Consider the following 57,256-nt stretch of genomic DNA (forward strand, 5'->3'; position numbering starts at 1 on the left):
GTCGACTAAACGTGCAGCGTGCGCGGGCCCTCCCGACGGGAAACGAAAAAGCCCGGTTTAAAACCGGGCTCGAACAAACACGCCTATTGACAATGGCTTTCTCATATTAAAAGGGGAGGTGCCGGCTTTCGCAAGGCGCGAACCTACGAAAATCGCCGCACGGCAACGCGGGGCGATGAGCTCAGTCGGGGGATAGGGCCCGCTTCGCCCGCCGGCCCGTAAATTGTATCATCCAGTGTGGAACGAGAGCGCCCGTTTCCGTGTGCGACGGGCTTGCAATAAGAGGAGAGCCATGTCGAAGCAAGCGGTCGTTGGAATCTTGGCGCATGTCGATGCTGGCAAGACCACGCTGGCCGAGGCCATGCTGTTCAATGCGGGTCGCATTCGTAAGCGCGGCCGCGTGGACGATGGCGATTCGCATCTGGACACTAACGCGATCGAGCGCGAGCGCGGCATTACGATTTTCTCGTCGCAGGCCGTGCTCGACCACGGTGATACCCGCGTCATGCTCGTGGATGCACCGGGGCATGTCGATTTTTCTGCCGAGGCGGAGCGCACGCTGCGCGCACTCGATTACGCGATTTTAGTTGTGGGCGCCAACGACGGCGTGCAGGGGCACACCGAAACCCTGTGGCGCCTGCTTGCACGCTATGACATTCCGACGTTCATCTATATCAACAAAATCGATTTGGAGAATCCCGGCCGCGATGTTTTGCTGGCACAACTTGGGCGGCGTCTTTCCGAAGGCTGCCTGGATGCCAACGAACTGCTGGAGGGCGGCGCCGTTCAGGAGGACGCTGCAGCGTTGGACGAGGCGGCGCTCGAGGAGTTTCTTGAGGCAGGTGAGCTTTCCGTCGCAACGCTGTCGCGCATGGTTGCCGAGCGCAAGCTCTTTCCCTGCTTTGTCGGCTCGGCGCTCAAGGACCAGGGCGTGAGCGAGCTGCTGGATGGTATATGCGTGCTGATGCGCGAACAGATATGGCTTCCGGAGTTTGCCGCGCGCGTCTATCGTGTCAGCCGCGGGGATCGCGGCGAGCGCTTGGCATGGGTTAAAGTGACCGGCGGCACGCTGTGTGCAAAACAGATGATCAGCGGACGTTCCGGTGCCGAGGTATGGGAGCAGAAGGTCGATCAGGTGCGCATCTATAACGGTGAAAAGTATGAGCTTGCCCAAGAAGTTGCTGCTGGCGGTATTTGTGCCGTGACGGGTCTTGCGCACGTTCGCCCAGGGGACGCCTTGGGTGCGGAGCCCGTGTGTGATGCGCCCGTCATCGCTCCGGTCCTCACCTATACGGTGCTTCCGGGCGAACACGATGTCCATGCGGTGTTTAAAGCGCTGACTGAGTTGGCGGACGAAGACCCCATGCTCGGCGTAAGCTGGAATACTCATCTGGAGCAGATTCACCTGCAGCTGATGGGCGCCGTGCAACTCGAGGTCGTGCAGCGGGTGTTGGTCGATCGCTTTGGCCTTTCGATTTCGTTTGAGCCCGGCGGCATTCTCTATAAGGAGACTATTTCGCAGCCGGTCGAGGGCGTGGGCCACTTTGAGCCACTGCGCCACTATGCCGAGGTGCATCTGAGCCTGGAGCCGTTGCCAGCGGGTTCGGGCGTGCAGTTTGGCACCGTGACTTCGACCGACGAGCTCGATCTTAACTGGCAACGCCTGGCGCTTACAAACGCCATGGAGCGAGATCACCTGGGCGTGCTGACCGGCTCGCCCATCACCGATGTGCGCATTACGCTCACAGGTGGCCGTGCGCATGCCAAACACACCGAGGGCGGCGACTTTCGCCAGGCCACGTACCGCGCGATTCGCCAGGGGCTCATGCAGGCGCGTGAGGCCGGCGCGGCGGTGCTGTTGGAGCCGTGGTATCGCTTTGAGCTCGAGGTGCCGGGGGAGTGTGTGGGCAGGGCGTTGTCGACGCCACGCGCATGGGTGCCGAGTACGAGCCGCCGACAATGGCGGACGAACGGGCAAAGCTTGTGGGTCGCGTGCCGGCATCCGAGGTCCAGGATTATGCGCTGGAGGTGGCCGCCTACACGAGCGGTCGCGGGCATCTGTACCTGGAGTTTGCCGGTTATGCGGCATGCCATGATGCCGAGCGCGTCATCGAGACTGTCGCCTATGAGCCCGAGGCCGATCTACCCAACACGCCCGACTCGGTCTTTTGCTCTCACGGCGCCGGCTACACGGTCAAATGGTACGACGTGCCCGCCGCGGCGCACGTAAAGGTCGATCCCGCCACCTTCCGCCCCTGGCGAGCGGCGGACGTCGAGTTTTTCGGCCATAGGTGATGGAGGGTCAGTCTCTTTGTCGCATCCTGTTGGTATAACTCGGTATAAGTTGGTATAACTGTTACCAGGGTTTGCCAATCCGAGGAGGCCGACATGAATCCAAATCCCTTTAAGCCCACGGCTGGTAAGCGGCCTCCGATACTCATCGGCCGCGAGTCGGTCATCGAAGATTTCGAGGAAGGGCTCGATAACGGCGCCGGAGCTCCGGGCAGGCTCATGCTCATTACGGGAAACCGCGGCTATGGCAAAACGGTTCTCTTGCGGGAGCTGCAGCGTTTAGCTAGCGAGCGCGGATGGGCGGTTGTCTCTGATTCCGCCTCGCTTGGCCTATGCGACCGCCTGGCCGATGCGCTTCGCTCGAATATGTCGGTTGCGACGTCAATGGAGTTCGGGCCGTCACTTGGCCGGATGTCGGTCGAGGCGGCGCGGGCAAAAGGCGAGACGTTGCGCGGGTTAGTCAACGAACGCCTCGAGAAACTCGGGCCGGGAAAGGGCTTACTGTTTGCGATTGACGAGGCCCAATCGGCATCTATCGAGGAGCTGGCGGCGCTGGCCGTTCTCTATCAGCAGGTGCTCGGAGACCAGGATGCTACGGGCTTGCCCGATAGAGACCAGCACGGTCTTGCGCTGGTTTTTGCCGGCTTGCCCAGCATGGTTGATGACTTGCTCGAAGAGCCGATCGTAACGTTTTTGCGCCGCGCCCAGCAGCGTACGCTGGGTGCGATTTCTTTGCCCAAAGTGCGCGATTCATATATCCAGACGGTCAAAGGCACTGGTCTTTTCGTTGATGCGGAGACGGCGGACCTTGCGGCGCACAAGAGCATGGGGCATCCCTATATGGTTCAGCTGGTGGGATATTACATGTGGAGGTCTGCTGTCCGGCGTGACTCGCGGGTCATTGAAGTGTGCGATGTCGAGGCTGGCTACGCGGATGCCATCTCCGAGTTCTATGAAGCAGTGGACGCTCCCTTGTATTACGGGTTGCGCAGTCCGCAGCGCCTCTTTACCGAGGTCATGGCGGCTGATGGGGGCAAGCCGACGCGCATGGCGGCCATCATTGAGCGCTGCGACCCACCCAAAGCTGAGCGAGCAAATATCGCGCAAGCCTGATTCGCGAGCGCGTCATCGAGGCTGCCGGATACGGTCTCGTCCGGTTTACCGTGCCCATGCTGGGCGAGTGCATCCGCGACCGCGTTTTATGGCATGAGTAGGGTGATAAAGGTGACGGAACAGAAGATGAGCCCGCAGGCTATAGAGGTACGTGGCGCGCGTGTGCACAACCTCAAGGACATCGATATCGATATTCCGCTGGGAAAGCTCGTGGGTATTGCTGGCGTATCGGGTTCGGGCAAGAGTTCGCTGGCACTGGGCGTTCTTTACGCCGAGGGCTCGCGTCGCTACCTGGAGGCGCTTAGCACCTATACCCGCCGCCGTCTGACGCAGGCCGAACATGCCCAAGTGGACGAGGTGCTGCACGTACCGGCGGCGCTCGCATTGCATCAGCGCCCCAGCGTGCCGGGTGTGCGCTCGACCTTTGGTACCATGACCGAGCTCAACAATAGCCTGCGTCTGCTCTTTAGCCGTTGCGCCCATCACGTGTGCCCGCACTGCGGGGCGCGCGTGGAGCCGAGCCTTAACGTGGCCGCGGGTCTGTCGCTCACGTGCCCCGTGTGCGGCCGTGAGTTCTGCGCGCCGGGTGCCGAGGACCTTGCCTTTAACAGCGGCGGCGCGTGTCCCACCTGCGGCGGCACCGGTGTCATGCGCGAGGTGGACGAGGCGAGCCTGGTGCCCGACGAGTCCAAGACTATCAACGAAGGCGCGGTGCTTCCTTGGGGCACGCTCATGTGGGATCTGATGAAGCAAGTGGCAGGCGAGATGGGTGTGCGTACCGACGTGCCGTTTAACCAGCTCACGCCTCAAGAGCGCGACATTGTGTTTCACGGTCCGGCGGTTAAGAAGCACATTCTCTACGTTCCCAAAAACGGCGAGGGCGCCACGCCGCTCGACTTTACCTATTACAATGCCGTCTATACCGTCGAGAACGCGCTCGCCAAGGTTAAGGACGATAAGGGCTTAAAACGTGTGGCGCGCTTTTTGCGCGAGGGGCCATGTCGTGACTGTGGCGGCACGCGTCTCTCCGAGGCTGCGCGCCAGCCCCAGGTGCGCGGTATCAATCTGGCGCAGGCCGCGGCCATGACGCTTGGTGATGCGGTTGAGTGGGTGCGCGGGGTGCCCGCATCCTTGCCGGCCGAGATGCGGCCCATGGCGGCGGATATCTGCGATTCGTTTTTGAGCGCGGCCCGTCGCCTGGTCGATCTGGGTCTCGACTACCTTTCGCTCGATCGCGCTGGTGCCACGCTCTCCACGGGCGAGCGTCAGCGCGTGCAGCTCGCCCGCGTGGTGCGCAACCGATCGACGGGCGTGCTCTATGTGTTGGACGAGCCTTCGATTGGCTTGCATCCTGCCAATGTCGACGGCTTGGTGGGCGTGATGCGCGATCTGGTGGATGACGGCAACACCGTGGTTGTTGTCGACCACGATACACGTGTGCTGGCGGAAGCCGACTATCTGGTCGAGATGGGCCCCGTTGCCGGAGCTGGCGGCGGCAATGTGATTGCCGCTGGCACGGTGGACGAGGTCGAACAATCGAAGGGCAGCCGCATCGCCCCGTTTTTGAGCGCAGACCCCAAGCGTATGCGTCCGCAGGTGACTGACGACGAAATGTTCGACCAGGGCCACATCCGCATGGCAACCGATGCCATCCATACCGTCAAACCGCTCGAAGTCGATATACCGCGCGGTCGTCTCGTTGCGGTGACGGGCGTTTCGGGTTCGGGTAAGACGACGTTGGTGCTCGAGACACTCATCCCGGCGCTTAAGGCCCAGGCAGCTGGCGAGCGCGTGCCAAGCCATGTGCGCTGGGTCGACGCCGAGGGTATCGCACGCGCAAACCTGATTGACGCTACACCTATCGGCGCCAACGTGCGCTCGACGGTAGCGACCTATGCCGACATCCATGATGAGCTGCGTCGCGCTTTCGCCCGTACGCCCGAGGCCAAGGCAGCCGGCTACAAGGCGGGTGCCTTTAGCTACAACACTGGCGCCTTGCGCTGCCCTACATGCGATGGCACGGGCTCGATATCGCTCGACGTGCAATTTTTGCCCGACGTCGAGATCATCTGCCCAGCATGTCGAGGCTCGCGCTACGCCGAAGCCGCCTCGCATATCCATCGCGAGGGCAAGGACGGGAGCAAGCTTACGTTGCCGCAGCTCATGGACATGAGCGTGGACGAGGCTCTCGACGCCACGGTGGGGCTCAAGAAGGTTCAGGCGCGCTTGCTGACCTTGCACGACCTGGGCTTGGGCTATCTTACACTCGGTGAGCCCACGCCGGCGCTTTCGGGCGGCGAGGCGCAGCGTTTAAAGCTTGCGAGCGAGATGGGCCGCGTGCAGGACGATGCCGTATTCGTATTCGACGAGCCCACGATCGGCCTGCATCCGCTCGACGTTCAGGTGCTGCTGAACGTGTTTGACGGCCTCGTCGCCAAGGGCGCCACGGTTATCGTGATCGAGCACGATCTCGACCTTATCCGCAATGCCGATTATGTGATCGACATGGGGCCGGGCGGTGGCGATGCGGGCGGGCAAGTCGTCTGCGCCGGCACTCCGGCGGATATCGTTGCTTGCTCCAAGAGCATTACCGGCCGCTACCTATAACCGAATGTGACAAAGGGACAGTCCCTTTGTCACATGCCGGCAAAGCCTGTCAGCATCACGCTTTTCTTTTCTAGCCAATTCTAGTTAAAAGCAGTTAATTACCGTTAAAAGCTAGCATGTTGTCGACGTAGCACTTGAACAGCTTGTGTCCGAGGGCCAAAATGACCTCAGCCCATTCGCGAAATTTGCACGCCCTATAGTGAGTGGGTTCTCGCTTGAGCCGATGCTGCCAAGAGGCGGCCGATAGGGGCAATTATGGACAATCGAATCTTTGGGTATGTGCGTGTCTCTTCCGCGGACCAGAACTTGGACCGCCAGTTAGGCGCACTGGGAAGGTTTCCCGTTCAACAGGGTCAGATTTACGCTGACAAGGCAAGCGGTAAGAACTTTAGACGTCCCCAGTACCAGCGTCTTCTTCGCAGGTTGCGCGAGGGTGACGTTCTCGTGATCAAAAGTATCGACCGTTTAGGTCGCGATTATCGTGAAGTCCTCGATGAATGGCGACGCATCACGGTGGATAGGCGTGCTGCCATCGTGGTGCTTGATATGCCGTTACTCGATACGCGCGAGCAACCCGATGGCATCACGGGAACGTTCATGGCGGATCTGGTCCTTCAGATCTTGAGCTACGTGGCGCAGCTGGAGCGCGAGAACATAAAGCAGCGCCAGGCGGAGGGTATCGCGTCGGCGCGCCTGCGTGGCGTGAGATTTGGGAGGCCGGCGCTCGAACGCCCGGATGGCTATAACGATGTCATCAAATCATTCGAAGGGGATGAAGTTACGAGGCGAGAGGCCGCAACGCCCCTGAACGTCAGCGTATCGACGTTCGATCGTTGGAGACGGGCGGACACGAACTGATATGACCGTTCGCCGTCTGTCCGTCCTCTTTAACTAGACATTTTGAAGAGGGGAGTTTATTGCACAGAGCCACTCCTTCCCTCGATGTTTATCCAGTTCACGCCCTGGAACCAAATAGTGCCACCGTGTTGCCAATTCGTCTGCTTTTTGACGAGGGGTTATGAGCTGTAACGTCAATCGAAGGGAAATAGTCATGAAACGAAATATTACTAAAAAGATGCCCATGATGGGTTTGCTTGTTCTGCTCACCTGTTCTCTGGGGTTCATTTCGGCCTGTTCACAGAATGATGCAAACGCTGCAAAGTCGAAATATGTCGACGATAAGGCGATGAATGTTATCGCCGCCGGGTTCGAGAGAAGGTTCGACGTCATTGAATCTAATGCAAACGATGATGATCCTCATTCAACCGAGAACATCCAGGAAGCTATTGAGGCCGAAATCAAGAACGACAAGGAACTCAAGAACGCTAGGTTTAAGGATTCCAAGATGCAACAGGACGTAATCACATATCTGAATCTGCTTGATGACCAGCTTAAGGTGACCGAGGACTACTCGCAATCGTCTGCGGATTATTACGAAGAGTGGAATAAAGTCTACGATAAGCGGTCTGCGCAACTCAAGAAGCTTGTTGATAATTACGGGCTGGAAGTAGGGGAAAAATATAAGGATGATTTCAACGACTTAATTAAGAATGGAAAGTCCGTAACAGAGAAGACCTGCTATGAGGATGCCATCAACAGTTTGATTCAGGGAGCAAATTTCGAAAAATCGGATGACGGTTACGGTCTGTATACGTATACGGCGGTAGTTGAGAACACCTCTGGTATATCGTTCTCTAACGTCAGCCTGACACTTGCTCTCTATGATGCAGATGACATCAAAGCGGAGGAGACCTATGCGGACACTTCTTCGTGGGCGCCGGGTGAGAAAGTCAAGTTCGAGGCAATGTCCGATGTTGACGCTGCGCGCGTTGTCGCATCTGTTTCCAGCTACGATGTAAATAAATAAGTTCTGCACGGAAGGGGCGGGTTAATCGGCAATGAATGGTTGACCTGCCCGTTTTATGCCAAATATTGAGCAACAAGTGCTGCGAACGAATGTGTATTATTTCGGATTGCAAACAACTGCCCTCGTCTAAAGACATGCTGAAAACGACAATTAAGGCATGAGGTATAACCCACGGCAGTTTCTTAAATAACAGGGATTTTGAAAGGAATAGGGGATGGATGAGATGGAGGAAGGCATGGGGGCGCTGAAAGCGAAACTCGGGAGAATCCTGACAAAGCCCAAGGTATTCTTTGCGGGCCTGGCGCTTGGCGGAGTGATTGTGGCTGTACTTTTCATTACCATCTTTAGTAACGGCAAAGCTGCGGGCGCGAAAGAAACGACCCCCAATACGCTTTCCCCGTCGGTCGTGTTTGAACGCATCGCTTCCCAGAACGAGATGGTTTCTGCATCGCAGAACTATGCGATTGTCGATAAGGTGACGGATACCAAGAGGTTCTTCGATTGGTTTGATATCCCGTTTACGGAAAACAGCTTTTGGTACCGCTATGTGGGAACCATTAAGGCGGGTGTGAATCTCGAGACGGCAGAGATACATACAAACAAGAAAAAGCTGACCATTACGATGGATGAGCCTTATGTAATCTCGAACACGCCGGATATGAATAAGTCGGGTGCTCTCGAGGAACGCAACAACATCCTCAACCCCATTGAGGTCAAAGATGTCACGGCGTTTGAAGCGCAGTGCAAGGAGCGGAGTGAAAGCGAGGCCATCAAGGATGGCAAGCTGCTCGAAGAGGCTCGAGTGAACGCCGAAGCAAATATCCGTGCGATGTTCAACTCGGCATTTGGCGATGAATATACGGTTGATTTCGACTATCGGAAATAGGAGGTCACTATGGAGGATAAAGACGATCTAGCTGTTGTCGAAAGGGAGGAGCTGTCGCGACATAAGCAGAGCTTTGATATCCGTAAGGCCGCTGCCGGGTTGGTTGATGGCGCCGGAAGCGCGATGGCGGGCGCGGTTGCAACCGTACAGAAAGTTGCCGATGGTGTAATGTGTGCTGCAACTCCGATGGTCGATGACGCCTTGGCGGCTATTGCTGATGCGGCCGATGGTGCGGCAGGTGCTGCTGCGGATATCGGTGACGCCATCAACGATTGGGCATACCAGCAGCAGCTTAATAGATACAGGCCGGTAACCAAGGAGACCTATCAGAGTCCTTCATTTTATTTGCCGAATATGATTCGAATTGTTGACGGAAATGAGCGTCGTGGCATCGACGCCTGTAGGGATGCCATTGGTTGGCTGGATACCGTTAAGGGTACGCAGATTTTCAATCTGTACCGCGAGGCAATCGGGGATAGCGAATTGTCTTTCTACCCTAAACCATCTCTTTATTCCACATATTACATAGATGCTTTTGATCGGTCTCGCTTTGTTGATCTTGACTCTTATTTCGCAACCATGCAACAAGACAAGATGGCCGAGTTGAGACGGATTGCGTTCATGCTTGGCGCGAAGCGCTGCAAGTTGGAGGTGACGGAGTACGAGGAAACTCGGAGAGGCCACCAGGTTAAGGGAAATGCCAAAGCGGGAAAGAAGGGCTCGGCTCGAATCAACGGCTCTTTGAGCGATTTAACGAGAAATGAGAAGAAAATCCTGTTTACACAGGAATTTGAGGGAGACATGGTTCCACAGCGCCCTGAACTCCATTGGTATGCCCATGACTCTGACATTCTCTTGTTAATCGAAACGAGATGCGGTGGAGAGGATAAAAACAAGGCGAAGAGCTATCGGGTTGAATTGAAAAGCGAGACGACCATGACCATGTCCGTATCGCTTGCTATGGCTATCGATGAGGCATGCAGCAAGCTGAACATAAGGGCGAATTCGAGCCTGACAAGCCAAGCTAAGCGAGAACTTCGGCAGTCATTTGTATTTGAAGTTGAATTCTGACGTGAATTGCTAGCAGCCAAATGCGGCAAAGGGACTGTCCCTTTGCCGCATTTGATGTCAAAACCATTTTGTCAAGGACTAGAGAGTTTGAAAGTCTACCATTTCTGCCCCGTCCCCTAATGGCAGGTTTTTACATGCCGGCAAAGCCTGTTTGGCGCAGGGCTTCGTAGAGGACGATGGCGGCGCTGTTGGAGAGGTTGAGTGCGCTGATGCGGTAGCCGTCCGGATTGACGAAGTTGCCGCAGATATCCTGCCGAAGGATGGCCTCATGGCCGTTCTCGGTATGTCCGAGCGATTCCTCGTGGGCTTCCCAGGCCTCGGCGTTGTCGAGTGAGTCACAATCGCGCAGCATGGGGATGCGCTCGCAGCGCTCGGGCGCTGCGGCGAGCAGCCCTTCGGGAATCCCCGAGCTTTCGCTGCCAAAGACCAAATAGTCGCCGTCACGGTAAGTGCTTTGCGCATAGGTTCGGCGTGCCTTTTTGGTCAGCAGATGCAAGCGGTCGTCGGCGGGGGAGAGGTCATTGCGCGCAAGGAAATCCTCCCAGCTGGCATAGGTCGTCACGTCCAAGTTTTGCCAGTAGCCCAGGCCGGCGCGACGCACCGTTTTGTCGTCGAGCGAAAAGCCCAGTGGCTCCACCAGATGCAGGCGGGCGCCGGTGACCACGCAGGTACGGCCGATATTACCCGTATTGGCCGGAATCTCGGGAGCATACAGCACGATATTGAACATGAATCTCCTTGGCATAGAACGAAAAACCACCACGAAGGGTACCTTCGTGGTGGTTTGATGGTTACGTGGGCGGAAAACGCCCACTTGGATAACCTAAGCGCGGTGCCAGTCGGTCAGGCAGGCATCAAGGGCGGCGATGAGCGCATCCTTGTCCATGTGACGGCCGATGATGCACAGGCTCGTCATGCGGTCGCCCGTCTCGTCGTCCCAAATCTGCATGATCTCGGGGTTCTCGTCGATGATCTTCTGCTTCTCGCCCTCGGGCGCCGAGTCAACGAACAAGCCGTTCTCCATCAGGCGCATCTGGCGGCCGGCCTGCTCGAACATGTAGCACATGTCCGGATCGCCGGTCTGCCACAGCGGACCCTTGACGCGAATGACCTCGTCGGGCCACTCCTGCTCAACAAAATCGGTGAACTTCTGCAGGTCAAACGGCTTACGGCGCGAGTACACAAAGGTCTCGATGTCGTACTCGAGCACCTCGGGGTCGTCGTGCTCCTCGGGATGCTCCATGGCCTCGATCCAGGCGGCGGAGTTGTAGGCGCGCATAAAGTCGAAGCGATCGGTATCGAGCAGCTCCTCCATGGGGACCTCGCCGTTTTGAGCCTCGACAATCGCGGCGTCCTTCTGCAGACTGCGCACGATGGCCTTGAGCTCGGCGATCTGCTCAGGGCTCACGGTATCGGTCTTGTTGAGGATCAGCGTGGAGCAAAACTCGATCTGCTGGATGAGCAGGCTCTCGATGTCGTCCTCGTCGATATCCTCGGCCAGCAGGTCGCGACCGCCGTTGAACTCGTCGTACATGCGGGCGCAGTCGACCACGGCAACGATGTTGTCGAGCGCGAGCTTGGGTTCGCCGCCCACTTTGGCCTCGTCGCAGAAGCTCGAGATGGTGTAGGCGATGGGGATAGGCTCGCAAATACCGGAGGCCTCGATGATGATGTAGTCGAAATTGCCCGAATCGGCAATGCCCTGCAGCTGGTTGGCCAGGTCGTCCGAAAGCGTGCAGCAGATGCAGCCGTTGGTGAGCGGGATGAGGTCGTCGGTCTCGGAAAGGCCACCGTCGGCGATAAGGCTGGCGTCGACGTTGATCTCGCCGATATCGTTGACGATCACGGCGGCGCGGATACCGCCGTCGTTGGCGAGGATATGGTTGAGCAGCGTGGTCTTGCCGGCACCGAGGTATCCGGTAAGCATGATGATCTTCACGGGTTTGTTGGGCATGTGCCCTCCTTTGTTAGACATGGCTTACAGTAAAATCATATGCCAAACGCCTGCTCTTATACCCACGCGCCGGCAAATAACACAGGCTACTCCCAGGCTCCCCATACATCGGGGCAATAACCGACGGTGGCCTTTTTGCCGTTGCGCACGATGGGCTCGGCCAGTACCTGCTGATTCTCGAGCAGCTTATCAAAGCGCTGGCTGGGAGTGAGGTGCTGGATAAGTGCGAGTGTCTCCTCGTCCTTGGCTTTGGGGTTGAGCAGCTTGTCGATGCCGCCGACCGCCTGCATCACGCTCGTGAGCTCGCCTTTGCTCATCTCCTTTTCCTTAAGGTCAATAAACTGCACCTTAATGCGGCGCTCCTTAAAATAGCGCTGGGCCTTCTTGGTATCGAAGGACTTTTTGGTGCCGAAGATTTGCACGTTCATAGCATGTTCCGCCGTTCTAACGAACGGCGGTCACCTCGACGCTGCAAAGCCATCTGATGGGCAATCTGCCTTTCAATCGTCGGGCGCGGGCAACAGCCCAGCGCCCTCCTCTTTCAAGGCACCTTGCCTCATCAGCTGGCTTTTCGCTGACATTGATAGAACATCGAGGTGACCACCGCTGGACTTATCGAATGAAGTTGGTGCGCTCGCGATCGGCTTCGGGCGCGCTGATGCCGGCGGCCTGTCCTGCTTCGATACATTGCAGGAGCCAGGCCATGTTCTTGCCGATGTTGCGCATGGTGGCAAGGCCCTCGGCATCCCCATCGGCGTCGCCGGGTACGCGACCAAAGACGTTGTTCCAGTACGTGGAGGCGACCACGGGCATCTGGTTGATGGTGAAGTACTTGTTGAGCACATCGAAGGTGGTCGACGTGCCACCGCGACGGGCGACAGCGACCGCGGCGCCGGGTTTGTGCGCAAAGGCGTGCCCGCCCGCATAGAAGGCGCGATCGAGGGCCGAAAGGATGCGTCCGCTGGGGTGCGCATAGTAGACGGGTGAGCCAAAGACAAAGCCGTCTGCCTGCTCAGCGGCAGCGATGAGCTCGTTCACCACGTCGTCGTCAAAGGTGCAGCGACCGCCAAGCTTGCCGCACTGGCCGCAACCGATACAATCGCGAATGGGCTTGGCGCCCAGCTGAAACACCTCGGTATCAATGCCTTCGGCATTGAGCTGCTCGGCGACTTCGGCGAGTGCGCGGGCGGTGTTGCCGTTTGCCTTGGGACTGCCATTGACCAAAAGAACCTTCATCACAAACTCCCTCTGCTGTCGGTGACTTCTGCGGAGGATTATCGCACGAGAGGGGCAGATGGCGTGGGGAGCGATGTGAAACGGCTTGTGTTTCACATCGCTCCCCACGACGCTAGTCCAGCTTGGTGCCCGGTACTTGCGGCGCCTCTTCAAGCAGCGCTTTGAGCTCGTTCAAAATGGAAACGGGCTGTCGGTCGACAGCGTCTAGATGAAGTGTCGCCACACGAATGGGCGGCTGATATTCAAATGAGCCAAAGAGCACGGGCGACCCCAAGAATCGCTCGATTTCGTCTGCGATTGCGTCGGTCTCTTCGGGATCAAAGTCGTCGAAAAGCGCCACGAACATTGGTCCCGTCGAGCGGAACAGACGACCCTTGCCGCGCGAGCATTCCATAAGGCAGGCGGCACTTTCTGCCAAAACACGGTCGCCCGCATCAAAGCCAAAGCGGGCATTGACCTGAGCGATATCGTTGATTTTAATGGCAATAAAGCCTGCCTCGCGCGCCACGCGACGCATTTCACCAATGGCGTTGACCAGGGCGTGAATATCGCCCAGGCCAGTCACGGAATCTGTCGTATCTGCCAAGCTTCGGTTGATGATAATGCCCACATACATGCTGGGCTCGGTATCGGTGCCGTCCAAGCGGTAGCCCGTGCAGTCGCAAAGCGCGTATTTTCCGGTGGCATCCATTACGCGATACTGCATGTAATGGAAGTGCCACGTACCGTTTATCACCATGTCGAGCTCGGCGCGCACGTTGTCGCGGTCCTCGGGATGAACGCGGGCGAGCCACATGTCGAGTGAGTTAAAAGGGTGCTGGGAGGGCAGGTCAAAATCGCGCATGGCGTTAACCGACCATTGCGATTCTCCCGTATCGAGGTTAAGGATGAACGGATAGCGCGTCTCGGAGCTCATGGAGATCGCTTGGAACACCCGGTCGTTGCAGGGAAGCTGATCGACGATTGGGCGTTGCGGCGCATCATTGTCTTTCGGTTGCTGCACACGATGCATAAGCTTATAGCGATACATCTTGCGATCGGCATCCATCGTCATCTGGCGACGCGTGTCGCCGGCAAGCGGATCGACGCGCGAGCAGCCAAAGCTAAAGCTGGCGATCATGTGCGCCTTGCCACCTGAGCTCGCCTCGATCAGCCCGGCACGTACCTGCTCCAAGCGCTGCTCGAGTTCAGTCTCGTTTGCGGAGAGCGAGATAAGCACAAACTCGTCTCCACCGATACGGAACAGCATCTCATCGTGCTCCATGGTTTCGGAGAGTGTGCGGCAGATACTCAGAATATAGCGATTGCCTTCGGCGTGGCCAAACATATCGTTGCAATGCTTGAGATGGTCGATGTCAATATAGGCGCAGGTGAAGGGGTCGCCTTTGCGCCAGAGCTGCTCGACGTGACGGTCGAGTCCGCTGCGGTTGCCCAAGTTGGTGAGCGGATCGATATAGGCGTTGCGCTCAAGCAGCTGGCGCTCTTGTTGCAGGATGGCATACGTCTTTTGCAGTTGCTCACCAACGGCGCGTAGCCCAGCGGGCAGCGCGGCAACATCGAGTTCGGCGGTCGAGATGCCATTCGCAAGTCGCTGAAGATAGGCAATAATCGATTGCTCGCCCATGCGGTACGACTCGTTCATGATGGATAACCTCCTTGGGCAGGACAACGGTTTGTATCATATCCCCAATTCGGCTTGGATTGGGTATATGAGTTAGCCAATGGGGACAAATGCTTCCTTCGACGGTGGCGTTTTGCGCGCGAGCGTATCAGTTGTTATTGCTGCCATCGAGCAATGCCTCAAAATCCTTTGCCTGCATGGGTCGGTAGTAGAGGAAACCCTGAGCGTAGCGGGCGCCCATGTGGCGTAGCATGTTCGCCTGCTCATTTGTCTCGATGCCTTCGATTACAACGGGCAGATGGAGCGACTGCGCCATCTCGAGCATCGATGACACGATCCGCGCGCTGCGGCCTTGATCGCGGTCGGTGGGCACAAAGGTGCGGTCGAGCTTGATGACGTCAACATTCACGTTTCTGAGCATCGCGAGCGTGGACTGGCCGGTACCAAAATCGTCCATATAGGTCGAGAAGCCGCGGGTGTGCAGATCCGCGGTCAGCTTATCCACGGCCTCGGACTCTCCGGTATAGGCGGTCTCGGTGATCTCGATACGCATGAGCTCGGGCGGCAGGTTGTATTGGGCGGCGAGCGCCCCCATATGTTCGGCAACGTCGCAGGCAAGAATGTCCACGCGCGACACGTTGAGGGAGATCGGAACCACGCGAAGACCGCGATCGAGACGCTCGCGAAGCCATGTGGCAACGCCCTGCCAAACATATTTGTCGAGCGTTACCACAAAGCCGCTTTCCTCGAGAGCGGGGATAAAGGTGACAGGTGAAATGAGGGATCCATCCTTGTCAATCCAGCGTGTGAGCGCCTCGGCGCCAATGATCTCGCCGGTTTCCATATCGACCTGGGGCTGCAGGTAGTAAGTGATGCGGCCGTTTGAGAGCGCATACTGGAACTCGGTTAGCGTGTGGTGGAACGCAACCTCATGCTCGTATTCCTCGGGGCGGAAAACGGCAATGCGCTCCTTAAAGTCGTTTTTGGCGCGTCGATTGGTAAACATGGCCTTGGCCTGGGCATCAATGGTGATTTCCTCGCTCGCGTCGATGGGGCATACGCCCATGGACGGCCAAAAGCCTACGCCGTCGTCGTGCTTGGCTACAGCCTCGCGCACGCGCGCATAGACTCGGTGAACGAAATCGCGCTCAAAGGGTATGAGCAGACAAAAGTCGTCTTGCCCCCAGTATCCCGCGACACCCATGTCGGCGTTCTCGATATCCTTGAGCACCGTGCCCACATCGGCAAGCATACGGTCGCCTTCGGCCTGTCCATACCATTCGTTAAATAGGCGCATGTGGCCCATGTCGACGGTGGCGATACACCAAGCGCCGTCGCGCTTTGCCTTGATGAAGGCATTGGCACGGCGCATAAACTCGCTGGGTCGGCAGAGGCCGGTGAGCATATCGATGCGTTCGGCGATTGCGCTTTTGCGCTCGATCTCGGGTATAGGGAGGCTGTCGTTGGGGACAAGCCCGCCAGCCGTGCGAAGGCGACGGTCGAGTTCGCGCAAAACAGCAGATGTTTGGTAGTCCAGGCGCTCGTAAAAGACCGGGGCGACAATGCAAACGGGAGTGATGGTGTCGCCCGCGATCTGAACGGGGGCAAAAATGGTCTCTTTTAGACGATGGGTCAGGAGTTCAAATGCCCCGTGGTCCAAAGCGTTGCTGAGCACGACGAACTGGACACTTCGTGAACGGAAGACGCGACTCCTACCGCGGGTGATCGACAGCATACGGCTTGCGTATTCGGCAAGCATGCTGTCGACCGCCTCGGCTCCATAGAGCTCGTTGAGCTTCGTCGTGCCGCGAACGCGCACGGCGATGAGTCCTGTTTTGCAGCGGTCACGGCGACAGGCATCGATAGCGTTGACCAGCATACGCTGCGTTCCAAGCCCCGTGGCGGCGTCGACGGTCTCGGCAAGGGAATGATTGACGAGCTCGCCGACATAGAGCGAGGGCTCGTTTTCGCTCCCATCGATGCGAAAACCGCGAGCACGGCAGAGCACGTAGTCGCCTGTGGCGTTGCGTACACGATACTGCATGACTCGATGGTGCTTGGAGCCGTTATAGACTTGGTCGAAGTCGTCGGTAAAAGCCTCAAGGTCATCGGGATGGACGCGCTTTTTCCAGTAATCGCGACAGTTGTCTATGTGCTCTGAAGGAAGTCCGAGATCGCGCAAGGCACCTTGTGACCAAAGGGTGCGATGTTTGTCCAAGTTCTCGATAAAGAAATAACGACCTTCGTTGAGCATCGAAAAGGCGTCGAAAACACGGTCGCTTATTTCGAAGTCGTCGGTATGGACTTGCGTGATATTGCGTCGATCGAGGTGCAAGGCATGGCGTAGTTTGTAGTCGTACATGCGATGGTCGGCATCGAGCGTCATGCGATTGGGGGCTTCGCCCAGGGCGGGGTCGGCGTGGGACACTCCGTAACTAAACGAGTGGGGCATCCCGGAATCGTTGTTGTTGAGCAAGATTGTTCGGCAGTGTTCCAGACGATCGGCGAGGTCGTCCTCGGTTGCAATCGTAGAGAGGATGGCGAACTCATCGCCTCCCAGTCGAAACGCCGCCTCGTCCACCTTCATATACAGCTTGAGATAGAGGCTTACCTGCAAGATGTAGCGGTTGCCCTCGTCATGCCCAAAGACGTCGTTGCAGTGCTTAAGGTTATCGATGTCGATAAAAGCCATGGTGACGGGCAGTTCCTGCTCCCAGAGCTCCTCGAGGGAACGGACAAAGCCGCCGCGGTTGCCAAGTCCGGTAAGCTGGTCGGTAAAGGCGGTCCTGATCAGATCGTCCTGACGTTCAAGAAGGTCGCGGACGGTCTTTTCGAGCGTCTCGGTGTAATTGCTGACAGTATCCATGTCGTAAGCGGCTTTCTGAGGTCGGGCGAATTGCGTCGGGCGAGCTCGTTGTGCACACGCGTTGTTGTTCGGCGCTTTGCGTGTATCCAGGCCCCCGCCTCGCTGCGTTGTTGGGTTAATTTACCGGCTAATGTTTGCAGTTGATAACTGCTGAATAGTATAAACAACAGCGCAGAATTATATATGGGTGCCCATGCTGTGCGCGGCCATTATTCGCTAAACGGTACCGCAATGATGAGATGTCCGATAAAAATGCGACTGAGACGCTATATGTTGACGGGTATACTTGTCCCGGTTTTAAACGCAGGAACGGAGATGGTCGCATGGCACAGCCGGATACGACGCGCACGGTGGGGCTTGCGCTCGAGGGAGGCGGCTACCGCGGTATGTATACGGCGGGCGTACTCGATGTCTGGATGGAGCACGGCTTAACTTGTGACCATATGGTGGGTGTCTCGGCGGGTGCGGCGTTTGGGTACAATTTTAAGTCACGCCAGATCGGTCGCGCCATTCGGTATAACAAGGCCTATTGCGCCGACAAGCGCTATGCGAGCGTGACAAGCTGGTTGCGAACCGGTGACATGTTCAATGCCGATTTTGCCTATCATGAGGTGCCGCTTGAGCGCGATCCTGTCGACTTAGAGGCGTATCGTGCCTGTCCTATGCGGTTTACGTGTGTGTGCACCGATATCGAGACGGGTGAGGCCATCTATCACGACCTGCCGTATGGCGATGAGCGCGATATCGAGTGGATTCGGGCATCGTCGGCGATTCCCGTGGCGACCAAACCCGTTCGGATTGACGGACATCGATATCTGGATGGCGGCGTGGCCGATTCCATTCCCAGTGCGTGGTTATTCGAACAGGGGTATGACCGCAACATCGTGGTGCTGACGCAGCCGGCAGGCTTTGTAAAACAACCCAATAGCTTGATGCCTATGCTGCGCCGCGTGTTTCGCCGCTATCCAGAGTTTGTCGCGGCGCTTGAACGCCGGCACGAGGTATATAACGCTGCACTCGACGACCTGGCGCGTCGCGAGGCCAGCGGCGAGGTTTTCGTGGTGCGTCCGAGCGAATCGGTGAAGGTGCCATCGCTGTGTCGCGAGCCGGAGGAGCTCGAGCGCATCTACCAGGTCGGTCGTCGTGATGCGGCCGCGACCTTGTCGGCGTTGGAAGCATATCTGGCAGAGTAGGGCAAACTGCAGAGCTCTCGGCGGAAAGTGCGTCCCAGAATTTGCGTCTGGAATGGGATGCAGTTTCCCAATGGAGTCGCATGCGGAAAACGCATCCCAGAATGGAGGTCCAAACTGGGATGCGCTTTGCGCTATTGAAGATATGAGGCTGCGAATCAGCTGCTCGGCCTATGCCTATGCCTGCTGCCAGGTGTCGACAAGCTCCTTGGCTGCGGCGTGGGGGTCGTCAGCGCTGCAGACGGCGCTCACCACAAAGAAGCCCTCGACGCCGGTGGCCTTGAGCTGCGGCAGATCGGCTTTTTTGACGCCGCCGCCGACCACGATGGGAACGGGGCTTGCCGCATGGAGCGCGGCCAGGTCCTCAAAGCTCTTGGTGATGATGGAGCCATCTGCCGCGCGTCCACAGTCGCGCTTGGTCTCGGTCTCGTGGAGCGGGCCGATGCCCAGGTAGTCGACTAGGCTCATGTCGGCGGTCTTGACGTACTCGAGCATTTCCTCGCAACGGGCCGAAAGGCCCACGATGGCATCGGGGCCCAGAAGCTTGCGGCAGACCTCGACAGGAATATCGCTCTGGCCCACATGCACGCCGTCGACGGCGATACCCTGTTCGCGTGCGGCGAGTACGCAGTCCAGACGGTCGTCGATAAGCAGGGCGACCTTGCCGGTCTTGCCGGCGCGAGCGATTGCCTGCGCGGCGTCGCCCGTCAGCGCGATGATCTGGCGGGCACTTGCCACCTTGGAGCGCACCTGGATGCAGGTAAAGCCGGCATCGAGCGCCTGCGCTACCACATCGCCCACGGGACGTCCCAGCGTGTTTTCGGGGCCGAGTACCAGATAGGCCGAGATATCAAGGTTGTCGCGGATGCTCATCGTGCTTCCTCCTGCTTTTTGATCTGCGCTTCCATGCGCTCGAGTTTGCCGGTCATGGTGTCGGTAAAACCGGGTCGAATATCGGCTTTGAGCACGACTTCGGTGCGGATGCCCTTGCTTGCCAACACAAAGGTTGCATCGCGTACGACCTGCATGACCTCGTCCCAGTCGCCCTCGATCTCGGTGAACATCGAGGTGGTGCGGTTGGGAAGGCCGCTCTCGCGAATGACGCGCACGACCTCGGCGACCTCGGCGGACAGCTCGTCGCCTGTGCCGCACGGGGCGATGGCTACGGCGACGAGCGTGTTCATGTCGGCAGCGGTTGCGGGTTCGGACATGGCTTATGCCTCCTCGAGCTCGAGGTGGTTATTCGCAATATCCTGAGCGGTCGCGCGGTAGAGTTCGTCGATAAAGGCGACCTTAAAGCTTGCCGGGGCATCAGCGACAGCGGCGGCACGCGTGCCGGCAACGTTGTAGACAGCGGTACCGCAGATGGCTGCCGTAAACGGATCGGCGGCGCAAGCGTACACGGCCAGGACGCCGCCCTGCGAGCAGCCACAGCCGGTAATCTTGGACATGAGCGGGCTGCCGCCGTGGGACTTGGCCACGGTCGTGCCGTCGGTAATCAAGTCGACTTCGCCCGAGACCACTACGGCGCCGCGAGTGTAGCGGGCGAGTGCCACCGCAGCGCCGCGGGCGGCGTCGACCGTATCGGTGGTATCGACACCGCGCACGCGGCTCAGGTCAGCCGCCTCGCCTTCAAGACCCCACAGGCCGGCGAGCGCGATGATCTCGGAGGCGTTGCCGCGCACGATGGCGGGCTTGTACTGCTTGAGCTCGTTTACCAGCTGGGTGCGCAGGCTACCGATGCCCAGGCCCACCGGATCGAGCACCCAGGGTTTGCCGGCGTCGTGTGCCGCTTTGGCCGCACGGGGAATCGTCTGCTCGTAGATGGGGAAGAGCGTGCCCATGTTGAGATAGATGGCGCCGCCGCCGGCAACGAGCGCCTCGCCCTCGTCGGGCAGATAGACCATGGCGGCCGAACCGCCTACGGCGAGCTGCGCGTTGGCAACAAAGTCGATCGTCACCGTGTTGGTGATGGAGCCGGCCATCGGGTTGGTGGCGCGAATCTCCTCCACGGCCTTGACCACATTTTGTTTAAGCTGTTTCGAATCAATCACTGCACATGCCTCCTTGGCATAGAAAAGGGGCGCTGTGCATAGACAGCGCCCCTGTAAAGGCGGCATGCTCCCTACGCCAGCATTAACTGACAGGTTCAAAGGATTGGGCCCCATGCCCTCTCAGCCTTGTGGTTTGCACCGCCGGCACTCCCGCATCGAATCTGTTGTTCCCTATACTAGCGCACCTGCCAAAAAGGGACAGGTTTATTTTGGCAGGTGGCAACTGGGGCGTTGCATTTTCCCAGATAAAACCTGCCAAAATAAACCTGTCCCTTATTGGCAGGTCGCTACAATGGATACGGTGAAAATGACTGGGGGCCTTATGATTAAACTTGTGCTGACCGATATGGACGATACGTTGATTCCAGCCGGGCATGACGGCGCCAGCGACTACGCCATCGAGGGCATTCATGCCATGCAGGCGGCGGGCCTGCACTTTGGCCCGGTTTCGGGCCGTCAGCCTTCCGCGATGGGCTGGATGTTTCGTAATCGTTCCGAGTGCTTCTCGACCGGTGCGTTCTGCAACGGCCAGGTCATGTTTGTCGACGGCGAGGTGGTAGCCTCGCATGCGACCGATAACGCCGCCCTTATTCGCTTGGCTGACTACTTGGAGCAAGAGACCGATGATACCTATCTGAAGGTCTACAGCTTGGGTGATGACTTTTGGGATAATGACGCCTATTGCATGACGAGCGACCCCGAGCGCGTGCATCGCGCTATGGAGTCGGGCGGCAACGCGTGGCTCAAAGGCGAAGAGGCCCCGTGCCGTCCCGTTGTCGGTGACGCGCCGGTGTTCAAGGCGAATATCTGGAGTGCCCGTTCGCGTGAAGGGCTCGCGGAGCTACGCGAGCGCGTTGCCGCCGAGGTGCCGGAACTCTCGCTCGTGTTTCCCAACAACCGAGTGCGCCTTTTCGATATCTTGCCGGCTGGTTGGGACAAGGGCTGTGCCACGCTGGAGCTGGTGCGTGCTTTGGGCCTAACGCCCGACGAGGTGGCGGTGTTCGGCGATTCCGATAACGATCTGCCCATGATTAATGCCGTTCCCAACTCCGTTGCAGTCGCCAATGCCAATGAGGCCGTCACGGCTGCCGCGCGTTGGCATATCGGCGCTGCGGCAGACGATGCGGTTGCCGGGGCTCTGCATCAGATTGCCGCCTGCGCCGCGACGGGGGAGATGCCGTCGTTTATGCGCCAGATGGACGCGACGGGTCTTGGCGTCACGAACGTCTAGGGAGAAAGTCATGAAGCTTCAGCAGCTCAGGTATGTTGTTAAGGTTGCCGAATGCGGCAGCATCACCGAGGCCTCGCGCCGGCTCTTTGTGTCGCAGCCTTCGATTACCGCCTCGATTCGCGATCTCGAAAACGAGATGGGTGTGCACATCTTTGAGCGCACCAACAAGGGCGTCATTGTGTCCGAGGAAGGCGAGACATTCTTGGGCTACGCGCGCCAGGTACTCGATCAGGCCGATCTGCTCGAGGATAAGTACAAGGGTGCATCCGAGCAAGTGCCGCACTTTAGTGTGAGCTGTCAACATTATTCCTTTGCCGTTAATGCGTTTGTCGACGTGATCCGTGAGTTCGATGCCGCGCGCTACGACTTTACCCTGCGCGAGGAACAGACTCACGAGATCATCGAAGATGTCGCGCACATGAAGAGTGAACTGGGCATTCTGTACTTATCCGAACATAACCGCGAGGTTATCGAGCGCATGCTGGCGGCCAACGAGCTCGTATTCGAAGGACTCTTCTGCGCCACGCCGCACGTCTTTGTATGCGCCGACCATCCACTGGCGGACCACGCCAGCGTGACGCTCGAGGACTTGGAAGACTATCCGTTCCTATCCTATGAACAGGGCAGCTACAACTCGTTTTACTATTCCGAGGAACTGACCTCGACGTTTGAGCGCCGCAAGAATATCCGCGTGCGCGACCGTGCGACGTTGTTCAACCTAGCCATGGGTCTCAACGGCTACACGGTGTGTTCGGGCGTGATTAGCCACGAGCTTAATGGCCCCGGTATTATCTCGATTCCGCTCGATGTGGATGAATACATGGAGATTGGCATTATCACGCGCAAGAATACGACCCTCACGCGCTATGGACAGGCTTATGTCGAGGCCATCCGGAGGCATATCTAACCGGTAGCGTTTGATGTTGCTGTCTTGGGCTGTCGAAATTGCTATAGGAAAACTATATGGCAAACATATATAAACGCATATTTTACGATAACCAGGAGTGCGCTCATACTCTTGCTCGCCAAAGTATTCCATGCAAAAGGAGATTCCTATGAGCAATTCCACCCAGCTCAAAGCGCCGTTTCGCGCCGATATCGTCGGCAGTTTTCTTCGTCCGCAGGCCGTAAAGGACGCCCGCGCTGCCTATGCGGCAGGCGCGCTTGATGCCGAGGGACTTAAGGCAGTCGAGGACGAGGCCATTCGTGATTTGGTGGCAAAGCAAAAGGCCGCCGGCCTGCAGGTCATCACCGACGGCGAGTTCCGCCGCAGCTACTGGCACCTCGATTTTATGTGGGGTCTCAACGGCATCGAGCGCCGCACCTCGCGTACGGGCTATATGTTCCACGATGAGGAGACTACCGCCGACACCGCCGTGGTGACCGGACCTATTAGCGGCGAGAACCATCCGTTCGTCGAGCACTTCAAGTTTGTCAAGGCGCTTGAGGGCGAGGGCCAGGTTGCGCGGCAAACCATTCCGGCGCCGATCCAGACGTTCTCCGAAGTCACGCTCGACCGCTGCGATGGCCAGCAGGAGAGCCTGCGTGCCGTCTACAAGACCGACGAAGAGCTCGCCGATGCCATCACCGCAGCATACCGCACCGTGATTGCCGATCTGTATGCCGCGGGTTGCCGCAACATCCAATTTGATGACTGCACCTGGGGCATCTATTGCGATACTGACTTTGTGTCCAAGACCGGCATGAGCCCGGTTGACCTGCAAAAGGTGAGCGAGCTGGGCGTGGCGCTCAACAATGCTGCCATCGCGGGCAAGCCTGACGACTTGGTGATCAATACGCATGTATGCCGTGGCAACTACCACTCTACTTATGCCTTTGAGGGCGGCTATGATCCCATCGCCCCGTACCTGTTTGCGCATGAGGACGTTGACGCGTTCTATCTGGAGTTCGACACTCCGCGCGCCGGTGGTTTTGAGCCGCTCAAGTACGTTGCGCCCGGTAAGAAGGTCGTGTTGGGTCTGGTGACCACCAAGGCAGCCGAGCTCGAGGACGAGGACGCGACCGTCGAGCGTATTCATGAAGCAGCAAAGTACGTGCCGCTTGAGAATCTGTATCTGTCTCCGCAGTGTGGCTTTGCCAGCTGCGAGATTGGCAACAAGCTGACCGAAGGCGAGCAGTGGGCAAAGATCGCGCTGGTCAAGCGTATTGCCGAGCGTGTTTGGAAATAGCGGTACCGTTTGCAAGTGACGGCGCGTGCGAGACTTGGCGTATCGCGTACAATGGTTCGGACCGTATCGTTCGGGCAGGTTATCCGCTATGCCCGAGCGCCCTTCCATTCGAAAGGACATCCATGTCCCAGTCCTCGACGCCCGCCGTCACCGATGCCATCTACGACGCTTCGTCGCTCGGCCGCCCGCGCATGTTCCTGCTTGGTCTGCAGCACCTGTTTGCCATGTTTGGTGCCACGGTGCTGGTGCCCGTGCTCACCGGCCTTTCGGTATCGGCAACGCTTTTGTTTGCCGGCTTGGGCACGCTGCTATTCCACTTCCTGTCACGCGGTAAGGTCCCCGCATTTTTGGGCTCATCGTTTGCCTTTATTGCCGGCTATGCCGCAATCGCGCCCAACGGCGAGGCCGAGCTCTTGCCCTACGCTTGCCTGGGCGTTGCCTGCGCCGGTTTGCTCTACCCGGTGCTTGCGGCGCTCTTCCGCGCGTTTGGCGCCAAGCGCGTCATGCGCTTCTTCCCGCCGGTGGTGACTGGCCCCATTGTCATTTCGATCGGTCTGATCCTGGCGAGTTCCGCTATTGCCAACTGCCAGACTAACTGGCTCGTTGCCGTGGTTGCCGTCGCCGTAATCGTCATCTGCAATATTTGGGGTCGCGGCATGGTCAAGATCGTGCCGATTTTACTGGGCGTCGTGGTGAGCTATGCCGTTGCGGCTGCGCTGGGCGAGGTCGATTTCTCCGGCGTCGCAGCCGCTCCCTGGCTTGGCTTGCCTGTCGTGTGGGACAACACGGTGTTTGCACTCTTTGGGCCGCAGTTCGATAGTGGCCTTGCCACGACGGCCATCATCACCATCATGCCGCTGGCCTTTGCAACCATGATCGAGCATATCGGCGATATATCCGCTATTGGCTCCACCTGCGAGCGCAACTACATCGCCGATCCCGGCCTGCATCGCACGCTGCTCGGTGATGGTTTCGCCACGATTCTGGCTTCGCTCTTTGGCGCTCCGGCCAACACCACGTATGGCGAGAACACCGGCGTGCTCGCCCTGACGCGTGTGTTTGACCCGCGCGTGATTCGCATTGCCGCGTGCTGCGCCATCGTGCTTTCGTTCTGCCCCAAGTTCGCTGCCGTGATCGCCGCCATGCCGGCATGCGTTATCGGCGGCGTGTCGCTCGTGCTCTATGGCATGATCAGCGCCGTGGGCGTCCGTAACCTCATCGAGAACCAGGTCGATTTCCAGAACAACCGCAACGTGCTGGTGGCCGCTCTGGTTCTCGTGCTTTCACTCGGCATTGCCTACAGCGCCGCCGGTGCCATCGTGCTGGAGCTGGGCGGCGTGACGATTTCGCTTTCGGGCCTTGCCGTGGGCTCGCTGGTGGGCATCGTGCTCAACGCGATTCTGCCTGGCAACGACTTTGAGTTCGCCGTTTCTGAACTCGAGGAGGCTGTCGAGTAGTAGTTGTGTTCAGCTAAATCAAAAAAATGGCGCCCGTGCGTACGCGTGGGCGCCATTTTTAATGCGTCAGTATCCAGTGTATGCCGCGGGCCATGCGCAGACCGGTTTGGGCAAAGTGGTTACCGGGGTTGAGCTCGAAGGTCGCGGGGATGCCTCGGTCGCCGAGTAGTTTTTCCATTGCGCGTGTGTCGTCGAGTACGTGCCGCATCATGCGGTTGGGCGTCTTGGTCTCCTTTTTGCCGAGTGATAGATAGACGGCGTTGGGCGCGGCTGGCATCGTGTGCCCGTGTGCGTAATCGAGAAATCCGGGAAACCATAGGGACCCCGATGCGCTTGCGGCGCGGTCAAAGGCATCGGTCTGCCAGAGCGACCAAAGCGAAAAGAGGCCCGCCAATGAGTAACCGGCAATGCCGCGCCAGGTAGGCGGGCAGGGAAGTGATGGCTCGACCTCTGGGATTATCCGATTCAGCAGTTCATCGAGAAACTCGGACGCCTGTCCACCAAAGGGCTCGGCATCGTGCACGGTTCCGTCGCATTCCCAAGGGCTCAGCTCGCGATTCCAATCGAGCCCGCCAATGGCGACCAGGGTGAATGGCGGGCAATCAAGCTCAAGACAACGGCTATAGACCTCGGTGCCGTCACCCATGACCGCGGGAAGGTAAATGACGGGCGCGCTTCCGACATGCTTTGAATGAATGGTTATCTGCTTTTGACGCGCTTCCATGACAAGCTTCTCTCTGCATTTCGACATCTACAAATATGATTGTCGCACGTCGGCGTAGGGACCGTCGCTAAAAGAAAGGCGCAGAGCCGCTTGATGCGACTCTGCGCCTTGAGGTTTTGCTTTGGCAGCTTTGCCCTTACGCTACAAAGAAGTAGACGAGGAAGGCGAGTGCTGCGATCCACATGAGCGGCTTGATCTTGGAGGCCTCGCCCTTAAAGAGCGCGACGACCACGAAGGCGATAAAGCCCAGACCGATGCCGGCAGAGATGGAGTAGGTGAAGGGCACGCCGGCGACAATCATGAACGCTGGGAAACCCTGCGACACGTCGGACCAGTCGATCTCGGAGGCCTCGCTCATCATGAGGTAGCCGACGTAGACCAGAGCACCGCAGGTGGCGGCGCTGGAAACGATGGTGACGATGGGGGAGAAGAACGCGGCGAGAAGGAACAGCACGCCGGTGGTGACGGAGGTGAGGCCCGTGCGGCCACCGTCGGCAGCGCCAGAGGTGGACTCGACGAAGGTGGTGATGGAGGAGACGCCCATAAAGCCACCGGCAGCGGCGGCCACGGAGTCGACGACCAGGATGGGACGGATGTCCTCGACATTGCCGTCCTCGGTCAAGAACTCGCCCTGCTTGGCGACGGCCATCGCAGTGCCCATGGTGTCGAAGAAGTCACTCATGAGCAGCGAGAAGGCAACGACGAGCAGCATCGGGTCGGTCAGGACCTTCACGATGGCCATGTTGCCATCAGCAGTGCTGGCAAACGGGGCGCCAAAGGTCGAGAAGTCGAGCGGTGCGATGAGACCCTCGGGCGCATGGGTGACGCCCAGCGGGATACCGGCGATAACGGCGACGATGATGCCGATGAGCAGCGAGCCCGGCACGTTGCGGGAAGCAAGGGCAACCGTTACGACGATGGAGATGATGCCGACGATAAAGGTGGGGGAGGCGATGTCGCCCAGGCCGACGAGCGTACCGGTGCCAGCGGTGATGATGCCGGCGTCGCACAGGCCGATCATGGCGATAAACAGGCCCAGACCCACCGAGATTGCGTGGCGCAGGACCACGGGGATGGCGTCCATGATGGCCTCGCGCAGGCCGCAAAGGACGAGCAGCAAGATGATGATACCTTCGAGGAAGATAACACTCATGGCAACGTGCCAGTCACCGCCGCACATGGTGGCGGTGATGCCCGCAATCATGGCGTTGATGCCCAGGCCCGACGCACAGGCGAGCGGGCGGTTGGCGAAGATGCCCATGCAGATGGTCATGATGCCGGCGCCCAGACAGGTGGCGCAGGCGAGCGCTCCCGCATCGATGCCAGCGCCCGAGAGCACCGCAGGGTTGACGGCGATGATGTAGGCCATCGCCAGGAATGTTGTCAGTCCAGCGCGAAGTTCGGTCCCGATTGTGGACTTGCGCTCGCTGACGTGAAAAAGTTCGTCCATGCATACCCTTTCCTTGTTCGGCCCCGAGTTTAGGCCGATTGACACGAACTTACCTACTATATCGCCTTTGGAAGGTCGATGTTCCTCGCATGTTGAAGTTCGGCGCTTTGTAACAGGCGGACGGTATTTTTCGCATGAAAATGTGTAGGTACCGTATACTTAAGCAGTTACATTGAACTCTTTGGAGGAACGTATGATTAAAGAGCTCTGCCGCGACGAGGCTATCCTGTCCCAGCGTTGCGAGGTTGCGACTGTTGAGGACGAGTCGGTCGCACAGGACCTGATCGACACCATCAAGTCGCTCGAGGACGCCGGCTGCCTTGCCGCCAACCAGATTGGCGTCACCAAGAAGGTCTGCGTCTATCTGGACGACGCCGGCGAGCCCCACGTGCTCTACAACCCCCGTCTGGTGTTTGGCCTGGGCGCCAGCAAGATGGAGGAGAGCTGCCTGACGCACGACGAAATCACCAAGTCCACGCGCTATATCAAGTGCAAGGTTGCCTTTGACCAGATCGTCGACGGCAAGATGAAGGAGTGCCGCCGCGACTACACGGGCTTTGAGGCACAAATGATCCAGCATATGATCGATCACTGTCTTGGAAAGTTGGTCTAAGGGGACCAAAGCCCGCACCTTGCCGCTCAAGCGTCGCTCGCGTACCTTAAGTACGCTTCGCTCCTCTTTCGTGACAATCTGCGGTATTTTGACCCCTTAGACGACCTGCGAGGTTGACTTGGTTGAGTTTATCTTGCTTGTGTGGTCCGGACGTGACGTTATTGTCATGTCCGGACCTTTGTGTTTAGCGCCTATTTGTTTGGTAACAATGAGCTTAACAAGGACGTATGGCTAGGAGGCGCCATGTGCACGAGCATTCGATTTACCGATAATTCCGGCAACATGTATCTGGGTCGCAACCTCGACTGGAGCTTTAGCTACGGCCAACAGGTTCGCGTGATGCCCCGCGGGTTCCATATCCCGTATTCGTTTATCGACGATGCGTCGGCGGCACACGCGGTAATTGGCATGTGCATCGATTACAAGAACTATCCTATGTTTTTCGACTGTGGTAACGATGCGGGTCTGGCTGTGGCAGGGCTCAACTTTCCCGGTTATGCCGAGTATGCCGAGGACCCGGTTGATGGCAAGACCAATATCGCAGCCTATGAGTTTCCCCTGTGGGTGGCAGCGACGTTCTCGACGGTCGACGAGGTCGAGGCTGCGCTGCGCGACACGGTGATTGTTGCCAAATCTGCCGGAGAGGGGCTGGGTGTGTCGCTGCTCCATTGGATTATCGGCGACAGCCGACGCAGCATCGTGGTCGAGATGATGGCTGACGGTTTGCATGTATACGACGATCCGGTCGACACCCTTGCCAATCAACCGACCTTCCCGTGGCACATGGAAAACCTGCGCACCTATATCACCGCCACAAGCGATTTTCCTCAGACGGCGACATGGCGTGGCGCCGAGCTCAAGCCCTATGGCGCGGGTGCCGGCATGCGCGGTATTCCGGGTGACTGCTATTCGCCGAGCCGTTTTGTAAAGGCGGCATACCTCAATGCCAATTACCCGCAAAAAGACAGCGAGGCCGAGAACGTCATTCGCATGTTCCGCTCGCTCGAGGGGGTGGCGATGATCGAGGGTGCGTCCAAGATGGGTGACGGCAAGTTCGAGAAGACTATCTACACCGGATGCTTTAGCGCGCGCACGGGCAATTACTATTACTCAACGTATGAGGATCCGTCGATTCGCTACGTGAGCCTGATGGATGCTGAGGGCGCGAGCCCCGATAGGCTCGTGGTTCCCGAGCCGCGTCGTTCGTAGCCGGCGTTTTTACTGCAATGCAAAGCGGCCCTGCGCCTCCTGTGAGGCGCAGGGCCGCTGTCGTCGACGCGCGACGTCGTTAGAAGTTGGCGTCGTTGAGTTGTTCGCTCTCGAGGCCGTCGAGCTGTTGCTGTTCGGGCGTATCGGCGACGCTCCTGAGCAGCTCGGTGGGGTCGACGTTCATGTCCCTACCGGCTTCGTTGCCGTTGACAAGGTCGTTCGAGAAGATATCGACATCCATTTCCTCGGCTTCCTCGATCTGAACTTCGAGCTGGAGTTATGGGCGAGCAGCGCCGCGCCGCCGATCATGGCAGGTAGGATCAGCCACGGCGCCACTTTGCGCACCAGGCTAAACAGGGCGAAGATGCCGCTCTCGTTGTGGTTGTCGGCCTTCATGGCGATTACCACGTACTTGACCGTGCTGGTCTTGGAGGTTTGCCTCCAGTTTGGCGTGCGCCACGTGGACTCCCTTGGACATCCGGTTATCTGTCTTGGACAGATAACTTTTATGCCGTCTTTATACATACAAGAGCTGTTTGGCACATCGGGTAATTTTAGACAATAATCCCCATCTGGGGATTATTTATGTACGCAGGTAGCATTTCAAAACAGGGGCGCATCCGCTGTATGGCTTTGCTGCAATGTAATAACTGCGGACGCGCTCCTGCTTTGAAACTGAAGAGGGAACTTTTAGACGCGTGCTGCCTGAGCGATACCGGTCTTGGCGCCTGAGCGTTTACCGGCGAGTTCGCAAAAGATCGCGCCGCCGATGATAAGCACGGCGCCCATCAGGCGGACCGGTGTTATGACTTCGCCCAAAAGGGCGGACGAGAACACGACGGCCGAAAGCGGCTCGAGGTAGCCGACGACAGCGACGGTCTGCACGGGCAGTTTGGCGACGGCGCTAAAGTAGAGCAGGCAACCGATGCCGGTGTTGACGACGCCGAGCATAGCGACGGCGCGCCAATCGATGGTTGCGGCGATGCTGGCGGACAGGAATGAGGGGGTGCCTTGGGTGACGAGTGTAAGGACCAGCGCGGTCACAAAGGCGGCGCTCACCTGGAGCGCGGAGTTCTCGAGGCCTTCGATGTGCGGCGCGCCCTTGCTGGCGATGACCATCAATGCATAACAGAAGGCCGAGGCGATTCCGCAGACGATGCCCGCAATGGGCATATTGCCGCCTAGACCTTGCGCTGCAATGAGAAAAGCGCCGCAGGCGACTGCGATAAACCCGGCGATTTTGCCACCGGTTAGTTTTTCGCCAAAGATAAACGGCGAGAGAGCCATGACGATGATGGGACCGCAGTAGTACAGCAGCGAAGAAACGCCGACGCCGATCGTCTGATAAGCACGGAACAGAAAGATCCAGCTGGCGCCCAGCGCGGCTCCCGAGAGGAGGAGGGCTGCGGCTTCGCGGGGGCGAGAAGGCGCCTGCAGCTTATGGCGCTGGGTAATGGCGAGGATGGCGACAAGCGAAAGGGCTCCCAGAAAAGTGCGTAGCAGCACGATATCGGAGCTCGGGAGTGCGATGGCCGCAGCGATGATGCCGTTGGAGCCAAACAACAACAATGCTGCTAAATACGTAATCAATCCGTTGTTCATGCGCTGCCGCCCCCTCTATATCCGTGCATATTCACTATGGTTGAACTGGCTTTAGAAGAAAAGCGAATATAATGCATGGAAAACATGACAAAAACTCGTGCAAAGGTGGAGGCATGTCGTGGAAACGAATATTCAAAAGATGCAGGTGCTGCTGGAGACCGTGCGCGCTGGAAGCTTTACGCGTGCTGCCGAGCGCCTGAGCTACTCGCAATCGGGCGTGAGCCGCATGGTGGCCGATCTTGAGGCCGATTGGGGCTTTAAGGTACTCGACCGCAGTCGTGAAGGTGTTGCTCTTTCTGCCGACGGGCGGCAGGTCATGCCGGCTGTCGAGGCGCTCTGCGAGGAATTCGTTCGCTTGCAGCGACGGGTGGATGAGATGCGAGGGCTCATGCGCGGCAAAATCTGCATCGGTACGTTTTCGAGCGTGGCGACCCACGTGCTGCCGCCGGTGATTGCGCGTTTTCGTGCTGATCATCCAGACGTCGATTACGAGTTGCTGATGGGCGACTATTCAGAGATTGAACAATGGGTGGCAGAGGGTCGCTGCGATCTGGGCTTTATCCCTCGTGAGCCCCGAGAAAACGGCATGACATCGCTGCCTTTGGTGCGTGACGAGTTAATGGCGGTAGTGCCGTCAGGCTCGTTGTTTGCCACGGCGGAGGTCGTCTCTCTTGCCGACTTGGCCAACGAGCAGTTTATTCTGCTAGAACGCGGCACCGATGACGAGATTACGCCGCTGTTTCGTCGGGCGGGACTGGCAGTGCACTCAAAACTGTCGACCTGGGATGACTATGCGATTATGGCTATGGTCGAGGACGGCCTGGGTGTGAGCATACTTCCCGCTCTCATCATGCGCCGCTGTCAGTTCGATGTTGCCGTGCGTCCGCTCGAAGAGCATCCCCATCGGCAGATCAACGCCATATATCGAACGGCCGATGTTTCGCTTGCCGCCGCCCGTTTTCTCGAATACCTCTAAATGGGCGCACGTCGTTACCGCCTTGGGATAAATCTTGAGGTTCGGGTCATGTTATTTTTGAAATTGAACTTTTAGAAATAGCACGGCGCTATACTGCTTGCTAAATTGAACCTTGGTTCAATTCGTGTACTATAAATTGAACTTTGCCAGCAAGGAGGTTCCTGTGACCCAAGAGACGTTTAGCGATCGCCTGCGACAGGCTATGTCCGATCGCGACGTTCGCCAGTCGGACGTAATCCGCGCATCGGAGATGCTCGGCAAAAAACTCGGCAAGAGTCAGATGAGCCAATATGTGAGCGGCAAGACGATTCCGCGGCGCGATGTGGCAGAGCTGCTCGCCCGCATTTTGGAGGTCGATGTTACCTGGCTGCTCGCCGGTGACGCCGATCAAGGCGAGACATCATCGACCCACAACGTTTCCAAGCCCGAACCCCATCCCTCAGATCAAATTGCAAGGAGCACCACCATGCGTACTTTTTCTAAATCCACCAAACTCGAGAACGTTCTGTATGACGTGCGCGGCCCCGTTGTCGACGAGGCAGCCCGTATGGAGGACGAAGGCGAGTGCATCCTCAAGCTCAACATCGGTAATCCGGCGCCCTTTGGTTTCCGCACGCCCGATGAGGTCATTAAGGACATGCGCCAGCAGCTGCCCGACTGCGAAGGCTATTCCAACTCGCGCGGTCTGTTCTCTGCGCGCAAGGCGATCATGCAGTATTCGCAGATCAAGGGCCTGCCCAATGTTCAGATGGAACATATCTACACGGGCAACGGCGTGTCCGAGCTCATTCAGCTTTCGATGAACGCGCTGCTCGACAATGGCGACGAGATTCTGATTCCCAGCCCCGATTATCCGCTGTGGACGGCGTGCGCAACTCTTGCCGGTGGACATCCCGTGCACTATCTGTGTGATGAGCAGGCCGATTGGTATCCCGATCTGCAGGATATGGAGTCCAAGATCACGAGCGCGACCAAGGCCCTCGTCATCATCAACCCCAACAACCCCACGGGCTCTGTCTATCCGCGCGAGGTGCTCGAGGGCATCGTTGAGATCGCGCGCAGGCACCAGCTCATGATTTTTGCCGACGAGATCTATGACCGCCTGTGCATGGACGGCTACGAGCACGTCTCCATTGCATCGCTCGCCCCCGACCTGCCCTGCATTACGTTTAGCGGCCTGTCCAAGTCGCATATGATCGCGGGCTATCGCATTGGCTGGATGGTGCTTTCGGGCAACCAGCGCTGCATGAGCGACTTCATCATGGGCATCAACATGCTCTCCAACATGCGCCTGTGCTCCAACGTGCCGGCCCAGTCGATCGTCCAGACGGCGCTTGGCGGCCATCAGTCGGTTAACGACTACATCCGCCCCGGCGGTCGTGTCTACGAGCAGCGCAACTTTGTGTATGAGGCGCTCAGCAAGATCGACGGCATCTCGGTGGTCAAGCCGCGTGCGGCGTTTTATATCTTCCCCAAGATGGATGTTAAAAAGTTCAACATCACCGATGACGAGCAGTTTGCCCTCGACCTGCTGCACGAGAAGAAGATCCTCATCACGCGTGGCGGCGGCTTCAACTGGGCTGAGCCCGATCACTTCCGCATCGTGTACCTGCCGCGCATGGAAGTGCTCAAAGAGTCGCTCGAAGACCTCGCCGATTTCTTTGATCACTACCGCCAGTCCTAATTGGTTCCGCCGTTCTACCGAACGGCGGACCGCTTGACGCTACGCGAGCCGCATTCACGCCAATCTGACGTTCAATTTCGAGGGCGCGACCAGAAGGTCAGCGCCCTCTCATTTCACGTCACCTTGGCGCAAATGCGGCTCGCTCGCTGTCGTGTGCTCAGCCTGCGTCGTTACCATGATCCAAAGGGGACGGAGGAAAACAGATCATTTTCCTTGACTCGCGGAACTATATAACGACGCCGTTGCAGTGGTCGATTTCGTGCTGGATGATCTCGGCGGTGTAGCCCGAGAAGTTTTTGATGCGGTGGACGAAGTTCTCGTCCAAATACTCCACCTTAATGCGACGATAGCGGGTACAGGGACGCTCGCCGATCAGCGAGAGGCATCCTTCGCTGGTCTGATAGGCATTGACCTGCTCAAGAATTTGAGGGTTGTACATCAGGAGCGTCCTGTTGCCGTCCTTTACGCAGATGATGCGTTTGCGCACGCCGATCATGTTGGCGGCGAGCCCCACGCACTCGTGCTCATGCTCGTGGAGCGTATCCAGGAGGTCCTGCCCGATCACGGCATCGTCGGGCCCTGCGTCTTCGGAAGGCAGGCGCAAAAAGAACTCGGATTTCATGATGGGCTTAATCATGGCGGGCTCCTTAAGGTGGACACGTTTGGTTCAGGCCATGATACCGCGACATGTCGCATTAATGTGTGCACATAGATTCTGCAGCTAGATTGGATGGCGACACCATAAACTAAGGAACGTTTTGCCGAGAGGCATGAATGTTTAAAGCGCAAAGAGTGCGCGACGGGCCCCGCGAATGGGGCGATGATGCCCGAGAGGGCCAAGAAGGAGTCTCATGTCCGAGAACGAAGAGATCATGAACGAGACCGAGAACGAGACCATGGCTGCCGAGGTCGATGCAGTCGAGACCGTGGAGACCGAAGCTACCGAGGTTGAGGCTGCTGACGAGGTTTCCGCCGAGGAGGAGGCCGAGGTTGTCGAGGCCGCCGTTGATTACGATGACGAAGAGCTGATGGACAAGATGCAGAAGGCCGCCCGCCTGCTGCGTAGCCGTCGCTTTGCTATTTCCAAGGAGGAGGAGGCCAAGGCCGAGCGTATGGCGAACATCGAGCGCGCCATCAAGCTCCTTGACCTCAAGCCCAAGATGGAGCAGAAGGAAATGTCCGATCTGCTGGGCATGCGTCTTCGTGAGCTCGATGGCCTGATGGCCGAGGCCGAGGCTGCCGATCTGGTCGGCCGCATCGACAACGCCGAGGGCGATATGCGCAAGATCGTCGTCTTCGCTGCCGAGGATGCCGCTGAGGGCCTGGTCGAGCTTGCCAACAAGAAGGAGAAGCTCCTGCCCGAGCTTTCTTACGAGGAGGCCACCGAGCTGATGGCCGCGCTCGATAAGGTTATCGCTCCGCTCGTCGCCATGGGTCTGGACGAGGATCGCGGTCCTCGCGGCGGCCGTGACGACCGTGGTGGCCGTGGCGGCGACCGTGGCGGTCGCGGCGGCTTTGGCGACCGCGGTGGCCGTGGCGGCGACCGTGGTGGTCGCGGTGGCCGTGGCGGCTTTGGTGACCGTGGCGGCGATCGTGGCGGTCGCGGCGGCTTTGGCGGCAACCGTGGTGGCTATGGCGACCGCGGTGGCAACCGTGGCGGCTTCGGCGGCAACCGTGGCGGCGACCGCAGCGGTCGAGGCGGCGACCGTGGCGGCCGCAACGGCGGTGGCTTCCGCGGCAACCGTTTTTAGGGGTTACGCGGTTCTACGAACCGCGTAACTAGTTGACGCTGCGCGCCCACCAGAGCGACAACTTGTCATTCAAAGAGGACGGCATGACCAGAAGGTCTATGCCGTCCTCTTTTCATGCCAATTTATTCGCTCTGGTGGGCGCTCGCTGTCGGTGTCAAAACATCGGCGTCGCCTTGATTCAAACTTGCCAAAAAGGTAGTCATTGGGGACGTTCTTAAATGACTAGTCGTTGGGGACGTTCTTGTTTGACTAGTCGTTGAGAACGTCCCCAACGACTACATAGTATGAGAGTGGATAATCTCCCGGTTTGAGCCTGCATCCAAGCTCAAAGTGCGAGATTTCCACTCTCATTTGCTATGCGTCCGAAAATCCACGTTCGTTTGTTTTCTGCCTACATTTGGAGGAAGAGCTCGTGGAGGCGGGTGTCGTCGTCGAGCTCGGGGTGGAAGGTAACGCCGAGCTGATTGTCTTGACGGGCGGCGACGATGCGGCCATCGACTTCGGCTAGGGCCTTGGCATTGCCGTGCACCTCGACGATGCGGGGTGCACGGATAAACGTTAACGGCACTTCACCGTCGATACCGCCTACCTGCCCCTTGGTGCGAAAACTGCCGAGCTGCCTGCCATAGGCATTGCGCTCAACGAGTATATCCATGGTTGCCAAGCGCGGTGTCCCCTTGTCATCGTGGGCGGCAAGGTCGCGCGCCAACAGAATCAGACCGGCACAAGTTCCCAGTACAGGCATGCCTTCAACAATGCGGGTACGAAGATCCTCGAGCATATCGAGTTCGGCAAGTAGCTTGCCCTGAACGGTGGACTCGCCGCCGGGAAGTACCAGACGGTCAAAGTTCTGCTGCAAATCGGCCGCCTGCCTCAGCTCAATACAGTGTGCGCCCAGCTCGGATAGTCTTGCTTCGTGCTCGGCAAAAGCGCCTTGGACCGCCAGCACGGCGACCGTTTGGTCTGCATAATCGCTCATGGGCGATCCTTTCTGCCGGACTAGCGCCCGCGCTCCTCCATGATAATCTCGATCTCGTCGGCGTTGATGCCCACCATGGCCTCGCCCAGGTCCTCCGAAAGCTCGGCGATGAGTTTGGCATCGGTGAAGTTTGCCACGGCCTTGACGATGGCGGCGGCGCGCTTGGCCGGGTCGCCGCTCTTAAAGATGCCCGAGCCCACAAAGACGCCCTCGGCGCCCAGCTGCATCATCAGCGCGGCGTCGGCGGGAGTCGCTACGCCGCCGGCGGCAAAGTTCACGACGGGAAGCTTGCCCGTGGCATGGACCTCGCGCACCAGCTCGACCGGAACCTGCAGTTGCTTGGCTGCCTCAAAGAGCTCGTCATCGCGCAGGGCAACAACGTCGCGGATCTGCTTTTGGATCTTGCGCATGTGACGCACGGCCTGGACGACATCGCCCGTACCCGGCTCACCCTTGGTGCGAATCATCGTGGCGCCCTCGGCAACACGGCGCAGCGCCTCGCCCAGATCGCGGGCGCCGCAGACAAACGGCACGTCAAACTGGGTCTTGTCGATGTGATAGACGTCGTCGGCAGGGGAGAGAACCTCGGACTCGTCGATGTAATCGATCTCGATGGCCTGCAGGACCTGCGCCTCGACAATGTGGCCGATGCGGCACTTGGCCATAACGGGGATGGAGACGGCCTCTTGGATGCCCTTGATCATCTTGGGGTCGCTCATGCGTGAGACGCCGCCTGCGGCACGGATGTCGGCCGGGATGCGCTCGAGTGCCATGACGGCGCAGGCGCCCGCCTCTTCGGCGATGCGTGCCTGCTCGGGCGTGGTGACGTCCATGATGACGCCGCCCTTGAGCATCTGCGCGAGCTCGCGATTGAGTTTGACGCGATCTGCCTTGCTGGTCTGTTCTGCCATGGTTGCTCCCTTGGTTGGCATGTGCATTGCTTGACGGAACATCCTATCGGGGAGCTGGGTATGGCGAAATACTCAGTTTTCGAGATAATAATAAGGCCAGACTAATACCAGATTGAATGACTCAATAAGGTCAGGTGATAAACTCATGCTTGACTACAATTTGGAAAAACGCGGCGAAGCATCGCTCTATGAGTATATTTACCAGCAAATTCGAGATGATATCGTTGCTGGACGCATTGCGGCGGGGGAGCATCTTCCGTCTAAGCGCGCCTTTGCCAATCATCTGGGAATCAGTGTCATTACCATCGAGAATGCATATAGCCAGTTACTTGCCGAGGGCTATATTTGCTCAATGCCGCGTCGTGGTTACTACGCTTGCAAGCTTCCGGATGCACCGGTTTTGGCTTCGGCTGTAGAGGGCATCGACCGGGATGCCGTCTCTGCGGGTTCCGGCGCGCATGATGTCAACGGACAGGTCGAGCGATTCGATGCACTTTCTCCTTCTGCTTTGGAGGCGGCGCGGCTTTGGCAAAGCGCGCTGCGGGCGACGCTGGCATCCGAAGACGAGAGCGAAATCTTTTCGACCGCGCCGGCACAGGGCACCACTCGGCTACGACGCGCAATTGCCCACCATCTGCGCGGGACAAGGGGCATGAATGTCGACCCCAACAACGTTGTTATCGGCGCAGGCGCCCAGCTGCTCGATACCATGTTGGTTCAGTTGCTTGGAGCCGACAAGGTGTATGCTGTTGAGGACCCGGGCTATTTGCGCTTGACGCGCATCTATCAGGCTATGGGTTGCAAAGTTCGACATATCCCGTTGGATGATGAGGGTGTAGACTTGAGCGCTCTGCAGAAAACGGGGACCGATGTCCTTCACCTGATGCCGTCCCATCAGTATCCGACCGGCCTTGTGACGAGCATTGCGCGTCGTTATGCGCTGCTGAGCTGGGCCGCCGAGCGACCAGGTCGATATCTCATCGAAGATGACTTTGATTGCGAGTTTCGTCTGGCCGGCAAGCCGATTCCCGCGCTTGCTTCGATCGATGCCGCTCAATCGGTTATCTACACCAACACGTTTTCGAAGAGCCTTTCATCGGCGTTGCGTCTAGCGTACATGGTGTTGCCCGATAAGCTGATGAAGCGGTTTAGGTGCAACCTTGGTTTCTACGCCTCGTCGGTGAGCTCTGTCGACCAGGTCGCTTTGGCTCGTTTGCTGGAATCGGGTGATTACGAGCGACATGTGAACCGCATGCGCGTTCGTGCTCGTGAGGCGCGTGATGGCCTGGCGGCGCTTGTACGGGATGCGTTTCCAGCAGGAGAGGTTTCGATCGAGCATGCAGACGCAGGCCTTTACTGCACCGTGGTTGCGGAGCGGGGAACGGGCGGAAGCTCTTTTGCGCAGGCCCTCACGCGCTCGAGCATCCCTTTTATCGACATCAGTAACTGTTATTGGTGCGCCGATGGCGCATCTGTCCCTGAAAACTCAACTCAAATTCTTGTCCAGTATGACGACCTGAGTCCGGAGGTGCTTAATACCCTGGAATCGCAGCTAATGGGGCACTCTGTAACCTAAGTGAGTAGACTTTTGGCACTTTGGCGACCAGACAGTTTTGTAACAAGCTATCTACCTGTGGTTTTGAGAAGTGGGATCATCGGTCTGCTCGGGATGTTCCAAAAAGTCTACTCACTTGCCGCGCAAAGCTTCCGCATGAGAAAAAAAGTGGGGTTTCCAACAGGGCTTCGTCCAGTTCTCGGTAAGCTTTTGGCCAGTTGGGGAGGGCTGTTGAAAACTTTGCAGTTCGTTCGGAGCCATTTTTGGTGCGTTCGCCCCAATGAGAGACCGACTGGGTTGAAATTCGTGCTTTCCTGTGCCTATGAAGGATTTACTTTGTGACATATCGGCTTTTAGGTACTGGCGTTTGCCCCCTCAAGTCCGCGCTTTGTGTCCTCCGCTTCCGCGGCCGGATGAAGACCGGCAGCGATATGACCTCGTCCGCAACCCGACGGCTGCGGTCGCGCTCGGTTTTCCGTTGTATACATTGGTTCGGACGAGAAACAAACGGACTTGCCCTGCCAACATTAGGCAGCGGCTGTTTCTTGGTGAACTCCCCAGGGAATCCGTGCTGGAAACGGAGCATGGATTTTTGGTCACGTCTCCTCTACTGACGGCATTTATCATGTCTCGACATCTGACGGATCTCCAACTTCTTCTGGTATTGGCGGAGATGTGCGGCTTGTTTGCGGTATGCGCCCTGCCGGCGGCACTTGAGGTGGTGCTTTCGCGTGCAATTGATTCGGGTGCGATTTCGACAACGTTGGGTTGGGTGCGCTGCCCGTCCGAGGGCGGCGCCGCCTCAAATTTATGGCGTCGCGCCGCTTTGGTTTCGGATGGGGACCTTGACCGTTTTTGTTCAGATGTTTGCGGGATGCGTTACGGCAATCGATTTATGGCGGTGTCGCAACTCGTTCCATTGGGTGCCGCTTCGCCTTTTGAGGTCGAGGCGTATTTGTTGCTTGGACTGCCGCGAGCCCTGGGAGGTGAAGGTTTTTGCGGCATAGAGCTCAATGTCAAAGTGATGTTAAGCACAAGTGCTCGAGCGATTGTAGGAAAGACCCGCGTATATATCGATCTACTTCTTTCCTCGCCGGACGGGAGGCGACAGGTGGCCATTGAATGCCAGGGAAAGGCCTCGCACGGGCGCGCGGGGGATGGCTTGCGTGACGCTGATCGCATGACGGCGCTTCAAGCCATGGGCTACGACGTGCTTCTCCTGACACACGGACAGATATCCGATGAGGATAGATTCCGTGCGATCGTTAAGGCCGTATGCAGGATGCTCGATGTTGAATATCGCGAAAAAAGCTCGGATGAGCAAAGGGTTGAGGCGTTACTCCGGTCTGAACTATTCGTTGACTGGACAAAATTGGGAGTAATCGACGGAAAGATGTCCATTGGACACAAAACAGCTCGATCGTGGACGGCGCGGATCTAAGTGAGTAGACTTTTGGCGTGATGGCGACCAGGCCGTTTTGCAACAAGTCATTTACCTGCTGCTTTATAGAGCAATATGGATGGTCTGCTCGGCAAGTTCCAAAAAGTCTACTCACTTAGTTTTTGACGAGAAGTCGATGCCGAAGGTGGCCCTATTTCAGGGCGTTAACGAGTTCATGAGACACGAAAAAAGCCCGAACCATGCGGTTCGGGCCCTTTAAAGTTAGAGATTATCTCTCAGGCGGTTGGCTTAGCCAAAGTAGCGCTTGAGCAGGCCGGCGAAAGCCTTGCCGTGGCGGGCCTCGTCGCGAGCCATCTCGTGCACGGTATCGTGGATGGCATCGAGGCCAGCGGCCTTGGCACGCTTGGCAAGATCGGTCTTGCCGGCGGTGGCGCCGTTCTCGGCCTCAACGCGCATCTCGAGGTTCTTCTTGGTGGAGTCGGTCACGACTTCGCCCAGGAGCTCGGCGAACTTGGCGGCGTGCTCGGCCTCCTCGTGGGCAGCCTTCTCCCAGTATAGGCCGATCTCGGGATAGCCCTCGCGATGGGCGACGCGAGCCATGGCCAGGTACATACCGACCTCAGAGCACTCGCCCTCAAAGTTGGCGCGCAGATCGGCAACAATGTCCTCGGAGACGCCCTCCATCTTGGCGACGCCCACGACGTGCTCGGCAGCCCACTCGAGCTTGCCCTCCTCCTGCTTCAGGAAACGAGAACCGGGAACGCCGCACTGGGGGCACTTAAAATCCTCGGGCAGCTGGTCGCCGTCGAACTCTTCCACATAACCGCAAACGGGGCAAACAAATTTCATGATTCGATCCTTTCGATGGATGGCGATGGGGCGCTTGTCCGATCCCGTAAGGGCCCTCTCCGGACGTGCGTCTTGACGAGTTCTATTATCCATAAATGCAACAAAATGTGAAGCCTATTAGGAATGATTTTTGATAAAACAATTTTGAGATATGAAGATGTTGATTGATTAACGATTGGCAGGCCGCCTGCGACCTCTGATGAGTACAATCGGTCGAACAAATGTTGACCAATCAACAAATGAGGGAGTTTCCTTTATAATCTAGCCCGCTGCGCCTGGTGCCGAACGTATCAAACGGTTTTCGCATCGCATTGCCGGTGCTGCCCTATACCGAGCCACACATTCTGGAGCATGCTGAGAGAGCGCCTGCCAGGCCATTATCGGCTTTGGCGGTGGCTCGGCCATGGACTGTGCCAAGGGCGTGGGAGCACGCATCGCGCAGCCAAACAAGCCCATCAACAAGATGCGCGGTCTGCTGCGCGTCCACCGTCTCCTGCCGCTGCTTATTGCGGTTCCCACTACCGCCGGTACGGGAAGCGAAGTCACGCTTGCGGCGGTTATCACCGATAACGAGACGCACTACAAGTACCCCATTAACGACTTTGTGCATATCCCACGCTTTGCGGTGCACGACCCCGAGTTTACGCGCGGTCTGCTCGCCTCCATTACGGGGCAGACGGGCATGGACGCCCTGACGCATGCCGTCGAGGCCTTTATCGATTGGGTCGATCGAATGAACGCCGCCTTGGACATTCCCAAATATGTGACGGGCATTCGCCGCTCCGACATTCCCGAGATGGCGGCGCATGCCGATGCCGAGGCCAATCCGCTGTACCCCGTTCCACTTTTGATGGACCGTTTGGAGCTGATGCGCATGTACGAGGTCGACGCGGGTGGTATGTTTGAGGGCGAGAACTAGGAGGGTCCATGAATACCGAGGAAATTGCGCGCATTGTCGGAGACCAGCGCGTCTACTTTAAGACGCACGCCACGTTTGATGTCGATGCTCGACGTCGTGCGCTCGTGAGTTTACGCGATGCGGTGCGGGCCCACGAGGCCGATATTGCCCATGCGCTCAAGACCGATTTGGGAAAGTCGCATGACGAGGCGTATATGTGCGAGATCGGCACGTCGCTTTCCGAGATTCGTCATCAGATCGCGCATGTGGCTCGATGGAGTCGTCCGCGCCTGCGTCCGTGCGACCTTGCCAACGCCGTGAGTGTGTGCAAAACGCAAGCCGTGCCCTATGGCGTCACGCTCATCATGGCCCCGTGGAACTACCCGTTTTTGCTAACGCTCGAGCCGCTCGCCGGCGCCCTTGCCGCGGGCAATACTGTGGTCATCAAGCCGAGCGCCTATGCTCCAGCATCGAGTGCGGTGCTCAAGCAGATCTGCGAAGAGGCATTTGATCCGTGCCTGGTGACAGTTGTCGAGGGCGGGCGCGCCGAGAACGAAGCGCTGCTCGATGAGTGCTGGGACAAGATCTTCTTTACCGGTAGCGTTCCGGTCGGCAAGCTCGTCATGGAGCGCGCAAGTAAAAACCTTACGCCCGTGACGCTTGAGCTGGGTGGAAAGAGTCCCTGCATCGTGGATGCGACGGCAAACTTGAAGGTTGCGGCACGGCGTATCGCCTTTGGTAAATGGCTCAACGTGGGGCAGACCTGTGTGGCGCCCGACTACCTGCTGGTCGATACGCGCGTGCACGACGAGTTGCTGGGCCTCATCAAGGAAGAGGCGCGCCGTATGTTTGGCGAGCATCCGCTCGACAACGAGGATTACGGGCATATCGTCAATGCCAAGCATTTTGCGCGCGTGCACGGGCTAATCGATTCCGATAAGGTCGTGCTTGGAGGTGCTGCGCGCGAGGCTTCGCTCAAGATTGAGCCGACAATTTTGGACGGCGTGGCCCCCGATGACGCCGTGATGCAGGAGGAGATTTTCGGTCCCATCTTGCCGGTGCTGACGTTTGAGAGCCTAGACGAGGCCGAGACGTTTATTACGGATCGTCCGACGCCGCTGGCCCTGTATATCTTTAGCCAGGACCGTGAGGTTCAGCAGCGCTTTGTGCGTTACGTGCCCTTTGGTGGCGGTTGCGTCAACGACACGATCATGCACCTGGCTACGAGCCATATGGGCTTTGGCGGCATGGGAGCGAGCGGTATGGGGCAGTATCATGGACGCGAGAGCTTCGATACGTTTAGCCACAAGAAGAGCATCGTGAACAAGGCAACGTGGCTGGACGTGCCATTCCGCTATGCCCCTTACGCAAACTGGAAGCACAAATTCGTGCGCATGTTTGTGCATTAAAATCAGATGACATAGGGACAAACGGTCGAAAAGACGCAGGCAGGATGAATTTGTGTCCGTACGGACCCGTAGACTTCTCGGTAAGGTTAAGCGCCGGTTTATCCGGCCGTTAGGGGAGTTGCTATGTACGAGCCTTCACGTGTTCTTCTGTCGTTTCACATTGCGGGATTTCAGTATGCCGACGGCGCTTTGGTCCTGGGCGATCTTAAAGCGGGCGATAAACTGACGCTGTGCGCCGAGCGCGATAATCCCCATGATCCCGAGGCGGTTGCGATCTACTACGGCAACACCAAGCTTGGCTATGTTCCGGGAAACGAGGTCGGTCCGCTGTCCTTGATGATGTATTACGGCCATGAGGACGTATTTGAGGCCCGCGTGCAGCAGGTTGCCCCCGAGCGTAGCCCGTGGCACCAGGTGCGCGTTGGGCTCTATGTGGTGGATGCCCGCTAATCGGTAAGGGAGGCTGCCATGTTTGATGACGACGACCTGTTCGATTTGACGGACGATTCGTTTGAGTGGGATATGCTACTCGACGACGATGAGCTGGAGCAGGATCGTAAGATGCGACAGGACAAGAAAACTCAGGGTGATGCGTCGAAAAAGAAAGACAAGCGCCGTCGCGGACTGTTTGGCGGGCTCTTTGGGTAACTGCCGCATCGCTGCGTCTGTATACTTAGCACGAGTTGGACGCGTTGCGAAATGAGGACTGAGACGATGATGTGGTTTACCGCCGACCTGCACCTGGGCGATACGAATATCTTGCACGACATGGACCGACCGTTTGGCTCGGTTGAGGAGATGAACCGCAAGGTCATCGATGTCATCAATGAGTGCGTGGCTGCGGACGACCGCCTCTATATTCTGGGTGACTTTACCTATCGTCTGCCCCTAGCGGATGCCGTGCGCCTGCGCGAGCGCATCGAATGCCAGAAGGTGACGCTCATCCGTGGTAACCATGACGGCGACTGGGAAGATCCCGACGTGCCGCAGATTTGGGAAGACGTGCGTGATTACCTGGAGATTGCCCCCGGCTATGCCAAGGGTCATCGTCTGGTTATGAGCCACTACCCCATGCTCAGCTGGAATGGCAAGGCACGTGGCGCCATCATGCTGCACGGGCATATCCACAGCAGGGGAGACCGCACCAATACGCGCAACCGCGATCGCGAACGTCCTATCTTTCGCTACGATGTCGGCCTCGATGCCAACGAGTACAAGCCCGTAAGCCGTGACCAAATCCTAGGCTTCTTTGGATTGTAATTCTCGAACCGTCACACAAACCGCCACAAAGGGGACGGGCACCTTTGTGGCGGTTCTGGCGCCGTTGCCATTATGGCGGCGGCGCCTTTTTTGTCCGCGCAGCGCGGTAGAGTGTAGGCGGTTGAAATTTGCGTCCAGCGAGGAGCTGCTATGAACGAGATCAAGTGCCCGCATTGTGGCGAAGTTTTTAAGGTCGACGCGTCCGGCTATGCGGATATCGTCAAGCAAGTGCGCGATGCCGAGTTTTCGCGCGACCTGGATGAGCGTGTGAAGGCGGTCCAGCGCGAGGGCGAGCAAGCGCTGGAGCTTGAGCGCTCGCGTTCGATGGCTGCCTTGCAAAAGGCAGAGTCCCAGCGCAACGCTCAGCTTACCGAGCAGAAGAACGCTGCGGCTCAACAGCTGGCACAAGAGGTTGCCAAGCGCGATGCTGAGCTCGCCGAGCTGCGTGCCAAGCTCGAGGGCGCTGCCGCAGAGCGCGAGAGTGCAAGCCAGCGCGCGGCGGTAGAGGCACGAGCCAACGCTCAAAAGGAGAATGCCGAACTCCAGCGCGAGATCGACAATTTGCGTGCGCAGCTGGAGCGCAAAGATGACGAAGCCAAGCTCGTCGAGTCGGCGGCACGCAATGCCGCTCAAAACGATTTAGCTGCACGTGATGCTCAGATTGCCGAGCTGCAGGCCAGGCTTGCCGCGGCGGACAAGGCCCAGGAGATGGCGCTTGCCGCTGCCGCGGCAGAGTCGCAGCGTGAGCTCGATGCCGCTCGCAGCGAGGCCGAGCGCGCGCTTGCTGACTATCGCGCGAAGGTACAAGAGAAGTTTTCCGCCGCAAAGGCTCAGTCTGAGCGCGAGGCCGAGGGCCTTCGTGCACAGCTTCGTGAGCAAGAACTTTCTGCAAAAATGGAGCTGTCGAAGGCGGTCGCCGCGGCGGAGCGAGAGCGCGATGAGGCGCGTGCCAAACTGACGAGCGAGCTGGCGGTGCGCGATTCTCGCGAGGAACAGGTCAAGGCGGCACACGAGCTCGAGCTTGCGCAGGCCAAGCGCGCGAGCGATGACCTGATTCGCTACAAGGATGAAGAGATCGAGCGCCTTAAGGACATGAAGGTCCGTCTGTCCACCAAGATGGTGGGCGAGTCGCTCGAGCAGCACTGCGAGACCGAGTTTAACCGTCTGCGCATGACGGCATTTCCCAACGCGTACTTCGAGAAGGATAACGATGCGTCCGAGGGTACCAAGGGCGACTTTATCTTCCGCGAGTGCGACGCGAGCGGCAACGAGGTCATTTCGATTATGTTCGAGATGAAAAACGAGAACGACGAGACCGCGACCAAGCATAAAAACGAGGACTTCTTTAAGAAACTCGATCACGATCGTCGCCAGAAAGGCTGTGAGTACGCGGTGCTCTGCACGCTGCTCGAGCCCGAGAGCGAGCTCTATAACGTAGGGATAGTCGACGTGAGCTATCGCTACGAGAAGATGTACGTGATTCGCCCGCAGTTTTTCATTCCCATGATCACGCTCCTTCGCAACGCCGCCATGGGCTCACTGCGCTATAAGCAGGAGCTAGCGGAGTACAAACAGCAGAATATCGACGTCACGAACTTCGAAGCCAAGATGGAGAAGTTCAAGAATGATTTCGGTCGCAACTACGAGATCGCGAGTCGCAAGTTCCAAACGGCAATCGATGAGATCGACAAGACGATTAGCCATCTGCAGAAAACCAAGGAGGCATTGCTGTCCTCCGAGAACAATCTGCGCCTAGCCAACAAGAAGGCCGACGATCTTACCATTCGCAAGCTCACGTGGGGCAACAAGACCATGAAGGCGGCGTTTGATGAGGCGCGCGGGGCTGCGCCAGAGACAAACGATGAGCCAGCCGAGGCGGATTCGTATGAGGTCGAGGATACCGAGTAAGGCATAGCGTATAGTGCAAAAACGGGGCCGCTGGCGATATTGCCAACGGCCCCGCTTCGTTTCGTTCCAGTATGTTCGACTAGTCCTCGAGCAGGTCTTCGATAAAGCCGACGCGGTAGTTTTTGAAGATGACTTCACCGCCGTCTTGCGTGGCGTCCAGATCGACATCGCCCATGATGCCAAAGTCGTGGTCGCCGTCCTCGTCGGCAAAGATCTGGTGCACGTGCCATACGTGCGCGGTCTTCTCGTCGGACTCATCGATGGAAAACATCGCGGCGCTGCGGGCATCTCCGTCGGTGAGGATTTCCTCGTGCTGCTCATGGTAGGCATCGAGGGCCTTTTGCCAGCGGATCTCGCTCATGCCCCAGTCGTCGTCGAGCTCGCCCAGGTCGCGAACGTGCTCACGGGCGGCAAGGGTCACGCGGCGGAAGAGCGCATTGCGCACCAGCAGCGTGCAGCCGCGGCGGTCCGCCACGACCTCGTCGATGCCCTGTGGCGGCGCGGCATCGAGGGCTGCCGGGTTGCCGGCGTTCTCCCACTCGTCCACCAGGCTCGAGTCCACCGAGCGCACCACAAAGCCCAGCCACGAGATAATGTCGCGCAGGCGCTCGTCGCGCTTCTCGATGGGTACGGTGCGGTCGAGCGAACGGTAGGCCTCTGCCAGGTAGCGAAGCAAAATGCCCTCGGAGCGGGCGATGCCGAGCTTTTGAATGTAACCCTTAAAATCGCTCGCGCTTTCCAGCATATCGCGCAGGACACTCTTGGGAGAGAGCTGGTAGTCGTTTGCCCAGGGCACTTCCTGGCAGTACTTGTCAAAAGCGGCGTCGAGCAAATCCTCGAGCGGCTTTTCGTACGTGACGTCTTGAATGCGCTCCAAGCGTTCCTCATACTCGATGCCGTCGGCCTTCATCTCGGCCATAGCGCGATCGCGTGCGGCGCGCTCCTGTGCACGCAATACCTGCTTGGGGTCCTCGAGCGTGGCCTCGACCATCGAAATGAGATCCATGGTATAGGTCTCACTTTCGGGGTCGAGCAGCTCCAGCGCGGCAAGCAAAAAAGGCGAGAGCGGCTGGTCGAGCGCAAAGTCCTCGGGCAGGTCGACCGTCAGCGCGTAGTCGATGTCCGGCGCGGCGTCAACCGGAGCGTCGGGTGCGGGCGGCATCTCGGTGCGCACGACGACGCCGGAGTCGATGAGCGTGGCGAAGATCTCGTCGGCGCGAACCTCAAGCTTGGCCTTCTCTTCGGGGGTCTGCAGGCTTGTCTCGATGAGGTCATGTACGCGGGCTCGGGCATTGCCGCCCTGCTCGACCACACTAATCACCATAGAGTGCGTGATGCGCAGGCGTGGCTTGAGTGTTTCGGGTTGCGTCTCGATCAGGCGCTCAAAAGTTTGCTTGTTCCAGGAGACAAAGCCCTCGGGGGGCTTTTTCTTTTTAATCTTACGGAGTTTTTTGGGGTCGTCGCCCGCCTTGGCCATAAGCTTGGCATTCTCGATCTCGTGCTCGGGTGCCTCGGCGATTACCATGCCCTCGGTATCGAAGCCCGAGCGACCGGCGCGACCGGCAATTTGATGGAACTCGCGGGCGCGCAGACGACGCATTTTGTAACCATCGAACTTGGTGAGCGCGGTGAGCACCACGGTGTGGATGGGTACGTTGATGCCGACGCCGAGTGTGTCGGTGCCGCAAATGACGGGCAGCAGGCCCTGCTGCGCCAATCGCTCGACCAGCAGGCGATAGCGCGGCAACATGCCAGCATGGTGCACGCCGACGCCGCATCCAAGCAGGCGCTTGAGAATCTTGCCAAAGGCCGTGGAGAAGCTCGTTCCCTTTGCCGCTTCTTTGATGGCCTCGCGCTGCTCCTTGCTGGCGATGCCAAAATTGGCGAGCGATTGTGCCGTCGCAAGGGCGGCATCCTGGCTAAAGTGCACGATATAGAGCGGGGCCTCGCCACGGCGCATGGCGAGCTCGACCGTGCCCTCGAGGGAGGTCGTCACATAGTCGTAGCTCAGCGGAACAGGACGCGGGGCATCGACAACCAAGTCGCAAGCAGCGCCGGTGTGCTCCTCGAGCGAGGCGGCGATGGCGGTGACATCGCCGAGCGTGGCGCTCATGAGCATAAACTGCGTGTGGGGCAGGGTGAGCAGCGGTACCTGCCAGGCCCAGCCGCGGTCGGGGTCGGCAAAGTAGTGGAACTCGTCCATGGCGACGCAGCCAACATCGGCATCTTCGCCCTCGCGCAGCGCATCGTTGGCAAGGATTTCGGCCGTGCAGCAGATGACGGGCGCCTTGGTATTGATATGCGTATCGCCGGTGATCATGCCGACGTTATCGCGGCCGAGTACCTGTACCAGGTCGAAGAACTTCTCGCTGACCAGGGCTTTGATGGGGGCCGTGTAATAGCAGCGCTTGCCCTGAGCCATGCCCATAAAGAGCATGCCCAGCGCGACGAGCGATTTACCCGATCCGGTCGGTGTGCCTAAAATGACGTGATCGCCGGCGGCCAGGTCCATGAGGGCCTCTTCTTGGTGATCCCACAGCTCAATGCCACGGTCGCTCGTCCATTCAAAGAAGCGTTCGAAGGCCTGATCGGGCGTGAGCCATGGTTCGGGCTCGCTGCCGTCCTCGGGCTCCCACCAGGTGGGAGAGAGCGCGCCGAGCGAGCCAAACTCGGCTTCGGTTCCCGTGCCGCCCGAGAACGAGCTGGCGGCGCCGGCACCGGAGACGGTGCTGGCGGCGGTATCTGTCGTGGTCTGTGCCATGTGTTTGCTTTCTCTCGCGATTGTCCGCCAACTATTATGGCGTAGCGTCGCATCGATGCGTTCGCAGGCAAGAAAATGCAGGAAATGGGCGTTCTGCCCAGCTGTTTGGTGCAGTTGCCAGCTAAGTGAGTAGACTTTTTGCAATATCGCGAGCACATGGCTTTTGCACAAAGGCTCTACCTGCGGTTTTAGTATTGGTTATGCGGGTTGTGCTTGGCTATTGCAAAAAAGTCTACTCACTTAGATTTGAGGGTCGTTTGCTGGCGCCTATTTGCGCTTGTTTGCCGAAGCCGCGACCATCAGGGGCCCCTGGGACTCCTGCGGTAAGCGCTTCTTGCCCTTGCGGGCGCGGTTTTTAAAGTTCTCGACGGCCTCTTCCATGCCGAGGGGCACGTAGGTGAGCTCATCGAGATTGTCGGGCAGGTAGCACGCAAGGCTTTGCTCCTGCGCGCGCCCCGCCGTGAGCTGTTCATCGCTGGGCAGCGCGTCGGGAGTGGCGCAAATGCCATAGACGGCGGCACCCATCTCGCGCGTGCGGCGCTCGTATTCGGTCTCGGGATGCTCGGGATGGTCGCGGCGAACGTCGTCACTTACCCATAGTGTGTCGTAGCCGGCCGCGGCAAACTGCCCCAGGGCGTAGTCGCGCAATGGCTTGCTGTCGGTGCGCAGCGTGACGGTGGCGCCGGCTGAAAAAAGCGGACGGTAGAGCATCAGATGGTCGACATGGACGAGTCGTTTTTTGGCGTACTTGGCCTTAGGCTGCGGCGTGGGAAAGTTGATGGTGATGGCATCGAGCTCGCCTGTGGCAAACAGCTGCGGCAACGATGCGGCGCCTCGGGGCAGGACGAGTGCGTTGGTCAGTTCCTGCTCGCAGATTTTCTATGCGGCATAGGCGATGCAGATGGGCTCCTGGTCCATGCCGATAAAGAGCGTGTTTGGCTCGTGGGCCGCGCGCTCTACAAGGTACGTTCCCTTGCCGCAGCCAAGATCCAGGTGAAGGTGTTCGAAAGACTTGCTGCCTGCGGGCGCACAGGCCTCGCGCCAATCTCCGGCATAGATTTCAGGGTTCGTCTCAATCGCATCGGCGTAGCGCTCCAGGCGCTCTTCGAGCACAAAGTTCTTAGGCGTGCGAACGTGGACGGCTCCCATGAGGCTCCTTGGTCATAAGTATGGAACGCATAGCTGCGCGTTCCGTTAATGGGTTGAAAAAAGGGTAGGCATAGCTTGCCCGAAAGACGCGGTGCGGCTCGACGGCGAGTCGTCGGCGCCTACAGGCGCTTGAGAATCACGTAGCGGTTGAGCTCGCCACTGCGACCGTCGGCATGGAAGCGCTCAAGCTCGCGTACGGGGACCTCGCCGCTCTTGTAGAACGTGCGAACGCCGCGCACCAGGTCGGTGATCTGCTGATCGTCAAAGTGATGGCAATAGCGGTAGGCGTGGCGGTCGTTTTGCCAGCCAATGAGGTGGTCGCCGGCTTCAAACTGCGCTGAATCGTAACCCTCAAACGGCGGGGTGAGCTCGGCGCGGGCCTCGGCGCGAACGGCCTTGCGCGCCATGCGCTCGTCGTTCATAAACTCCCAAAAGCTAATGGCGATGATGCCGCCCGGGCGCGTCTGCCGCACCAGGGCGTCGAGCACGCGTACGCGGTACTCGCACGACGGCACGTGGTGCATAAAGCCAAAACAGACCGAGATGTCGGCGAGCGGGGCGTCGAAAAGCGCGTCGGGCGCCTCGGCGGGGTTGAGCTTCATGAGGGCATCGAGCACGTCGAGTTCCTGGAAGTGCAGGTTGGGAATGCGCAGGGCGTGACCGTGCGCATCGATAGCCAGGTCTTGGCACGAGTCGACGCCATAGAACTCAAACGGGCAGCTGGCATCTGCCGAGGAGTTTGCGCCGTCGACGCCCTTGGCGGCAAGTGCGCCGCCGGCGGCAAAGTTCTCGAATCGCATATTGCCGCAGGCGAGATCGAAGACGCGGACGGGATGCTCGATTGTGGCGACGTCGAGCTGCCCGAGCGCTATATCCATGGTGCGCACCCAGCCGGGCCACGGGGCCTGACGCGTATCGGAAAAGGAGGCGGAGTGCTCGCGATAGAACGTGTTGTTGAGCTGGATGAGCGATGAGGCGAAATCGCGGTTCACGGCGCGGGACTCCCTCCGTTGGCGGTGCGGAATTAACAGTACGACCATACTACCGTTAACGCCGCAACGGGGACAACCGGGCTAGGTGCCATTGCTTTGTTTGGACACATTTCCGCAGCTCACATGCACCCGCAACCGCCGGTTGTCAAAAATCTCACTAGAATAGGTGGCATGCTTTTGGCGGTGGCGGATAGATTTTTAACTGTGCAAGGCGCCTTAAGAACAAAAACGGTCCGGCGGCACGGCTGGCATCACATAGGAGGAACCATGAATGTAGAAACTGCGCAGCGGCTCGCCGACCTTCGCCGCAGCAAAGGCTTTAGTCAAGAAGGGCTGGCACGAAAGCTGGGACTGTCGCGCCAAGCGGTCAGCAAATGGGAACGCGCGGAGAGCTCGCCCGATACCGAGAACCTGATCTCGCTCGCCAAGCTCTATGGCGTGAGCCTGGACGAGCTGCTCAATCCGAGCGATGAGATCGAGGACGATATCGAGTTTGAGAACGAGGACCGCGCCCGCCAGCGCGAGGCCGAGGCCGCGGAGCGCGCACGCACCCATGAGGCGGCGGCACGTGCCACCGAGGCGGCAACACAGGCGAGTGATGCTGCGGCCAAGGCGGCGCAAGCGGCAAGCTGGAGTGCGCAGGCCGCCAATGCTGCTACGGCGCAGGCGACGAGTGGCGGCGCAGTTGGCTCGACTCCGGTGAAGGGCCCGTTCCAGTCGTTCCCGTATTGGGCCGTGTGCTGGCTGCTGTTCTTTTTGCTGATGTTCCCGTTTGGCGCCGGCCCCTTTGCCGCGCTGATCTTCTTTACGATTCCCATCTATCACTGGGTGGCGCGTGCGCTCGATGGCGATTGGGCGCGCGGTGATATTCAGGTTGGTCCGGCGCCGGTGACGGCTAGGGCTCGGAATGTTTCCGCTGCGGTTGATGCTGACGTGGCTACCGCGACCACCGCTGAGCCGATTGCCAAAGAGGGTGATGAATGATGAAGCTTTCGCATGAATCCAAGGTACGCTTGGGCGTTGGCGTCGGAGCGTTTGTGCTCATCATTGGGCTTGTCTTTGGCATTTCGCGGCTATTGGCTCATTCCGATATGGTGCGTACGACCGGTATTCTATCTGGCCATTTGTCTGATTTTGACGATATGTTTGACGAGGACGATTCCTTGAATAGCGGTAACTATTCCGCTCGGCCTCAGCAACTTTCGAGTGTGACTTTTGATGCCGATGAGTTCCGCTACCTCGATTTCGATATCAATGCGGCTTCGGTGGACGTCAAGGTTGTTGATGGCAACAAGGCTCGCGTTATAGAGCGGGGGCGCGTTGCCGAGGGTATGGATGCCTCCAAGGCCGCGACGCAAAACATCGCATCCGTCGAGGACTCGACGCTCAAGGTTTCCCAGTTTGGAAGTGATGACGGTAAGGCAATCGATCGCTCAGTTACGGTTGAGCTGCCACGCCGTGTTGCCGAACATCTGAAGGGAGTCAACGCGCACGTGGGCTCGGGTGATCTGCAGATTGCCGGTGTCATCTGTGATGGTTTCGACCTTTTCCTGGGTGCGGGAGATGTAGAGTTTTCGGGCAGCGTGACTGATGCGCTCAGCGCTGAGGTCGGTTCGGGCGATGCGACGTTCGAGCTCTACCAGGCCCCCGCGAAGTCGATGGACGTGAGCGTGGCCTCGGGCGATGTGGAGATGACGGTTCCGAACTCGACGGGCTTTAAGGCGAGCGTCACCTTGGGCAGCGGCGACTTCGAGAGCGATTTCCTTCCGCTTGGCTACGACGGCGAGACCATTTTGAATCTTGAATTCGACAACGGGGATAAGTCTGCCACGTATCGTTTTGAGGTCGGTTCGGGCGACATGTCGTTTGATTCGGAGTGACATGCGGTTTTCGGAGATCGGTACATATAGGCGTGCTCTTTGATGGAGGCGCCGGGGCCGTGACGGGCTCCGGCGCCTTTGCCTTTACAATGGGGGCATGGAACAGATTATCTTGAACATACTTGAGGCCCTGCGTCGCGGCGAGACCGTAGACGACAAGGCGCTCGTCAAACTGATACATGCCGAGGCGCGCCGTGAGGGTGCCGACAAGCGCGATCTGGCCAAGCGCCGTCTGCTGCCGTTCTACCAGCGGGTTAAACGTGAGGATCCGGCTCGTTGGGCTGCGTGGAATGTCGATTCCGATCTGGAACGTCAACTGCTGCAGGTGCTACGCATGAAGCCGCGCCGCACGGCTTCGGGCGTAGCGACCATTACCGTCATCACCAAGCCGTGGCCGTGCTCGGGCGATTGCCTGTTTTGCCCCAACGACCTGCGTATGCCCAAAAGCTATTTGCATGCCGAGCCCGCGTGCGCCCGTGCGGAGCAAAATTGCTTCGATCCGTATTTGCAGGTGAGCGCTCGTCTGACCGCGCTTTCGCAGATGGGGCATGCGACCGATAAGATTGAGCTCATTGTGCTCGGTGGCACCTGGAGCGACTATCCGGAAGGCTATCAGACATGGTTTATGTCGGAGCTTTTCCGTGCGCTCAATGACGATGCCGTCGCCGGCGTGGCGGCCAACCCCATGTTGGCGCGTCCGGGCATCAGCCGTGCCGAGGCGGGGCGTCTGCTCGACGATGCACCCGCCGATGCGCTGCCGCCGGTGGTAGCGGAGCGCCGCGAGCGCTATCGGGCTGCCGGCATTGCGACAGACGAGGCCGAGCTCGCTGCCGGCGTTGCCGACGAGCAGGAGCGTGTGGATGCTGCCGTGGGCGGCTATAACCGTGCGGTGCGTCGTCTGTACGGCCCCGGTACGCCGTGGGGCGAGGTCACCGAGTGGCAGACGGCAACGATGGAGGAGCTCGAGCGTCAGCAGCGCATCAACGAGACGGCGAAGCATCGCGTGGTGGGACTCGTTATCGAGACGCGCCCCGATGCCGTAACGCCGCAGGCGCTTACGCTCATCCGCCGCCTGGGCTGCACCAAGATCCAGATGGGCATCCAGAGCCTCGACCAGTACCTGCTCGATATCAACGAGCGTCGCATTTCGGTGGGGCAAATCGAGCGGGCGTTTTCGCTTGCGCGCCTGTTTGGCTTTAAGATCCACGCGCATTTTATGCTCAACTTGCTGGGTGCCACACCCGAGGGGGACAAGCGCGACTACGAGCGCTTTATGACCGAGGGGGCCTTTATGCCCGACGAGGTCAAGGTCTACCCGTGCGCGCTCATCGAGGGTTCGCGTCTGGTGGGCTGTTACGAGCGCGGCGAGTGGCGCCCCTATACCGAGGAGGAGCTGCTCGACGTGCTAGCCGATGACATCGTGGTGACGCCGCCGTTCTGTCGCATCAGCCGCATGATCCGCGATTTTAGCTCCGACGACATTATGGTGGGCAACAAGAAGCCCAACCTGCGTCAGCTCGTCGAGAACCGCCTGGCTGCTCGGGGTGACGGTGCGACGGTGTGTGAGATTCGCTATCGCGAGATCAGCACGGCGGGTGCCGACTTGGATGAGCTGACCCTTGACGAGGATGTAGCGTACGAGACGCCGGTGACGCACGAGCGTTTTTTGCAGTGGGTGACGCCGCAGGGCAAGATTGCGGGCTTTTTGCGCCTGTCGCTGCCCGACCATTCGTTTGTCGCCGCGCATGTGGACGAGTTGCCGACGACGCCGGACGAGGCGATGATTCGCGAGGTGCACGTGTACGGCATGGCGGCACGCGTGGGCGACCAGGGTCAGGCGGCGCAGCATCATGGACTGGGGCGGTCGCTGGTGGAGCGTGCGTGCCATATTGCTCGGGACGCGGGCTATACGCACATCAACGTGATCAGCGCGATCGGTACGCGCGAGTACTATCGCCATTTGGGTTTTTACGACCATGGACTCTATCTGCAAAAGGAGCTCTAGATGAACAAGCCGAGTGTTTCTGCCGGCGTTGTTGCCGGCGTTGCTCTGGGAGCCGCGGCGCTGGGCGCGGCTGCCGTCGCTGTTCGCGCTGCCTGCCTGCAGGTTGCGCGAACCCGCAATGGGTTGACGCGCGTGAAACGCGTGCACGATGAGGGCGGCGATGAAGTCCGCGTATTGGTGCAAGGCGGTGTCTACCAAAGCGCGAGTTACGTCGGCGAGCGCTGGGCGGAGCCCGTCTTTGCGTATTATCGAGCGTTCGACGACGTGTTTGAGGCCGAGGATGCGATGCGTGACGTTTATGGTCACGGTATCAGCCGTATGCTTATGCTAGGTGGCGGCGGGTTTGCCTATCCCAAATTTGCGCTGATGTCGCACGAGGGCCTGCGCATGGACGTTATCGAGTATGACGGAGAGATTACGCGCCTGGCGCGCCGCTGGTTCTACCTAGACGAGCTAGAGCGCTCGGCGGGCGATCGCCTGCGGGTGATAACCGCTGAGGCTCGCTCGTATCTGGGTGTGACGAGTGTGGGCCATCGTCGCTACGACGTGGTCGTGAGCGATTGCTTTGGCGGTGCCGAGCCCGTACGCGAGCTGGCGACGGTTGAGGCGTTGCGTTTAGTGCGGGGCAGCCTGAACCCCGGGGGTATCTACGTTGACAATATCGTGAGCGCAAACGAGGGGAGCGATGTAACGTTCCTGCGCGACTGCGCTGCCACGGCACTCGAGGTATTCGCCCACGCCTGGGTGGTCCCCTGTGGCGATGCGGAGTTCGGTGGCGAGGAAAACTACCTGCTCATCGCCAGCGACGGGAACTATGCCTTTGCCGAAGCCGTGCCCTTTGACGCCGACTTCCTCGGCGCCGTCCTTCACGACTAGCGCGTCTTTCTGCGACCAGTCTTTCTGGGACGGGGCTTTTTAGCTGCTTTCGGATGCCGGCTCGCTCCACATCGGGAGCAGTCAATTTGGGACGGGGCTATTTTAGCTATCCCTGCCACTAATCGGCCAAACCTTTCGCTTTACCTGCAAGGGCAGCTAAAATAGCCCCGTCCCAAATTGACTGCTCATATAGTCAGCCCCGTTTTATGCGTGGTCGCGCCAGCTGCGGACACGCTGCTTCATACCCTCTATGTCAAGCACGCCTTCGGCAAAGCCCTTACGCACGAGCTCTTCGGGAACGAACTCATCGTAACGATCAAAGTAAGGCACCTCGCCGGGATAGACGAGCTCGATGGGATCGAAGTCCTTCTCGGCCTCGGCGGCGAGTACCTCAAAGAACGTCTCTTCGTCGGCCTTCATCTTAAACTGCATAAAGTACGGGCGCGACGGGTCGAGTCCGCGAAGGCCCAGCTCCGCGGCACATTTAATCTTGAGCATGCGCTCGAGCGCCAAAAAGGCATAGCTGCCCAGCCAGGGGAAGAGCACCCAGGTGTCGCCGCCCAGGTTAATGAGTGGCCTAGTGCCCGCACCCGAAATCTCGGCCGTATGGCGAGCCTGCGCCAGACGGGCCCGCGCGTTGCCCATAAGGTACGGATACGCGGCATGTTCGTTGAGCGCTTTACGCATGCGCTCGAGTACATGCGTGTTGATGTCGCCGGGGCAGTCGCCAAAGTAAGCCGGTACACGGCCCTTGACCTGCGTGGCAAAGACGGTATGGC

At 58.7% G+C, this 57,256-nt stretch carries 49 protein-coding genes, 3 pseudogenes and 1 riboswitch (1 of these 53 cut by a window edge); of the genes and pseudogenes, 30 read left to right on the forward strand and 22 right to left on the reverse strand.

Annotated elements, in window-relative coordinates; genetic code table 11:
- Positions 1-292: 292 nt before the first annotated feature.
- The 8 genes and pseudogenes from ACTNBY_RS05245 to ACTNBY_RS05280 form a co-directional block, all read left to right on the forward strand.
- Positions 293-1,774: pseudogene (locus tag ACTNBY_RS05245) on the forward strand (GTP-binding protein); the annotation flags it as partial.
- Between the two features lie 185 nt (positions 1,775-1,959).
- Positions 1,960-2,295, forward strand: a complete 336-nt coding sequence (locus ACTNBY_RS05250; protein ID WP_441063679.1) for a hypothetical protein — start codon at positions 1,960-1,962, stop codon at positions 2,293-2,295.
- Between the two features lie 93 nt (positions 2,296-2,388).
- Entirely contained in the window at positions 2,389-3,405 is a 1,017-nt protein-coding gene (locus tag ACTNBY_RS05255; protein ID WP_441016544.1) for an AAA family ATPase, read from the forward strand.
- Between the two features lie 93 nt (positions 3,406-3,498).
- On the forward strand, positions 3,499-6,012 hold the full coding sequence (locus tag ACTNBY_RS05260; protein WP_441063681.1) for an excinuclease ABC subunit UvrA: 2,514 nt from the start codon (positions 3,499-3,501) through the stop codon (positions 6,010-6,012).
- A 255-nt stretch (positions 6,013-6,267) separates the two neighbouring features.
- The gene (locus ACTNBY_RS05265) at positions 6,268-6,870 is read left to right on the forward strand and encodes a recombinase family protein (protein ID WP_441063683.1); all 603 of its coding nucleotides are present in this window, start codon (positions 6,268-6,270) and stop codon (positions 6,868-6,870) included.
- Between the two features lie 193 nt (positions 6,871-7,063).
- Positions 7,064-7,879, forward strand: a complete 816-nt coding sequence (locus ACTNBY_RS05270; RefSeq protein ID WP_427794255.1) for an FxLYD domain-containing protein — start codon at positions 7,064-7,066, stop codon at positions 7,877-7,879.
- Between the two features lie 214 nt (positions 7,880-8,093).
- Positions 8,094-8,765, forward strand: a complete 672-nt coding sequence (locus tag ACTNBY_RS05275) for a DUF4230 domain-containing protein (protein ID WP_427794254.1) — start codon at positions 8,094-8,096, stop codon at positions 8,763-8,765.
- A 9-nt stretch (positions 8,766-8,774) separates the two neighbouring features.
- Positions 8,775-9,836, forward strand: coding sequence for a hypothetical protein (locus ACTNBY_RS05280; RefSeq protein WP_427794253.1), 1,062 nt, complete (start codon positions 8,775-8,777; stop codon positions 9,834-9,836).
- 130 nt (positions 9,837-9,966) lie between these two features.
- On the opposite strand, the gene ACTNBY_RS05285 is transcribed toward ACTNBY_RS05280, so the two are convergent.
- The 6 genes from ACTNBY_RS05285 to ACTNBY_RS05310 all read right to left on the reverse strand — a co-directional run bounded on the left by ACTNBY_RS05285 (position 9,967) and on the right by ACTNBY_RS05310 (position 17,513).
- Positions 9,967-10,566, reverse strand: coding sequence for a tRNA (cytidine(34)-2'-O)-methyltransferase (locus tag ACTNBY_RS05285; RefSeq protein WP_441063685.1), 600 nt, complete (start codon positions 10,564-10,566; stop codon positions 9,967-9,969).
- Positions 10,567-10,659: 93 nt separating this feature from the next.
- Positions 10,660-11,790 (reverse strand): GTP-binding protein, encoded by a 1,131-nt coding sequence (locus ACTNBY_RS05290; protein WP_441063686.1) that lies wholly within the window; start codon positions 11,788-11,790, stop codon positions 10,660-10,662.
- Positions 11,791-11,876: 86 nt separating this feature from the next.
- A complete protein-coding gene (locus ACTNBY_RS05295) occupies positions 11,877-12,218 on the reverse strand; it encodes an arsenate reductase family protein (protein ID WP_055252194.1) in 342 nt (113 codons plus the stop codon).
- Positions 12,219-12,402: 184 nt separating this feature from the next.
- Positions 12,403-13,026 carry a flavodoxin family protein gene (locus tag ACTNBY_RS05300; RefSeq protein ID WP_427728306.1) on the reverse strand — a complete coding sequence of 208 codons (624 nt, stop codon included), beginning with the start codon at positions 13,024-13,026 and terminating at the stop codon, positions 12,403-12,405.
- Between the two features lie 112 nt (positions 13,027-13,138).
- The gene (locus tag ACTNBY_RS05305; protein ID WP_441063688.1) at positions 13,139-14,668 is read right to left on the reverse strand and encodes a diguanylate cyclase domain-containing protein; all 1,530 of its coding nucleotides are present in this window, start codon (positions 14,666-14,668) and stop codon (positions 13,139-13,141) included.
- Between the two features lie 127 nt (positions 14,669-14,795).
- Complete coding sequence (locus ACTNBY_RS05310; RefSeq protein ID WP_441063690.1) at positions 14,796-17,513, reverse strand: EAL domain-containing protein; 2,718 nt, start codon at positions 17,511-17,513, stop codon at positions 14,796-14,798.
- Positions 17,514-17,836: 323 nt separating this feature from the next.
- Between ACTNBY_RS05310 and ACTNBY_RS05315 the strand changes: the two genes are divergently transcribed.
- A complete protein-coding gene (locus tag ACTNBY_RS05315; RefSeq protein WP_441063692.1) occupies positions 17,837-18,706 on the forward strand; it encodes a patatin-like phospholipase family protein in 870 nt (289 codons plus the stop codon).
- A 174-nt stretch (positions 18,707-18,880) separates the two neighbouring features.
- On the opposite strand, the gene ACTNBY_RS05320 is transcribed toward ACTNBY_RS05315, so the two are convergent.
- Genes ACTNBY_RS05320 through thiM form a run of 3 tightly spaced genes read right to left on the reverse strand, consistent with a single transcriptional unit; the run spans position 18,881 to position 20,757 of the window.
- On the reverse strand, positions 18,881-19,576 hold the full coding sequence (locus ACTNBY_RS05320; RefSeq protein WP_441063693.1) for a thiamine phosphate synthase: 696 nt from the start codon (positions 19,574-19,576) through the stop codon (positions 18,881-18,883).
- On the reverse strand, positions 19,573-19,914 hold the full coding sequence (locus tag ACTNBY_RS05325; protein WP_427719764.1) for a thiamine-binding protein: 342 nt from the start codon (positions 19,912-19,914) through the stop codon (positions 19,573-19,575). The genes ACTNBY_RS05320 and ACTNBY_RS05325 overlap by 4 nt, the downstream gene beginning before the upstream one ends.
- Before the next feature lie 3 nt (positions 19,915-19,917).
- Positions 19,918-20,757 carry a hydroxyethylthiazole kinase gene (gene thiM / locus ACTNBY_RS05330; RefSeq protein WP_441063694.1) on the reverse strand — a complete coding sequence of 280 codons (840 nt, stop codon included), beginning with the start codon at positions 20,755-20,757 and terminating at the stop codon, positions 19,918-19,920.
- 51 nt (positions 20,758-20,808) lie between these two features.
- Positions 20,809-20,919: riboswitch (TPP riboswitch) on the reverse strand.
- 160 nt (positions 20,920-21,079) lie between these two features.
- On the opposite strand from thiM, the gene ACTNBY_RS05335 reads away from it, so the two are divergent.
- The 4 genes from ACTNBY_RS05335 to ACTNBY_RS05350 all read left to right on the forward strand — a co-directional run bounded on the left by ACTNBY_RS05335 (position 21,080) and on the right by ACTNBY_RS05350 (position 25,634).
- Positions 21,080-21,988, forward strand: a complete 909-nt coding sequence (locus ACTNBY_RS05335; RefSeq protein WP_441063696.1) for an HAD-IIB family hydrolase — start codon at positions 21,080-21,082, stop codon at positions 21,986-21,988.
- 10 nt (positions 21,989-21,998) lie between these two features.
- Entirely contained in the window at positions 21,999-22,895 is an 897-nt protein-coding gene (locus tag ACTNBY_RS05340; RefSeq protein ID WP_427747880.1) for a LysR family transcriptional regulator, read from the forward strand.
- Between the two features lie 148 nt (positions 22,896-23,043).
- On the forward strand, positions 23,044-24,177 hold the full coding sequence (locus ACTNBY_RS05345; protein WP_441063698.1) for a 5-methyltetrahydropteroyltriglutamate--homocysteine S-methyltransferase: 1,134 nt from the start codon (positions 23,044-23,046) through the stop codon (positions 24,175-24,177).
- A gap of 122 nt (positions 24,178-24,299) precedes the next feature.
- Positions 24,300-25,634, forward strand: a complete 1,335-nt coding sequence (locus ACTNBY_RS05350; RefSeq protein ID WP_441063700.1) for a uracil-xanthine permease family protein — start codon at positions 24,300-24,302, stop codon at positions 25,632-25,634.
- Positions 25,635-25,692: 58 nt separating this feature from the next.
- Here ACTNBY_RS05350 and ACTNBY_RS05355 read toward each other — a convergent pair whose 3' ends face one another.
- Positions 25,693-26,358, reverse strand: coding sequence for an alpha/beta hydrolase (locus ACTNBY_RS05355; RefSeq protein WP_441063702.1), 666 nt, complete (start codon positions 26,356-26,358; stop codon positions 25,693-25,695).
- Between the two features lie 136 nt (positions 26,359-26,494).
- On the reverse strand, positions 26,495-27,808 hold the full coding sequence (locus ACTNBY_RS05360) for an NCS2 family permease (protein WP_441063704.1): 1,314 nt from the start codon (positions 27,806-27,808) through the stop codon (positions 26,495-26,497).
- Between the two features lie 193 nt (positions 27,809-28,001).
- On the opposite strand from ACTNBY_RS05360, the gene ACTNBY_RS05365 reads away from it, so the two are divergent.
- Both ACTNBY_RS05365 and bsh read left to right on the forward strand, forming a co-directional pair.
- Positions 28,002-28,421, forward strand: coding sequence for a peptide deformylase (locus tag ACTNBY_RS05365; protein ID WP_154517060.1), 420 nt, complete (start codon positions 28,002-28,004; stop codon positions 28,419-28,421).
- Between the two features lie 243 nt (positions 28,422-28,664).
- On the forward strand, positions 28,665-29,630 hold the full coding sequence (gene bsh, locus ACTNBY_RS05370; RefSeq protein ID WP_427719772.1) for a choloylglycine hydrolase: 966 nt from the start codon (positions 28,665-28,667) through the stop codon (positions 29,628-29,630).
- A 79-nt stretch (positions 29,631-29,709) separates the two neighbouring features.
- On the opposite strand, the gene ACTNBY_RS05375 is transcribed toward bsh, so the two are convergent.
- From ACTNBY_RS05375 to ACTNBY_RS05385, 3 genes and pseudogenes are all read right to left on the reverse strand, one after another.
- The gene (locus tag ACTNBY_RS05375; protein ID WP_441041849.1) at positions 29,710-29,871 is read right to left on the reverse strand and encodes a hypothetical protein; all 162 of its coding nucleotides are present in this window, start codon (positions 29,869-29,871) and stop codon (positions 29,710-29,712) included.
- A 41-nt stretch (positions 29,872-29,912) separates the two neighbouring features.
- Positions 29,913-30,053, reverse strand: a pseudogene (locus ACTNBY_RS05380) (KUP/HAK/KT family potassium transporter); the annotation flags it as partial.
- 267 nt (positions 30,054-30,320) lie between these two features.
- On the reverse strand, positions 30,321-31,232 hold the full coding sequence (locus ACTNBY_RS05385) for a DMT family transporter (protein ID WP_427747886.1): 912 nt from the start codon (positions 31,230-31,232) through the stop codon (positions 30,321-30,323).
- Between the two features lie 118 nt (positions 31,233-31,350).
- Here ACTNBY_RS05385 and ACTNBY_RS05390 point away from each other — a divergent pair, with 118 nt between their 5' ends.
- Both ACTNBY_RS05390 and ACTNBY_RS05395 read left to right on the forward strand, forming a co-directional pair.
- On the forward strand, positions 31,351-32,208 hold the full coding sequence (locus tag ACTNBY_RS05390) for a LysR family transcriptional regulator (protein ID WP_441063706.1): 858 nt from the start codon (positions 31,351-31,353) through the stop codon (positions 32,206-32,208).
- A gap of 202 nt (positions 32,209-32,410) precedes the next feature.
- Positions 32,411-33,892, forward strand: coding sequence for an aminotransferase class I/II-fold pyridoxal phosphate-dependent enzyme (locus ACTNBY_RS05395; RefSeq protein WP_427747912.1), 1,482 nt, complete (start codon positions 32,411-32,413; stop codon positions 33,890-33,892).
- A 226-nt stretch (positions 33,893-34,118) separates the two neighbouring features.
- On the opposite strand, the gene ACTNBY_RS05400 is transcribed toward ACTNBY_RS05395, so the two are convergent.
- Complete coding sequence (locus tag ACTNBY_RS05400; protein ID WP_154517072.1) at positions 34,119-34,529, reverse strand: peptide deformylase; 411 nt, start codon at positions 34,527-34,529, stop codon at positions 34,119-34,121.
- Between the two features lie 214 nt (positions 34,530-34,743).
- Between ACTNBY_RS05400 and ACTNBY_RS05405 the strand changes: the two genes are divergently transcribed.
- Complete coding sequence (locus ACTNBY_RS05405; protein WP_441063707.1) at positions 34,744-35,643, forward strand: hypothetical protein; 900 nt, start codon at positions 34,744-34,746, stop codon at positions 35,641-35,643.
- Positions 35,644-36,034: 391 nt separating this feature from the next.
- Here ACTNBY_RS05405 and pdxT read toward each other — a convergent pair whose 3' ends face one another.
- Entirely contained in the window at positions 36,035-36,622 is a 588-nt protein-coding gene (gene pdxT, locus ACTNBY_RS05410) for a pyridoxal 5'-phosphate synthase glutaminase subunit PdxT (RefSeq protein ID WP_441048504.1), read from the reverse strand.
- Between the two features lie 20 nt (positions 36,623-36,642).
- The gene (pdxS, locus tag ACTNBY_RS05415) at positions 36,643-37,533 is read right to left on the reverse strand and encodes a pyridoxal 5'-phosphate synthase lyase subunit PdxS (RefSeq protein ID WP_022094325.1); all 891 of its coding nucleotides are present in this window, start codon (positions 37,531-37,533) and stop codon (positions 36,643-36,645) included.
- A 145-nt stretch (positions 37,534-37,678) separates the two neighbouring features.
- On the opposite strand from pdxS, the gene pdxR reads away from it, so the two are divergent.
- Both pdxR and ACTNBY_RS05425 read left to right on the forward strand, forming a co-directional pair.
- Positions 37,679-39,109 (forward strand): MocR-like pyridoxine biosynthesis transcription factor PdxR, encoded by a 1,431-nt coding sequence (pdxR, locus tag ACTNBY_RS05420; protein WP_441063708.1) that lies wholly within the window; start codon positions 37,679-37,681, stop codon positions 39,107-39,109.
- A 547-nt stretch (positions 39,110-39,656) separates the two neighbouring features.
- Positions 39,657-40,529: a hypothetical protein gene (locus ACTNBY_RS05425; protein WP_441063709.1), complete on the forward strand. Its 873-nt coding sequence runs from the start codon at positions 39,657-39,659 to the stop codon at positions 40,527-40,529.
- A gap of 249 nt (positions 40,530-40,778) precedes the next feature.
- Here the strand turns inward: ACTNBY_RS05425 and ACTNBY_RS05430 are convergent, their stop codons facing one another.
- Entirely contained in the window at positions 40,779-41,339 is a 561-nt protein-coding gene (locus ACTNBY_RS05430; RefSeq protein ID WP_154517090.1) for a ferritin family protein, read from the reverse strand.
- A gap of 403 nt (positions 41,340-41,742) precedes the next feature.
- On the opposite strand from ACTNBY_RS05430, the gene ACTNBY_RS05435 reads away from it, so the two are divergent.
- From ACTNBY_RS05435 to ACTNBY_RS05460, 6 genes are all read left to right on the forward strand, one after another.
- On the forward strand, positions 41,743-42,258 hold the full coding sequence (locus ACTNBY_RS05435; protein ID WP_441063710.1) for an iron-containing alcohol dehydrogenase: 516 nt from the start codon (positions 41,743-41,745) through the stop codon (positions 42,256-42,258).
- Positions 42,259-42,266: 8 nt separating this feature from the next.
- Positions 42,267-43,646 (forward strand): aldehyde dehydrogenase, encoded by a 1,380-nt coding sequence (locus ACTNBY_RS05440; RefSeq protein WP_441055208.1) that lies wholly within the window; start codon positions 42,267-42,269, stop codon positions 43,644-43,646.
- 123 nt (positions 43,647-43,769) lie between these two features.
- Complete coding sequence (locus tag ACTNBY_RS05445; RefSeq protein WP_117655201.1) at positions 43,770-44,096, forward strand: HIRAN domain-containing protein; 327 nt, start codon at positions 43,770-43,772, stop codon at positions 44,094-44,096.
- Between the two features lie 18 nt (positions 44,097-44,114).
- Positions 44,115-44,294 carry a hypothetical protein gene (locus ACTNBY_RS05450; RefSeq protein WP_154517096.1) on the forward strand — a complete coding sequence of 60 codons (180 nt, stop codon included), beginning with the start codon at positions 44,115-44,117 and terminating at the stop codon, positions 44,292-44,294.
- A 66-nt stretch (positions 44,295-44,360) separates the two neighbouring features.
- A complete protein-coding gene (locus ACTNBY_RS05455; RefSeq protein ID WP_441063712.1) occupies positions 44,361-44,906 on the forward strand; it encodes a metallophosphoesterase in 546 nt (181 codons plus the stop codon).
- 150 nt (positions 44,907-45,056) lie between these two features.
- Positions 45,057-46,814, forward strand: coding sequence for a DUF2130 domain-containing protein (locus ACTNBY_RS05460; RefSeq protein WP_441063714.1), 1,758 nt, complete (start codon positions 45,057-45,059; stop codon positions 46,812-46,814).
- A 79-nt stretch (positions 46,815-46,893) separates the two neighbouring features.
- Here the strand turns inward: ACTNBY_RS05460 and ACTNBY_RS05465 are convergent, their stop codons facing one another.
- From ACTNBY_RS05465 to ACTNBY_RS05475, 3 genes and pseudogenes are all read right to left on the reverse strand, one after another.
- Complete coding sequence (locus ACTNBY_RS05465; protein WP_441063716.1) at positions 46,894-49,575, reverse strand: DEAD/DEAH box helicase; 2,682 nt, start codon at positions 49,573-49,575, stop codon at positions 46,894-46,896.
- Between the two features lie 267 nt (positions 49,576-49,842).
- Positions 49,843-50,724 (reverse strand): annotated as a pseudogene (gene trmB / locus ACTNBY_RS05470) (tRNA (guanine(46)-N(7))-methyltransferase TrmB).
- Positions 50,725-50,843: 119 nt separating this feature from the next.
- Entirely contained in the window at positions 50,844-51,716 is an 873-nt protein-coding gene (locus ACTNBY_RS05475; RefSeq protein WP_441044870.1) for a class I SAM-dependent methyltransferase, read from the reverse strand.
- 267 nt (positions 51,717-51,983) lie between these two features.
- Here ACTNBY_RS05475 and ACTNBY_RS05480 point away from each other — a divergent pair, with 267 nt between their 5' ends.
- The 4 genes from ACTNBY_RS05480 (at position 51,984) to ACTNBY_RS05495 (ending at position 56,477) form a co-directional block, all read left to right on the forward strand.
- On the forward strand, positions 51,984-52,700 hold the full coding sequence (locus ACTNBY_RS05480; RefSeq protein WP_441063717.1) for a helix-turn-helix domain-containing protein: 717 nt from the start codon (positions 51,984-51,986) through the stop codon (positions 52,698-52,700).
- Positions 52,700-53,596 carry a DUF4097 family beta strand repeat-containing protein gene (locus tag ACTNBY_RS05485; RefSeq protein ID WP_441063719.1) on the forward strand — a complete coding sequence of 299 codons (897 nt, stop codon included), beginning with the start codon at positions 52,700-52,702 and terminating at the stop codon, positions 53,594-53,596. Before ACTNBY_RS05480 ends, ACTNBY_RS05485 begins: the two co-directional genes overlap by 1 nt.
- Positions 53,597-53,693: 97 nt before the next feature.
- Positions 53,694-55,601, forward strand: a complete 1,908-nt coding sequence (locus ACTNBY_RS05490; protein WP_441063721.1) for an elongator complex protein 3 — start codon at positions 53,694-53,696, stop codon at positions 55,599-55,601.
- On the forward strand, positions 55,602-56,477 hold the full coding sequence (locus tag ACTNBY_RS05495; RefSeq protein ID WP_441063723.1) for a spermidine synthase: 876 nt from the start codon (positions 55,602-55,604) through the stop codon (positions 56,475-56,477).
- 204 nt (positions 56,478-56,681) lie between these two features.
- Here the strand turns inward: ACTNBY_RS05495 and ACTNBY_RS05500 are convergent, their stop codons facing one another.
- Positions 56,682-57,256, reverse strand: the 3' end of a protein-coding gene (locus ACTNBY_RS05500) for a DEAD/DEAH box helicase (RefSeq protein ID WP_441063724.1). 1,870 nt of this gene lie beyond the right edge of the window; only the last 575 of its 2,445 coding nucleotides appear in the window; its start codon lies off the right edge, out of view; its stop codon occupies positions 56,682-56,684.

The organism is Collinsella sp. HCP28S3_E12 (genome assembly GCF_052065595.1).
In the GTDB taxonomy this organism is placed as follows: domain Bacteria; phylum Actinomycetota; class Coriobacteriia; order Coriobacteriales; family Coriobacteriaceae; genus Collinsella.

Bases quoted from the DNA above. Each gene is read 5' to 3' on its own strand.
- ACTNBY_RS05250 (WP_441063679.1), top strand. From the start codon at position 1,960: ATGGCGGACGAACGGGCAAAGCTTGTGGGTCGCGTGCCGGCATCCGAG.
- ACTNBY_RS05255 (WP_441016544.1), top strand. From the start codon at position 2,389: ATGAATCCAAATCCCTTTAAGCCCACGGCTGGTAAGCGGCCTCCGATA.
- ACTNBY_RS05260 (WP_441063681.1), top strand. From the start codon at position 3,499: ATGAGTAGGGTGATAAAGGTGACGGAACAGAAGATGAGCCCGCAGGCT.
- ACTNBY_RS05265 (WP_441063683.1), top strand. From the start codon at position 6,268: ATGGACAATCGAATCTTTGGGTATGTGCGTGTCTCTTCCGCGGACCAG.
- ACTNBY_RS05270 (WP_427794255.1), top strand. From the start codon at position 7,064: ATGAAACGAAATATTACTAAAAAGATGCCCATGATGGGTTTGCTTGTT.
- ACTNBY_RS05275 (WP_427794254.1), top strand. From the start codon at position 8,094: ATGGATGAGATGGAGGAAGGCATGGGGGCGCTGAAAGCGAAACTCGGG.
- ACTNBY_RS05280 (WP_427794253.1), top strand. From the start codon at position 8,775: ATGGAGGATAAAGACGATCTAGCTGTTGTCGAAAGGGAGGAGCTGTCG.
- ACTNBY_RS05285 (WP_441063685.1), bottom strand. From the start codon at position 10,566: ATGTTCAATATCGTGCTGTATGCTCCCGAGATTCCGGCCAATACGGGT.
- ACTNBY_RS05290 (WP_441063686.1), bottom strand. From the start codon at position 11,790: ATGCCCAACAAACCCGTGAAGATCATCATGCTTACCGGATACCTCGGT.
- ACTNBY_RS05295 (WP_055252194.1), bottom strand. From the start codon at position 12,218: ATGAACGTGCAAATCTTCGGCACCAAAAAGTCCTTCGATACCAAGAAG.
- ACTNBY_RS05300 (WP_427728306.1), bottom strand. From the start codon at position 13,026: ATGAAGGTTCTTTTGGTCAATGGCAGTCCCAAGGCAAACGGCAACACC.
- ACTNBY_RS05305 (WP_441063688.1), bottom strand. From the start codon at position 14,668: ATGAACGAGTCGTACCGCATGGGCGAGCAATCGATTATTGCCTATCTT.
- ACTNBY_RS05310 (WP_441063690.1), bottom strand. From the start codon at position 17,513: ATGGATACTGTCAGCAATTACACCGAGACGCTCGAAAAGACCGTCCGC.
- ACTNBY_RS05315 (WP_441063692.1), top strand. From the start codon at position 17,837: ATGGCACAGCCGGATACGACGCGCACGGTGGGGCTTGCGCTCGAGGGA.
- ACTNBY_RS05320 (WP_441063693.1), bottom strand. From the start codon at position 19,576: ATGAGCATCCGCGACAACCTTGATATCTCGGCCTATCTGGTACTCGGC.
- ACTNBY_RS05325 (WP_427719764.1), bottom strand. From the start codon at position 19,914: ATGTCCGAACCCGCAACCGCTGCCGACATGAACACGCTCGTCGCCGTA.
- ACTNBY_RS05335 (WP_441063696.1), top strand. From the start codon at position 21,080: ATGATTAAACTTGTGCTGACCGATATGGACGATACGTTGATTCCAGCC.
- ACTNBY_RS05340 (WP_427747880.1), top strand. From the start codon at position 21,999: ATGAAGCTTCAGCAGCTCAGGTATGTTGTTAAGGTTGCCGAATGCGGC.
- ACTNBY_RS05345 (WP_441063698.1), top strand. From the start codon at position 23,044: ATGAGCAATTCCACCCAGCTCAAAGCGCCGTTTCGCGCCGATATCGTC.
- ACTNBY_RS05350 (WP_441063700.1), top strand. From the start codon at position 24,300: ATGTCCCAGTCCTCGACGCCCGCCGTCACCGATGCCATCTACGACGCT.
- ACTNBY_RS05355 (WP_441063702.1), bottom strand. From the start codon at position 26,358: ATGGAAGCGCGTCAAAAGCAGATAACCATTCATTCAAAGCATGTCGGA.
- ACTNBY_RS05360 (WP_441063704.1), bottom strand. From the start codon at position 27,808: ATGGACGAACTTTTTCACGTCAGCGAGCGCAAGTCCACAATCGGGACC.
- ACTNBY_RS05365 (WP_154517060.1), top strand. From the start codon at position 28,002: ATGATTAAAGAGCTCTGCCGCGACGAGGCTATCCTGTCCCAGCGTTGC.
- bsh (WP_427719772.1), top strand. From the start codon at position 28,665: ATGTGCACGAGCATTCGATTTACCGATAATTCCGGCAACATGTATCTG.
- ACTNBY_RS05375 (WP_441041849.1), bottom strand. From the start codon at position 29,871: ATGGATGTCGATATCTTCTCGAACGACCTTGTCAACGGCAACGAAGCC.
- ACTNBY_RS05385 (WP_427747886.1), bottom strand. From the start codon at position 31,232: ATGAACAACGGATTGATTACGTATTTAGCAGCATTGTTGTTGTTTGGC.
- ACTNBY_RS05395 (WP_427747912.1), top strand. From the start codon at position 32,411: ATGTCCGATCGCGACGTTCGCCAGTCGGACGTAATCCGCGCATCGGAG.
- ACTNBY_RS05400 (WP_154517072.1), bottom strand. From the start codon at position 34,529: ATGATTAAGCCCATCATGAAATCCGAGTTCTTTTTGCGCCTGCCTTCC.
- ACTNBY_RS05405 (WP_441063707.1), top strand. From the start codon at position 34,744: ATGTCCGAGAACGAAGAGATCATGAACGAGACCGAGAACGAGACCATG.
- pdxT (WP_441048504.1), bottom strand. From the start codon at position 36,622: ATGAGCGATTATGCAGACCAAACGGTCGCCGTGCTGGCGGTCCAAGGC.
- pdxS (WP_022094325.1), bottom strand. From the start codon at position 37,533: ATGGCAGAACAGACCAGCAAGGCAGATCGCGTCAAACTCAATCGCGAG.
- pdxR (WP_441063708.1), top strand. From the start codon at position 37,679: ATGCTTGACTACAATTTGGAAAAACGCGGCGAAGCATCGCTCTATGAG.
- ACTNBY_RS05430 (WP_154517090.1), bottom strand. From the start codon at position 41,339: ATGAAATTTGTTTGCCCCGTTTGCGGTTATGTGGAAGAGTTCGACGGC.
- ACTNBY_RS05435 (WP_441063710.1), top strand. From the start codon at position 41,743: ATGGACTGTGCCAAGGGCGTGGGAGCACGCATCGCGCAGCCAAACAAG.
- ACTNBY_RS05440 (WP_441055208.1), top strand. From the start codon at position 42,267: ATGAATACCGAGGAAATTGCGCGCATTGTCGGAGACCAGCGCGTCTAC.
- ACTNBY_RS05445 (WP_117655201.1), top strand. From the start codon at position 43,770: ATGTACGAGCCTTCACGTGTTCTTCTGTCGTTTCACATTGCGGGATTT.
- ACTNBY_RS05450 (WP_154517096.1), top strand. From the start codon at position 44,115: ATGTTTGATGACGACGACCTGTTCGATTTGACGGACGATTCGTTTGAG.
- ACTNBY_RS05455 (WP_441063712.1), top strand. From the start codon at position 44,361: ATGATGTGGTTTACCGCCGACCTGCACCTGGGCGATACGAATATCTTG.
- ACTNBY_RS05460 (WP_441063714.1), top strand. From the start codon at position 45,057: ATGAACGAGATCAAGTGCCCGCATTGTGGCGAAGTTTTTAAGGTCGAC.
- ACTNBY_RS05465 (WP_441063716.1), bottom strand. From the start codon at position 49,575: ATGGCACAGACCACGACAGATACCGCCGCCAGCACCGTCTCCGGTGCC.
- ACTNBY_RS05480 (WP_441063717.1), top strand. From the start codon at position 51,984: ATGAATGTAGAAACTGCGCAGCGGCTCGCCGACCTTCGCCGCAGCAAA.
- ACTNBY_RS05485 (WP_441063719.1), top strand. From the start codon at position 52,700: ATGAAGCTTTCGCATGAATCCAAGGTACGCTTGGGCGTTGGCGTCGGA.
- ACTNBY_RS05490 (WP_441063721.1), top strand. From the start codon at position 53,694: ATGGAACAGATTATCTTGAACATACTTGAGGCCCTGCGTCGCGGCGAG.
- ACTNBY_RS05495 (WP_441063723.1), top strand. From the start codon at position 55,602: ATGAACAAGCCGAGTGTTTCTGCCGGCGTTGTTGCCGGCGTTGCTCTG.